This is a genomic window from Sphingomonas mucosissima, from assembly GCF_002197665.1.
Classification (GTDB): domain Bacteria; phylum Pseudomonadota; class Alphaproteobacteria; order Sphingomonadales; family Sphingomonadaceae; genus Sphingomonas; species Sphingomonas mucosissima.
Genome location: NZ_NBBJ01000001.1, coordinates 1355055 through 1412520 on the forward strand (window position 1 = coordinate 1355055; position 57466 = coordinate 1412520).

Below are 57466 nucleotides of genomic sequence, written 5' to 3' on the forward strand. Positions count from 1 at the left end.
AGCTTGCGGCCATCCGCGACCAGAACGACGGAATTGTGCGGCACTTGCATGGGGGGCATCTCCTGTGTTTGAGCGTATCACGCGAAAGAACGCGTAGCCGCCCGGACGGGTTGCCTCCCCAAGCGACCCCCGGCATAGCCCCGCGCCATGCTCGACATTCGCCTGATCCGTGACGAACCCGCCGCCTTCGACGCCGCTATGGCGCGCCGTGGCAAGCCGGCGGACGCTGCCACCATCCTCGATCTTGATCGTCGCCGCCGCGAGGTGGTGACGGAGCTTCAGGTCGGCCAGGCGCGCCGCAATGAAGCATCAAAGGCAATCGGTGCGGCCAAGGCGAAGAAGGACGAGGAAACCGCCGCCGCGCTGATGGCGGAAGTCGCCACGCTGAAGCAGCGGCTGCCCGAGCTGGAGGCAGAGGAAGCCCGGCTCGGCGGCGAACTCGACAGCCTGCTCGCCGGCCTCCCCAACCTGCCGCTGGCCGACGTGCCTGATGGGGCGGACGAGAACGACAATCAGCTGATCCACGAGCGCGGCCAGCGGCCCGCGTTCGACTTTGCGATCAGCGAGCATGACGCGATCGGCCCCGCACTCGGCCTCGATTTCGAAACCGGCGCGATGCTTTCCGGCGCACGCTTCACGCTGGTGCGCGGCCATGTCGCGAGGCTCGCCCGCGCGCTCGGCCAGTTCGGGCTAGACGTGCTGACGCGCGACTATGGCTATGAGGAAGTGATCCCCCCGCTCCTCGTGCGCGACGAGGCGATGTTCGGCACCGGTCAGTTGCCGAAATTCGCCGAGGATCTGTTCCGCACCACCGACGGCCGCTGGCTGATCCCGACCAGCGAGGTCAGCCTCACCAACATCGTGCGCGAGAAGATCCTCGCCGCCACCGATCTGCCGCTGCGCTTCACCGCCCTCACCCCCTGCTTCCGCTCCGAGGCGGGCTCGGCCGGCCGTGACACGCGCGGCTTCATCCGTCAGCATCAGTTCGACAAGGCCGAGATGGTCTCGATCGTCGAGCCCGATCAGTCGGAGGCCGAGCATGAGCGGATGACCGCCGCGGCCGAGGACGTGCTGTCCCGCCTGGAGCTGCCGTTCCGCCGCATGAAGCTGTGCACGGGCGATATGGGCTTTTCCGCTGCCCGCACTTACGACATCGAAGTGTGGCTGCCCGGGCAGGATCGCTATCGCGAAGTCTCCTCCTGCTCGACCTGCACCGATTTCCAAGCCCGGCGCATGAACGCGCGCTTCCGCCCTGAAGGCGAAAAGGCCACGCGCTTCGTCCATACGCTCAACGGCTCGGGCCTGGTGATCGGCCGGACGATCGTTGCCATCCTGGAGAATTACCAGCAGGCCGACGGCTCGGTTGCGGTACCCGCGGTGCTGCAACCCTATCTGGGCGGGCTGAACAGGCTGGAGCCGCGGTGATCCAAGGGTTACGGCGCCGACCATGACGAACAGGATCCCGCTTGCGCTACCGCTCGCGATCGCGCTGGCGGGATGCATTCCTTCGATCGACCGACCGGCGGGGCCGCCCCAGCCTCGCCCTGATCGAACGGACGTACGCGCGCCGCCCCGCCCTGATCAGCGGGCAGCGGACGACGTGGAGCAGCTGCCAGCGCCGCGCCCCGCGTGGGAGTCGCGCGGCGTTGCTGCGGACGCGCGGCAGGTCGCGGAGCAAAGCTATGTTGTGCGCTCCGGCGATTCGCTGCGTGCCATTGCGGAGCGCATCGGGGCGGGATCCGAAGTGATCGCGCGCGCCAACGGCCTTTCAGCCCCATTTGTGATCTATGCGGGGCAACGGCTGCGGATTCCCGGCGGCCAATACCATCTGGTCCGCTCGGGACAGACGGGCATCGCCATCGCGCGTGCTTATGGCGTTGAATGGTCGAGCATCGTTTCTGCCAACGACCTTAGCGAACCCTATATCCTGCGGACCGGCCAGCGCATCCTGATCCCCGGTGACGCCCGCCCGCGCAGCGCCGCCGAGCGCGCCGCGGCCTTTCGCCTGGACATCGACGACATCATTACCGGTGGTGAGCCGGCGATCGCGGAGAATCAAGCGCCCGCAAAGCCGGCCGCGACACCGCGGCGCGTGTTGCCCGCCACGGCCGCCCTTGCCGCGCCGACCTCTAGCCCAGGCCTATTCCTGTGGCCGGTAGACGGACGCATTGTTAGCCGCTTCGGCGCGGGCGCCAGCGGCGAACGCAACAACGGCATCAAGATCGCGGTGCCGGTGGAAACCCCGGTAAAGGCCGCGGCTGACGGCACGGTCGCCTATGTCGGCGACGGCATCGCCGCGCTTGGCGGCCTCGTCATTGTGCGCCACGGCGAGAACTGGACGAGCGTCTACGGCCACGCCTCGAAGCTGCTCGTTCAGCGCGGCCAAGCCGTGAAGAAGGGCCAGACGATCGCCCTATCCGGCGATACCGGCTTTGCTGACCGGCCCGAGTTGCACTTCGAGTTGCGCAAGGGTCGCGCCCCCGTGGATCCAACGGCGCAACTGCCCAAGCGATAGCGGCGATGCGGCGCTAGATCTTGCGCCCTGCTTATACGCCACGTGAGACAGCGGGGTGACGGGTGCAGGCCAAGGACGACGAGAAGGCTGGGCAGACACGCGCCTCCTGCTTGCGAGCCGCGACGCACACAGGCATGTGCGGCTCCATCATGACCGACCATCAGTCCGATCTGCTCCGCGTTCTTTCGAGCCGCGGCTACATCCACCAGATGACCGACGCGGCCGCGCTCGATGCGCTCGCCGCGGAAGGAGTGGTGCCGGGCTATATCGGCTTTGATCCCACAGCACCGTCGCTGCACGTCGGCAGCCTCGTCCAGATCATGCTCCTGCGCCGCCTCCAGCAGACCGGGCACAAGCCGATCGTCCTGATGGGTGGCGGCACCGGCAAGATCGGCGATCCGTCGTTCAAGGAAGAGTCGCGTCAGCTGCTGACGGAGGACCGCATCGGCGCCAACGTCGCTTCGATCCGCCGCATCTTCGAACGGTTCCTCACGTTTGGTGACGGTCCGACCGACGCGGTGATGGTCGACAATGCCGATTGGCTCGACAAGCTCGAATACATCCCCTTCCTGCGCGAGGTCGGCCAGCATTTCTCGGTCAACCGGATGCTGTCGTTCGACTCGGTGAAGCTGCGCCTCGAGCGCGAGCAGTCGCTCAGCTTCCTCGAATTCAACTACATGATCCTGCAGGCCTATGATTTTCGCGAGCTGTCGCTGCGCCATGGCGTGCGGCTGCAGATGGGCGGCAGCGATCAATGGGGCAACATCGTCAACGGCATCGAGCTGGCGCGGCGCATGGACGGCACCGAGGTGTTCGGCGTGACCACCCCGCTCCTCACCACGGCTGACGGGCAGAAGATGGGCAAGACCGTCTCTGGCGCCGTCTGGCTGCACGAGGATCAACTGCCGCACTTCGATTACTGGCAGTTCTGGCGCAACACCGATGACCGCGACGTCGGCCGTTTCCTGCGCCTGTTCACCGATCTGCCGGAGGACGAGATCGCCCGGCTCGAAAAGCTCGAAGGCGCCGAGATCAACGAGGCGAAGAAGATCCTCGCCAACGAAGCCACCGCCATGTGCCGCGGCCGCGAGGCAGCGGAACAAGCCGCCGAAACTGCTCGCAAGACGTTCGAAGAAGGCGCCAGCGGCGACGCGCTCCCCACCTTTGCCGCCAGCGGCGAGGTGGCGCTGGTCGATGTCCTCGTCGGCCTCGGCTTCTGCGCCTCCAAGGGCGAGGCCCGCCGTCTGATCAAGCAGGGCGGCGCCCGCGTCGCTGGTGAAAAGGTGTCGGACGAAGCGGCTATGGTGGTCGTCGGTGCGGAGCCGGTTCGCGTGTCGGCCGGCAAGAAGCACCACGGGCTGCTGGTCGCGGGGTAAGGTCCGCCCTCGGCCGCGATCAGGCGGTCGCCGGTTTGGTGCGGGAAAGCCGATGTTGCGCGGCGCCTCGTGTGTCGACGGAGCCTATCGGGTGATCTGGTTGATCACCCCTGCCTGCTGTGGCGTCAAACGGCCGAACCAACTGCTGATCCACCGCTGCTTAGGCGTCTCGATTTCCATCGTCTGCTCGGCCCCGCCCGCTACGATGTTGGGATTACGTTGAAACGTCGGGGAGGCATAGAGGCAGGGATCGCCCAGAAGCTGATCAAGGACGCGGCCCTCGTCCGGCGAAAGGTCGCGCTCCAGCGTCATACGATTGGGCTCGACGCCCGCCAGCATGGACGTTGTCTCGCCGATGCCGCTGGTGTGCCACTTCCCCGACGCGTCACGCACGGCAACGACGCTGGACGAGACCATGGTGTGGTGCGCGCCCGACGACCAGAACAGGATTCGGCTGTTTCCCTCAGGCAGCGGTACCTTCATACTCTCGCGAAAGGCGCGATGCTCGGACAGACGACTGACCTGGGTCGACCAGGACACATCGATCGCCCCGGCCAGTTCCGAAGCGCCGTGACAATTCGCATAAGCGCGCTCGGCCGCCTTCGGGTCGAGGCCGGCGGCCCGCTTCGCAGCAGCCGGACTGCCCCCGTTCTCAGCGGCGGAGCAGCCGCAAAGCATGATCGCCGCAATCGGCATAAGTCGAGAGAACATCACGCTTTTTAACACGCACTGTCGCTACGTGCTACGGCGCGCTTTCACCGGCGCACCAGGAACACTCCGGCCACCACAAGTGCCAAGCCCGCGAGCCTTGTCCCCGTCACCGGCTCTTGCCTCAGGCCCAGCAGACCGAAATGGTCCAGCGCCACCGCCATCGTCAGCTGCGCCGCCAGCGTGACGGTCAGCGTCACCGCCAGCCCCAGCCGCGGCGTCGCATAGGCCACCGCCGCCACGAACACGACGCCATACAGCCCGCCGACCCAGGCCCAGGGCGGCGCCTGCCTCACGGCGGCCAGCGGGGTGCGATCGAACAGCGCCCAGATTGCGACCAGCATGGTCAACCCGCCGGTGAAGGAGACCAACGAGGCGAACCACACCGATCCGGTCGAGCGCGCCAGCATCGCGTTGCTCGGGGATTGCACCGCGACGCACAGGCCGGCAGCGGCGGCGAACAGGAACGGCAGCAGCACTGGCATGGCGACGGGCGGTATCAGCCCGATCGCAGCAGCGCCACGCCCGAGTCGCGCTCGAACAGATACAGCGCCACCCGCGCCGCCTGCCCGCGCGCGCCCGAGAGCCCGCCGTCGCGATCGATCAGCAGCCGCGCATCATCGTAAGCGATCGGCAGCAGCTCGTTGAGCAGCTCCGGTGTCGCCAGCCGGAACGCCGCCTCACCCGATTGCCGCGTGCCGAGCAATTCGCCGCCGCCGCGCAGCCGCAGATCCTCCTCCGCGATCATGAAGCCGTCGTTCGTCTCGCGCATCAGCGCCAGCCGTGCGCGCGATGTCTCACTTAGTGCCGCGCCTCGCATCAGCAAACAGCGCGATTGCCCGCCGCCGCGACCCACGCGCCCGCGCAGCTGGTGGAGCTGCGCCAGTCCGAAGCGATCGGCATGTTCGATCACGATCAGCGTCGCGTTGGGCACGTTCACGCCCACTTCGATCACGGTCGTCGCCACCAGTACGCCAAGCTCGCCGCCCGCGAAGCGCGCCATCACCGCGTCCTTCTCCGCCGGCCGCATCTTGCCATGCACCAGCCCGACGCGATCCCCGAAGCGGCCTGCCAGCGCCGCCGCGCGCGCCTCGGCCGCGGCAAGATCGCTCTTCTCGCTCTCCTCCACCAGCGGGCAGACCCAATAGGCCTGCTTGCCCTCGGCCAGGTGCCGGCCGAGCGCATTGACCACCTCGTCCAGCCGCTCCTCGCTGATGACCCGCGTCTCCACCGGCTCGCGCCCCGGCGGCATCTCGTCCAGCCGGCTCTGATCCATCTCGCCATGCTGCGCGAGGACCAGCGTGCGCGGGATCGGCGTCGCGGTCATCGCAAGGAGGTGCGGCGTTGTCTTGCCCTTCGCGGACAGCGCCAGCCGCTCGGCGACGCCGAAACGATGCTGCTCGTCCACCACGACAAGGCCCAGATCTCGGTAATTCACCGCATCCTGAAAGATCGCGTGCGTGCCGATCAATATGTGGATCGATCCATCCGCCAGCCCCATCAGCACGCCCTCGCGCGCCCGGCCCTTGTCGCGCCCGGTCAGCACCGCGATGTTCACCGGAAGGCCGGACAGCGTCTCGCGCAGCGTGTCATAATGCTGGCGCGCCAATATCTCGGTCGGCGCCAGCAGTGCGCCCTGCGCGCCCGCCTCCACCGCGATCAGCAGCGCCAACGCCGCGACCAGCGTCTTGCCCGATCCCACATCCCCCTGCAGCAACCGAAGCATCGGGGCGTCCTGCGCCAGATCGCCCTCGATCTCGCGCGCCGTCCGCGCCTGCGCGCCGGTCAACGCATAGGGCAGCCGAAGCATGTCGCGCAGCCGTCCATCGCCCCTCAGCGCGCGACCGCGGCGGCGGCGCGTATCCTGCCGCACCAGGGACAGCGCCAGCTGGTTGGCGAAGATCTCGTCATAGGCGATCCGCGCCCGCGCCACCGCATCGGCCGGATCGGCATGGACGCGCGCCAGTGCCTCCTTCCACCCCGGCCAGTCACGCTGCGCCAGCAGCCCGGGCTCGATCCATTCGCCAAGCTCCGGCGCCCGCGCGATCGCCTGCTCGACCAGCCCGCCGACGCGCCGCGACGTGATCCCTTCGGACAAGGGATAGATCGCCTCGCGCTCGCGGAAGCTGTCGTCGCGGTCCACGATCTCCGGGTGGATGATCTGCAGTTCCTGGCCGTAGGTCTCCAGCTTGCCCGACACGCGCACCGGCTCACCCACGGTGAAGAGCTTGCGCACCATCCCGCTCGATCGCCCGAAATAGACAAGGCTGACGATATTGCCGTAGCCGTCCGCCGCCTGCACGCGCGTCGGCCCGCGGGGGGAAGACGAGATTCGGATGTCGCGCACCGTCAGCGTGATCGCGATCGTGCGCCCGGCGTCCTGCGCCATCAGCTCGTCGCGCGGCAAGCGGTCGATCCAGCCGCTCGGCAAATGGAACAGCACGTCCACCACCCGCGCCAGCCCCAGCCGGTCGAGCGGCTTGGCCAGCCCTGCCCCGACGCCCTTCAGCGCGGTGACTTCGGCGAACAGTGGATTGAGGATATCGGGTCGCATGACTATCTCTTGCGCCACGCCTAGCCGTTCGCATCGATCCTGTCAGGCGAGCGGGTGAATTATCGTTAGCCGACCGTGCGAAACCACGGCCGGCCAAGTGTCGTTGGAGCCCTGATGGATCAAGAAACTCGTTTGCGTCGCACCCGCTTCCGCGCCTGGCACCGGGGCACGCGCGAGGCCGATTTCATGATCGGCGGCTTCTTCGATGCGCATCACGCCAGCTGGTCCGAGGAGCAGCTGCAATGGTTCGAACGCCTGCTGGAGGAGCAGGACGTGGACATCATGGGCTGGGCGATCGGCTCCATCCCCTGCCCGCCCGAATGGGAAGGCGAGATGATGCAGACGATGCGCCGCGTCGATTTCGCGCTCGCCACGCCCGGCAGCCAGCCCGGCGCCTGACCCGCCCCTACCTGCCGCCGCCGATACGAACGGACCCGCATTTGCCCGATCTGAAGACGATTCTCTCCGCCGCGACGCCGCTCACCCTCTCGGGCGTGCCGACCGGTTTCCTGCCGAGCCTGCTCGCCGATCTGGCCCGCGCGGCGAAAACGCGCGCGGTGTTCATCGCGCCGGACGAGGCGGCCATGCGGGCGATCGCCGGCACCGCGCGCTTTTTCGCGCCGGAGATCGAGATCGTCGAATATCCGGCCTGGGATTGTCTTCCCTATGATCGCGCCTCGCCCTCCTTGCGCGTCATGGCGGAGCGGATCGGTGCGCTGCACAAGCTGCCGGCGACGCCCAAGGCGCCGCAGCTCGTCCTCACCACCGTCAACGCCGCCACGCAGCGCACGCTCACCCCGTTCCGCATCCGCCAGCTCGTCGCGAACCTGAAGCCGGGTGAGCGGATCGCCCGCGACAAGCTAGCGGCGCTGCTCTCCGCCAACGGCTACGTCCGCACCGATACGGTGCACGACGCGGGCGAATATGCCGTGCGCGGCGGCCTCGTCGATCTCTTCCCCTCGGGCGAGACGCAGGCGCTGCGGCTCGATTTCTTCGGCGACGAGATCGAGAGCGTGCGCACCTTCGATCCCGCCGACCAGCGCACCACCGGCAAGATCCCGGGCTTCACCCTCCTCCCCGCTTCCGAGGCGCTGCTGGACGAGGAGAGCATCAAGCGCTTCCGCAGCCGCTATCGCGAAACCTTTGGCGCGACCGCGACCGGCGATCCGCTCTACCAGGCCGTCAGCGAGGGCCGCCGCCTCGCCGGCATGGAGCATTGGCTGCCCTTGTTCGAGGAGCGGCTCGAGACCCTCTTCGACCATCTCGGCGAGGACGCGCTGGTCGTCCGCGACGGGGGCGTGAAGGCCGCGGGAGAGGCGCGGTTCGAGGCGGTCGCCGACTATTACGAGAACCGCAAGCGCGCCGAGGCCGCCCAGCCCGGCAGCTACCGCGCGCTTCCAGCCAAGACGCTCTACATGCCGCCCAAGGAATGGGAGACCGCGCTCGCCACCGCGACCGCGCACGTCACCACCCCGTTCCACGAACCCGAATCCGCCACCGTGGTCGACTTCGCAGTCGACGGCCCCCGCGATTTCGCGCCCGAGCGCGCCGCCAGCACCAACGTCTACGAAGCCGTGGTCGATCACCTCCAGAAGCTGCGCAAGGACGGGCGCATCCCCGTCCTCGCCAGCTATTCCGCCGGCGCGCGCGATCGTCTCGGCAATCTCCTCAAGGATCACGGCCTCACCGGCGCCAGGCCGGTCGAGACGTGGCAGGAGGCGCAGGGCGTCGGCGAAACGCAGGTCGCGCTGATCGTCCTGCCGCTCGATCACGGCTTCACCGCCCCCAACGTCGCCGTCCTCACCGAACAGGACATGCTGGGCGACCGGCTGATCCGCCGCGCCAAGCGCCGCAAGTCCGCCGACGCCTTCCTGGCCGAGCTCGCCACGCTGTCGCCCGGCGATCTCGTCGTCCACACCGATCACGGCATCGGCCGCTATGTCGGCCTGACGCAAGTCCCGGTCGCCAAGGCGCCGCACGATTGCGTGCAGCTCGAATATGCCGGCGGCGACAAGCTTTACGTGCCGGTCGAGAACCTCGAGGTCCTCTCGCGCTACGGCGCCGGCGAGGAAGGTGCGACGCTGGACCGGCTCGGCGGCGAGGCATGGCAGCGCCGCAAGTCGAAGATGAAGGAGCGCATCCGCGAAATCGCGGGTGATCTCATCGCCACCGCGGCCTTGCGCGCGCTGCGCCAGGGCGAGATCGCGGCGCCCGACGCCAGCGGCTATCCCAGCTTCGTCGATCGCTTCCCCTATCAGGAAACCGACGATCAGGACCGCGCGATCGAGGAAACGCTGGCCGATCTCTCCGCCGGCAAGCCGATGGACCGGCTCATCGTCGGCGACGTCGGCTTCGGCAAGACGGAGGTTGCCCTGCGCGCCGCCTTCGTCGCGGCGATGGCCGGCATGCAGGTCGCGGTCGTCTGCCCGACGACGCTCCTCGCGCGTCAACATTACCAGAACTTCATGACGCGCTTCGAAGGCTTCCCGATCCGCATCGGTCGCCTCTCGCGCCTTGTCACCGCGGCGGAGACGAAGCGCGTCAAGGAGGGGCTGGCCGATGGTACGGTCGACGTCGTCATCGGCACTCACGCGCTTCTCGCTAAGAACGTCGATTTCAAACGACTTGGCCTCGTCATCGTTGATGAGGAACAGCGCTTCGGCGTTACTCACAAGGAGCGGCTGAAGACGCTTCGCGCCGACGTCCACATCCTCACCCTGACCGCCACGCCCATCCCGCGCACGCTGCAGATGGCGATGAGCGGCCTGCGCGAACTCTCCGTCATTCAAACGCCGCCGGTCGATCGCCTCGCGGTGCGCACCTATGTCATGCCGTGGGATCCTGTCGTCCTGCGGGAGGCGCTGCTGCGCGAACATTATCGCGGCGGTCAGAGCTTCCTAGTCACCCCGCGCATCGCGGACCTCCCCGACATCGAGGAGTTCCTGCGCAAGGAAGTGCCCGAGGTCCGCTACGTTATCGCGCACGGCCAGATGGCGCCGACCGAGGTGGAGGAGCGCATGTCCGCCTTTGTCGAAAAGAAGTTCGAGGTGCTCATCTCCACCTCGATCATCGAAAGCGGCATCGACATCCCGTCCGCCAACACGCTGATCGTCAACCGCGCCGATCGCTTCGGCCTGGCGCAGCTATACCAGCTGCGCGGCCGCGTCGGCCGGTCGAAGACGCGCGCCTACGCCTATATGGTCACGCCCCCCGAACGGCAGATGACGGATGCGGCGGAAAAGCGCCTGAAGGTCCTCTCCGATCTCGACAGCCTCGGCGCCGGCTTCCAGCTCGCCAGCCACGATCTCGACATCCGCGGCGCCGGCAACCTGCTGGGCGACGAACAGTCCGGCCACATCAAGGAAGTCGGCTACGAACTCTATCAGTCGATGCTGGAGGAGGCGATCATGGACGCGCGCGCCGGCGGCCTCGCCAGCCGCCCGCGCGACTTCTCGCCGCAGATCACCGTCGATGCGCCCATCCTCATCCCGGAGGATTACGTGCCCGATCTCGATCTGCGCATGGGCCTGTACCGCCGTCTCAACGATCTCGACACGAAGCCCGATCTGGACGCCTTCGCCGCCGAGATGATCGACCGCTTCGGCCCGCTGCCGGAGGCGACCGACAATCTCGTCAAGGTGATCGAGATCAAGCTGAACGCCAAGAAGGCCTGCGTCGCGAAGATGGACGTCGGCCCCAAGGGCGCGCTCGTCAGCTTCCACGACGATACGCCGCCCAACGTCCCCGCCCTTCTCGCTTATGTCGACAAGCTTGGCGGCATTGCAAAGCTGCGCCCGGATTCGAAGCTGGCGCTCACCCGCAACTGGTCAGACCCGGCGGCCCGCCTCCACGGCGCGCTGCAATTGTCCAAGGGGCTGGCGAAGGCGGCGGGGTGAGCCAGAGAGGAAGATTGCTTGTCCAGGGTCAGCGCGCGGCGCGGAAACGAAACTGATTTGGATAAATCCCTGAAGTGACGAGACTTTAATACTTGAGGAGTATAAGCGCATCATGGAGATGCGCAAAATCTGCTCGGGTTGCCGCGACGGTATCGATTTCGAAGTGCCGTTTACGATGGCGTTCCAGCCGATCGTGGACGTCGAGACTCGCAAGCCGTTCGCCTATGAGGCGTTGGTCCGGGGCGTCGATGGCAGCGGCGCGGCAAGCGTGCTGTCCCGCGTCACCGCCGAGAACCGCTACTCATTCGATCAGGCGTGCCGCGTGATGGCGATCGAGAGCGCACTCGCCGCCGGGCTGATGAATGACGATGCGCGCCTTTCCATCAACTTTCTTCCGAACGCGGTCTATTCGCCGTTGGCGTGCATCCAGCTGACGATGCGCACCGCCAATGCGGTAGGGCTGCCCATCGATCGGTTGATCTTTGAATTCACCGAGAATGAGGAAATGGGCTCTCCCGAGCATGTTTCCTCCATCATCGATACATACAAGAAAATCGGCTTTTCCGTTGCGATCGATGATTTCGGGGCTGGTCACTCGGGCCTCGACATGTTTGCCCGATTTGCACCCGACGAACTTAAGCTGGACATGGGCCTGATCCGCGACATCGACACCGACGCTCGGCGACGCGCGATCGTGCGATCGATCGTCAGCATGTGCGCCGAACTCAACACGCTGGTGATCGCGGAGGGAATCGAAACGGCTGCGGAAGCAAGCACGCTGCGCGACCTCGGCGTGCGGTATCACCAGGGTTACTGGTACGCACGCCCCGCCATCGGTCAGCTGCCGGCGATCGCTTGAGTTCCAGCACAAGCCCACGTTAGCCATACGACTTAGATCGTACCTGACCTCGGAGCCGCAGCGCGGCGGCTGTTTCTCACCAGCGCCGTCGCAACGGTGGCAGCCAGCCGTTTCCTTCGTGCCACAACCCGCCTAAACGCCGCACCATGACCCACGACATTCACGTCATTGGCGGCGGCCTCGCCGGAAGCGAAGCCGCGTGGCAGCTCGCGGAGGCGGGCTTCAAGGTCCGGCTGTCCGAAATGCGCGGCAGCGGAGACAACACTCCTGCGCACCACACCGATCATCTTGCCGAGCTCGTCTGCTCGAACAGCTTCCGCTCGGACGATGCCGAGAGCAACGCTGTTGGTCTGATCCATCAGGAAATGCGTGCGCTCGGCTCGCTGATCCTGCGCGAGGGCGACGTGCACAAAGTGCCGGCCGGCTCCGCGCTGGCGGTCGATCGCGATGGTTTCTCCGCGGGGGTCACCGCCGCGCTCGCCGCCCACCCCAATGTCACCATCATGCGCGAGCGGATCGACACGCTGCCAGAGGCGCCCGCGATCATTGCCACCGGTCCGCTGACCGCGCCGGGACTGTCGGAGGCGATTGCCGGCGAAACGGGAAAGGACGCGCTCGCCTTTTTCGACGCCATCGCCCCGATCGTGCACCGCGACACGATCGATATGGACAAGGCCTGGTTCCAGTCGCGCTGGAACAAGGGCGACGGCACCGATTACATCAATTGCCCGCTCACGCGCGAGCAATACGACACCTTCGTCGAAGGCCTGCTCGCCGGTGAGAAAAGCGTGCCGCGCGAATGGGAAAACGTGCCTTATTTCGAAGGCTGCATGCCGATCGAGGCGATGGCGAAGCGCGGGCGCGAGACGTTGCGCTTCGGCCCGATGAAGGGCGTCGGCCTCGACCAGCCCGGAACCGAATCCCCTGAGCACCCCAACGGCCGCTGGCCTTATGCGTGCGTGCAGCTGCGGCAGGACAATGCCGCCGGCACCTTGTGGAACATCGTCGGCTTCCAAACGAAGCTGAAGCATGCAGAGCAGGTGCGCCTGTTCCGCACCATCCCTGGGCTCGAGAAAGCGGAATTCGCGCGGCTCGGCGGCCTCCACCGCAACACGTTCCTGCGCTCGCCCGAGCTGCTTGATCCCGAACTGCGGCTGAAATCGCGCCCGAATGTCCGCTTTGCCGGGCAGATCACGGGCTGCGAAGGTTATGTCGAAAGCGCCGCGATCGGCCTGTTGGCCGGCCGCTTCGCCGCGGCCGAACTTGGCGGCCGCACGATGCCGCCGCCCCCGGTCGAAACGGCGCTTGGCGCGCTCTTGAACCACATCACCGGTGCGGCGGTGGCCGAAACCTATCAGCCGATGAACGTCAATTTCGGCCTCTTCCCGCCGATCGAAGGCCGCACCAAGAAGGCGGATCGCAAGAAGATGTACACCGATCGTGCCCGCATTGCGCTGGCCGACTGGCTGAGCGCCGCCTAGGCGGATCGCCCTCGCGTCGGCGGGAGTTCTGCCTTCGTCAGCGCAGAGCCGAAGTGGCTCACTCCTCCTCTGCCGCACCGCCGGCCGGGCACACGCACTTCGGCTTCGCCTTGGCCTTGCGCTTCACCGCGGTGGTGGCAAACTCGGCGCGGTCCATCATGCCCGACTTGTCACGATCCGCCGTTGTGAACTTGGCGGTCGTCTTGGCCGCCCATTCCTCAAAGCTCAGCCGCCCGTCTCCATCGGCGTCGAGCTTGGCAAAGGCCTTGCGGCGAGACGCGAGATATTCCTCGCGGGTGATGCGGCTGTCGCGATCCTTGTCATAGCGATCGAAGCGCTTCTCCTCGCGCGTCCGCTCACTCGCTTCCGGAACTGGAGCCTCGACCGCTCCAGGTTCCTGAACCGAGCTCATGGCGGAGGGTGGCGGCGGCGGCGGTAGCATCGGATCGGTCCGCGCCCGCCCCGAGTAGATCGACCATCCCGCCGCCACCATCAACAGCGCCGCCAATCCGCCGGCCAGATATCGCCACATGCCCCTGTCTCCCCCGCCGCTATGCTAGCGGACCTGTCGCGGTCGGCAAGCCTAGCGGCCGCTCAGCCGGTGCCAGGCGAGGCGCAGCACCCTAGCCGGCGCACCCACGGCCTGTTCTTCAGCCAGATCCGCTCGCGCGACATGGACCAACGCGCCCAGGAACCGCCCCGCGCGGCTCCACCGCTGCGCCGACGCTTGCGCCAGCAGCGGCAATGCCAGCGACGCCGCGCGCGAAGAAAGCGCAGGATCAACCGTGAGGCGCGCCAGATCGGCAAGCGCCCAGCCTCGTCCCGCGGTTGTGGCGTCGTCTGGTGCGCCGGCAAGCCGCGCTGCCTCGCAGAACAGAATGCCGCGCTCCTCGCCAAAGGCGCTCAGCGCCGCATCGTCGGGCGCCGCGAGCAACCGTTCCCAGCCGATCTCCATCTGCGCCAGCGCGGCGCCATCAGCACCCGCCGCGGCCATCGCCCGCAAGATCGGTTGCGCCGGCGGATCCCCACTTGGCAGCGCCGCCAATGCCTCGTGCCACCAGGTCAGTCTCAGCTGAGCCACCATCGGATCGCGCGTGCCCATCGCCAGCTTCGCCAGTGTCGCATCCAGCGCAAACAGTGATGCAATCCCGTGCCGCACGGCCGGAGCCGCATATCCAAGCGCCAGCACGCGCTCCGGATGGCCGGCGGCAGGGTCGATCCCGAAGGTTTCCGTTTCGTTTACCATGTCGTTTGAGGCCGGCTTAGCGGCTCCTGCGGCAATGCGCACCGTGAAGACGACTATGTTCTGGCAGGAATAAAAGCGAGTGGCTAGGAATGCGATCGGCACGTTTCTCGGGCGATTTCGCCGAGACGTGCGTGGCAACACGCTGGCGATCATGGCGGCGGCCCTCATCCCGCTGACCGCGATGGTGGGCTCCGGCGTGGACATGACGCGCGCCTATATGGCTCAGAATCGCTTCCGTCAGGCGTGCGACGCCGGGGCGCTTGCCGGACGACGGCTACTCGCCGGCACCACCTTGTCGCAGACCGTGCGCGACGAAGCCACCAAGTATTTCCAGTTTAACTTCCCCCAAGGCCTGTTTCAGTCCAGTCCGTACAGTCTCAACATGTCCGTGCCCGCCGTCGGCACCCTGAAGATCGAGAGCACATCGGTAATTCCCACCACGATCATGAAGATGTTCGGCTTCGAAACTCTGCCGATCAGCGCTTCATGCTCCGCCACGCAGGACTTTGTCGGGACGGACATCATGCTCGTTCTCGATATGTCCGGTTCTATGAACTGTGCGCCCGGTGTCGCCGGCGCCTGCAATAACGTCGAAGCGTGGAATTCGAAGATGGGCGCGCTGCGCGCGGCCGCGACGTCGCTTTACGACACTTTGAAAGATGCGCAGGATCAGCTTCATGCCAACAACCTGCGCTTGCGTTATGGGTTCGTGCCTTACAACGCCACCGTCAATGTCGGTCGGATCGTCTTCGCGAAGAACCCGGATTACCTCCGCTCGGGCAAGTACGTTTACAACACCCGCGTTCCCAAGACAGAGCCGGTGAGGGATTCGTGGTCTAATAAGACGAAGTGCGACGCCGTCGGCGGCACGTACGCGGGGTATCTTGGCAGCAACCTTCTCGGCGTCTGCGACTACACGACTATTTCCACGACCGAGTGGACGTACGGCAAGTTCGAGCAGGATATTTCCGCTTATGTAACGGGAGCATCGGTGCGAACCCCGACTAGCTTCAGCTCAACCGCGCGCTCGACATGGGCGGGCTGTATCGAGGAACGCCAGACCAACAACACCGACATCAACGGCGGAACGGCGACAACCGCGCCGGCGGACGCTTGGGATCTCGACATCAACCGCATCCCGAATTCGGATGACAGTCGCTGGGCACCTTGGTGGCCGGAAGTGACGGTGAACGGCACCGGCTCGATGATAGACGGCCCGGAGAATTGCGCGAGCCAGGCATCACGGCTGCGCGAATATTACAACGACAAGACCAGCTTCACCAATTACCTCGCCTCGTTGAAGCCGCTCGGCTCGACATACCACGACATCGGCATGATCTGGGGCGCCCGCTTCATTTCGCCGGACGGCATCTTCCGTTCGGCCACACCGGAAACCAACAATCCCAACGATCCGGACAATCCGAAGAAGCTGCGCGGCTTCAACGTCCGCAAATACATCATCTTCATGACCGACGGTGACATGGCGCCGACGTTGAGCGCCTATTCGACCTATGGCGTCGAGGAGTTGGACAAGCGGGTGCTCGGCGCGGCGAGCGGCAGTACCGCGCAGTTGAACCGTCACCTTCAGCGGTTCCGGATGGCGTGCAACGCGGCGAAGAGCCAGAATGTCGAGGTCTGGGTGATCGCCTTTTCCACTACGCTGACGACGGACATGCAACGTTGCGCATCGGATCCGAGCAAGGCCGCCGGCATCTCGAACACCCCTGAACTGATCGCCAAATTCCAGGAGATTGGCTCGAAGATCGGGTCGCTGAGGTTGAGCCAGTGAAGAACGGGCTTCTCTTTGACAAGCGTGGGGCGACCGTCGTCGAGTTCGCCATCATCCTTCCCGTGCTTTGCGGTCTGCTCGCCGGGGGCCTGGAACTCGCCTATCGCGCATATTTCACCGCGATTCTCGAGAGCGCCATGCTTGAGGCATCTCGGCGCGCGACAATCGGTGATCAGACGGGTGAGCAAATCGACTCGATGATCCGCGACAGGATCGCAAATCTCTCCCGTGCCGCCGAGGTGAAAGCGATCAAGAAGGAGAGCTTCTTCAACTTTTCTAACGTGGGAAAACCGGAAAAAATCACCGCTGATACCGATCCGATCGGGCAGTATAATCGCGGAGACTGCTACGAGGACGCCAACAACAATGGCGTTTACGACACAATTTCAAACACAGGCCTCGGCACAGCAGATGATGTCGTTCGCTACACCGTGACAGTTCAATATTCGAACATTATGCCCGTGGCTCAGTTATTCGGCTGGGGTTCGAAACAGACAATCGTCGGGTCCACGGTGCTGAGGAACCAGCCATTCACCTCTCGCGCGCAGCCAACGATCCGGTGCGACTGACCATGAAACCGCTTCTTGTGCTCCAACGGTTGCACCGCAATGTGCGGGGCCTCGCCCTGATCGAGTTCGCTCTTTCGCTACCGATTGTTGTCACGCTGCTTCTGTTCGGGCTCGAGACCGTAAATCTCGGCCTCGCGATATTGCGGGTTCATCAGATCGCCGCCACTTCAGCTGATAATGCTGCCCGCGTCCGCGATTCAATCAACGAGGCCGATGTGAACGAAGTGCTCCTCGGCGGAAAGTTGATCGGCGAAAGCATGGCTTTTGCCGCGCGGGGGCGGATCATCTTGAGCGATGTGATGCCGAACGGAAAGACCGGCACCATTGCCGGCCAGACAATCCTCTGGCAGCGCTGCACGGGCGCGCTGAACAGCGCGGACTCTCAGCCGCATTATGGTCGTGAAGGAAAGGGGGCGAACGACAGCTCACTCCAGGCGATGGGCGCTACAGGCCGGCAGATTGTTGCATCAAGCGGTGCACCGATGATCTTCGCCGAGGTCACCTATCGCTATGAACCGCTGGTCTCCGAAACCATTTTCGGCACACCCGTGCTTCGCTCCGAAGCCTCCTTCAGTGTCCGCGAGCGTGCGTCGGAGGCGCTTACCTCAGTCCCGGCAGTCACGCCAAGCGTTTGCACCCGCTACGATTTGTGACCACTCACTCGCTCGCCTGGATGTCAGGCGAACGGGCGAGTTGTTCGTCTATTTTCCGTACGTCACCTTCTTTACCGCCTCGACGATCTTGTCGGAGGAGATCAGCGCCAGCTTCTCGAGGTTGGCGGCATAAGGAAGCGGCACGTCCTCGTTGCACACGCGGATCACCGGCGCGTCCAGGTCGTCAAAGCCCTCTTCCATGCAGATCGTCACGATCTCGCTCGCGATCGAGCAGGTCGGCCAGCCTTCCTCGGCCACCACCATACGGTTGGTCTTGGCGAGGCTCTTGAGCACGGTTTCCTTGTCGAGCGGGCGCAGCGTGCGCAGGTCGATCACCTCCGCGTTGATGCCCTCTTCCGCCAACTTGTCGGCAGCTTCGAGCGCCAGGCCGACGCCGATGGAATAGCTGACGATTGTCACGTCCGTGCCCTCGCGCATGATGCGCGCCTTGCCGATCGGCAGCACCCAGTCGTCAAGCTTGGGCACGTCGAACGAACGGCCGTAAAGCAGTTCGTTTTCTAGAAATACGACGGGGTCGGTGGTGCGGATCGCCGCCTTGAGCAGGCCCTTCGCGTCCGCCGCATCGTAAGGCGCGATGACGATCAGGCCGGGCACGCTGGCATACCATGGGCCGAAGTTCTGCGAATGCTGTGCACCCACGCGGCTCGCCGCGCCATTGGGGCCGCGGAACACGATCGGGCAGCGCATCTGGCCGCCGGACATGTAGTTCGTCTTCGCGGCCGAATTCACGATATGGTCGATCGCCTGCATGGCGAAGTTGAACGTCATGAATTCGACGATCGGGCGAAGCCCGCCCATCGCCGCGCCCGTGCCGACGCCGGCAAAGCCATATTCGGTGATCGGCGTATCGATGACGCGTTGGTCGCCGAACTCGTCGAGCAGTCCCTGCGTTACCTTGTACGCACCCTGATATTGCGCGACTTCCTCGCCCATCACGAAGACACGCTCGTCGGTGCGCATTTCTTCGGCCATGGCATCGCGCAGCGCCTCGCGGACGGTCTGCTTCACCATCTCGGTGCCTTCGGGGATCGCCGGATCGGCGACCTCGGCGTCATGCTTGGCGGCTTCGAACATCTGCCGCGCGCCGGTCTCGACCCTCTCCTGCGCCGGATGCGCCGAATCCTCGACCTTGTCGGTCTTCTTTTCGTCCGCCTTTGCTTCAGGAGCTGCGGTGTCTTCCTTGGTCGCGACCGGATCGCTCGTGCCGGCCGGAGCCGCATCCGCGCCCTCGCCCTCAAGCTGCATGATAACGGTCCCGACCTTCACATTGTCGGTTCCCTCGGCGATCAGGATCTTGCCGACGACGCCCTCGTCGACCGCTTCGAATTCCATCGTCGCCTTGTCGGTCTCGATCTCGGCCATGATGTCGCCGGACTTCACCGTATCGCCTTCCTTCACGAGCCACTTGGCGAGCGTGCCCTCCTCCATGGTGGGGGAGAGCGCCGGCATCTTGATGTCGATCGCCATCTCAATACTTCTCCACCAGCACGTCGGTATACAGTTCCTCAGAATTGGGCTCGGGGGTGCTTTCGGCGAAATCCGCCGACTCGTTAACAGCCTTGCGGATCTCCGCCTCGATCGCCTTCAGTTCGTCTTCGCGCACGCCCTGCTCATCGAGCAGCCTTTTCACATGCTCGATCGGGTCGGACTTCTCACGCACCGCCTGCACTTCCTCACGGCTGCGATACTTCGCAGGATCCGACATCGAGTGGCCGCGGTAGCGATACGTCTTCATCTCAAGGATGATCGGCCCCTTGCCGGCACGTACCCATTCCAGCGCCGTCTCGGCCGCGCCGCGCGCGGCCAGCACGTCCATGCCGTCGACCTGGATGCCCGGAATGCGGAAACTCTCGCCTCGGCGATACAGCTGATCCTCCGCCGAGGCGCGGTTGACGCTGGTGCCCATGGCGTATTGATTGTTCTCGATGACAAAGATCACAGGCAGCTTCCAAAGCTCCGCCATGTTGAAGCTTTCGTACACCTGACCCTGGTTGGCCGCGCCGTCGCCGAAATAGGCCAGGCACACGCCGCCGTCGCCCTTATATTTGTGGCTGAAGCCAAGGCCCGTGCCGAGCGACACCTGCGCGCCGACGATGCCGTGCCCGCCGTAGAACTTATGCTCCACGCTGAACATGTGCATCGAGCCGCCCTTGCCCTTGGAAATGCCGGCCTGGCGCCCGGTCAGCTCCGCCATCACGTCCTTCGGCGGGATGCCGCAAAGCAACATATGGCCATGGTCACGGTAACCGGTGATGACCGAATCCTTCTCGGTCAGCGCCGACTGAAGGCCGACCGCGACGGCTTCCTGGCCGATATACAGGTGGCAGAAACCGCCGATCAGGCCGAGTCCATAGAGCTGCCCCGCCTTCTCCTCGAAGCGGCGGATGAGCAGCATGTCCTTGTAGAATTGCAGCAGCTCGTCCTTGGACGCTTCGTAGGGCTGCGGCTCATCAGGGCGCTCGCGGTTAGGTACGGGTAGTTCTGCGCTTTTTGCGCGGGCTGTTCTTGCCACGGGGTTGGACCTCGCAGGTTCCTGGGGAGAGGGAGTAAAGCCAGCCTATAAGCGCCAACAGGCAAGGCGTGCAACGGCGGGGGCATTGCCCGTTGTGCCACGTGCGTGGCGGATCTAAGTCCGCTGCTACATGTCCACCGCCATTCACCCGCTACGCATCGCCAATTACCGCAGCTATTGGCTGGCGCGTCTTGCGAGCACCATTGCGCAATCGGCGCTGGCGATCGTGCTCGGCTGGCAGGTGTACAGCCTGGCGCGTGAGATGATGGATATCCGCGAGGCAGCGTTCCTGCTCGGCATGATCGGCCTTGCGCAGTTCATCCCACTCTTTCTCCTGACGCCGATCGTCGGTGTGGTCGCCGACACGGTTGATCGTCGCTGGATCGTGCGGGGCACGACCACCTTGCTGATGGCCAATGTGCTTTGGCTCGGGCTCGCGACTTGGGAGGGCTGGATCAGCCTGCCCGTGCTGTTCGGCGCCGCCGTCCTCGTGGGCGTGGCGCGTGCTTTCGCCGGACCTGCTTATGGTGCCCTGGCGCCCAATCTGGTGCCGCGCGAAAGCTTGCCCACGGCAATCGCGCTCGGCTCTATCGCGATGCAGGTGGGCTTCATCGCCGGGCCCAGCGTCGGCGGCATTCTTTTTGCGATTGGGCCGATCACGGCTTACGCCGGCATTGCGGCGATGTTCGGCGTGGCGCTGGCGATGCTGCTGACGATCGGCCGCGTGCCGCAGCCGCCGGCGCAAAAGGATCGGCGCCCCCTCGCGCGCATCGTCGATGGGTTCGCCTACGTGAAGCGCAACCGGCTGGTGCAGGCGGCGATCACGCTTGATCTGTTCGCGGTGTTGCTCGCGGGCGCCACGGCGCTGCTTCCGATCTATGCTCGGGACATCCTGCACGTCGGCCCCACCGGGCTCGGCCTGCTGGCGGCCGGCATGGGAATTGGCGCATCGCTGACCGGCATCTTCCTCTCGTTCCGACCGATGTCGACTGACGTTGGCCGCAAGATGCTGATTGCCGTCGTGATTTTCGGATTGGCCATCATAACCTTTGGCATCTCCAGAAGTTTTGCGCTTAGCCTGGCTGCGCTGATCGTGGCGGGCAGCGCGGATATGGTATCCATGTATGTCCGCGGTTCGCTGATCCAGCTTCACACGCCCGACGAGATGCGCGGCCGCGTCAGCGCCGTAAGCCAGCTCACCATCTCGGCCTCCAATGAACTCGGCGAAGCGGAAAGCGGCCTTCTGGCGGCGCTGCTCGGCCCAGTAGCGGCCGTGGTGGTCGGCGGCGTGGGCGCGATCGCCATTACGCTCCTTTGGTCGCGATTGTTTCCGGAACTGAAGCAAGCCAAGACCTTTGATCCGCCCGAGGCACCACTCTCGGTCATCCCGCCCGAAACCCAGCACGGAGTAGCTCAGCCATGAAGGCGAACACGATCCTCGAGACGATCGGCAACACACCGCACATCCGCGTGCAGCGACTGTTCCCCGGGTCCGAGGTCTGGATCAAATCCGAACGGTCAAACCCGGGCGGCTCGATCAAGGACCGGATCGCCCTGGCGATGATCGAGGCGGCGGAGGCATCGGGAGATCTGAAGCCCGGCGGCACGATCATCGAGCCGACCAGCGGCAATACCGGCATCGGCCTTGCCATGGTGGCGGCCGTGAAGGGCTACAAGCTCGTCCTCGTCATGCCCGAGAGCATGTCATTGGAGCGCCGCCGCCTGATGCTGGCCTATGGCGCCACCTTTGACCTCACGCCGCGTGAAAAGGGCATGAAGGGCGCGATCGAGCGCGCGCTGGCGCTGGTGGAGACGACACCGGGCGCCTGGATGCCGCAGCAGTTTGAAAACCCTGCAAACATTGATGTTCACGTGAAGACCACTGCGCAGGAAATCCTCAACGATTTCCGCGAAGCGCCCATTGATGTGCTGATCACCGGCGTCGGCACCGGCGGTCACATCACCGGCGTTGCCCAGACGCTGAAAAAGGAATGGCCGAACCTGAAGGTGTTCGCGGTGGAGCCCGCGGCGTCCCCCGTCATCAGTGGCGGCCAGCCAGGCCCGCATCCGATCCAGGGCATCGGCGCGGGCTTCATTCCCGCCAACCTTCACACCCAAGCGCTGGACGGCGTGATCGAGGTGGACGCGAATGTCGCGAAGGACATGGCCCGCCGCGCCGCGCGGGAAGAGGGCATGCTCGTCGGTATCTCGTCCGGCGCCACGCTGGCGGCGATCCTCCAGAAGCTGCCGGACCTTCCGGATGGCGTTCGCGTGCTGGGCTTCAACTATGACACAGGCGAGCGGTATCTGTCGGTGCCGGAGTTCCTGCCTGAGGCATAACGCGCTGGCGCAGGCCGCTAAATTGCCGACGCGCGCGCAAGCCAAGTCACGAGCTCTCTCCTCTCGGATCGGTTCCGAGGGGAGAGATCGCCATTGCACCGCGAACGCGCGCCTGCTTCGCCGCGCCGGAAAACTAGGTTAATCGTCCGCAGTGCCAAAGCTGAGACCTCTTCACCTCATCCTCGCCGTGATCGCGCTTGTGGCGATCGCCTTGCCCTTGATCGTCACGCATCTGGTGCCGACCGCCAGGACCGAGGCGAGCACCCCAAGCATCCTGAAACAACGTCGTGTTGTTCCAAGGGTCACGCCGCCGCCTGTCGAGCCGGTGGAATATGCCGCGATCGCGCCCGAGGACGCCCGCGCCATCAACGCCGCCGTGCCGTTCGTGAAGGGGCCGGTCCCGCCGGCGCGCCCGTTCCGCTTCGTCGGCGGCGCGGAGGATTTCGCCCGCGCCGCGGATTGCCTCGCCGCTGCTGCATATTACGAAGCGGGCGACGATGCGGTCGGCGAGAGCGCCGTGGTGCAGGTCGTACTGAACCGGCTGCGTCACCCCGCCTTCCCCAAGACCGTGTGCGGTGTCGTCTTCCAAGGTGCCGAGCGGACCACCGGGTGCCAGTTCACCTTCACCTGCGATGGCGCGCTTCGCCGCACGCCGTCTCCTGCAGCATGGACCCGCGCACGCGACATCGCCACCAAGGCGCTTCGCGGCGCCGTGTACAAGCCGGTCGGATGGGCGACGCACTACCACACCGATTGGGTGGTGCCGTACTGGAGCTCCAGCCTTGATAAGATCGCGGAGCTTCACACCCATTTGTTCTTCCGCTGGACGGGCTGGTGGGGCACCGGCCCTGCGTTCAATCGCGGCCAGCAGCCCGGCGAGGCGACAGTATCGAAACTCGCCGCCATTTCTGAGTATCACCGCGGCGGCGCGGCGCTTGGCGATGACGTCCAGCTTGCCGATGCGGTGCCGTTCTTCGGCCGAACGCCGGCGCCGCTGGCCGGGGATCGCGACACGTTCCTGACGGCGCTTAATCCGGCGCAGGCGGACACATTCCAAACTATGGCGCTTGCCTCCTGCGGCGATCGCCAGCGTTGCAAGTTCATGGGCTGGACCGAGCCTGACGCCATGGCCTTCACCCTGCCGCTGACGCCCGACCAGATGAACGCCATGTCCTTCAGCTACATCCGCGATCGCGGCAGCAACTTCGAACGAGCATTGTGGAATTGCGATGAGTTCAAGAAGCGCACGCCCTGTATGAAGCGTCTGACGCTGCGTGCCGCTCCCGCACCACGCGAGAATGTACGCGGCCCTTCCGAACTGGACGGCGTCCGCCGCAAGGCTGAAGCCGCCGAGCCGCCACCAGGCAACGCTGCGGGGGTCGAATAACCCGGCAGCTCACGGCGCGGCTTCCCTTAAGAGCAGCCAGCCGATCGGTACCATGCAGCGCCAAGGAGCGCCATGTAAGCGGCGCGCGCTTTGCGCACGGTCGTCGGACGCTCGTGAAGAAAACAGTCGAGCGATCCGGTGAAGAGAGATCCCGGAAAAAGCACATGCCGGGAAGCGCGAACGCCCCCGGCATGGCTTTCAACTCAGTACCGTCAGCAAACGGTGATCAGGCCGCGCGGAACATCTCCGGCGGCAGCGCCATCAGCGCCTCGGCACCGCCCTCGATCTGGCGGCGGTAGGAGCCCGCCTCCGGCAGCACCCGCTCGGCGAAGAAGCGCGCGGTCACCAGCTTGGCGTCGAGGAACGCGGCATCGCCCTCGCCCGCATCCTTCAGCGCCGCCGCAGCCACCGCCATGCGAAGCCACATCAGGCCGACCGACACGACACCCAGCAGGTGCATGTACGGCACCGCGCCCGCCCCGATATTGTTCGGGTTCGAGATGTTACCCATGAACCACATGGTCGCTGCCTGCAGTTCACCCAGCGCCTTTTCGAGGCGGGTAGCGAAGTCGGCCGCCGGGCCGCTCTTCGCTGCGGCACATTCCTGCGCCACGATCTTGAAGAACAGCTGTATCGCGCGGCCGCCGTTCATTGCCAGCTTGCGACCGACAAGGTCCATCGCCTGCACGCCATTGGTGCCTTCGTAGATCATCGCGATACGGGCATCGCGGACATACTGCTCCATGCCCCATTCCTGGATGTAGCCGTGGCCGCCATAGACCTGCTGCGCGTCGGTCGCGATTTGATAGCCCTTGTCGGTGCCGACGCCCTTGATCACCGGGGTCAGCAGCCCGATCAGGTCGGCCGCTTCCTGGCGCTCGGCGTCGTCCTCGGCACTGTGCTCCAGGTCGACCTGAAGCGCACCCCAGAGGCACAAAGCGCGCAGGCCCTCCAGCCATGCCTTGCCGTTCATCAGCATGCGGCGGACGTCGGGGTGGACGAACAGCGTGTCGGCCTTCTCGTCGGGCTCGGCCGTGCCGGTCAGCGCGCGGCCCTGGCGGCGATCCTCGGCATATTGCACTGCATTCTGATACGCCGTCTCAGCCACCGCCAAGCCCTGGAGGCCGACGCCGAGCCGCGCCGCGTTCATCATGATGAACATCGCCGCGAGGCCCTTCATCTCCTCGCCAACAAGCCACCCGGTGGCACCGTCATAGTTCAGCACGCAGGTGGAATTGCCGTGAATGCCCATCTTGTGCTCGATCGAGCCGCAGGAAACTGCGTTGCGCTCGCCCAGCGAGCCGTCATCGTTCACCATCACCTTGGGCACCACGAACAGGCTGATGCCCTTCGAACTGTCCGGCGCACCCGGCGTCTTCGCGAGCACGAGGTGGATGATGTTGTCGGTCAGGTCATGCTCGCCGGCCGAGATGAAGATCTTGGTGCCGGTGATCTTGTACGAACCGTCCGCCTGCGGCTCGGCGCGGGTGCGGATGAGGCCAAGGTCCGTGCCGCACTGCGGCTCCGTCAGATTCATGGTGCCGCCCCATTCGCCGGAAACCATCTTGGGCAGGTACTTCTCCTGCTGCTCGGGCGATCCCTTCGCCACCAGCGCTGCGATCGCGCCATGCGCCAGGCCGGGATACATGGCGAACGCCATGTTGGCGGAGATCATGAATTCCTGAAACGCGGTGGAAACCACGTGCGGCATGCCCTGCCCGCCGAACGCCTCGGGCGCGGACAGCGTGCCCCAACCCGATTCAACGAATTGCTTGTACGCTTCCTTGAAGCCGGTCGGCGTCGTCACCGATCCGTCCTCGTGCCGGGTGCAGCCTTCCTGGTCGCCCGATTGATTGATCGGGAAAAGCACCTCAGCGACAAAGCGGCCGCCCTCTTCCAGCACGGCATCAACCGTGTCGGGGGTCGCGCCGGCGAAGCCGGGCACGTTGGCATAGCGCGAAAGGCCGACGACATGCTCCAGGACGAAGCGGGTGTCGCGCACCGGCGGGGTATATTGCGGCATGAACGATCAGTCCTTGTTTTCGGAAAGGGAGTGTTCGGGATAGTCGATCAGGGAAACGAACTCTTCGAGCTCGGCGATGGCGGCGTCGATGTCGCGCTTCTGCGCGGTCAGCGCATCGATGCGCGCGCGGCAACGCGCGATGGTCACGGCACGCTGTGTGTCGCGGCCATCGCCAATGTCGTACAAGTCGATCATTTCGCGAATCTCGCCCAGGCTGAAGCCCACGCGCTTGCCGCGCAGGATCCAGGCAAGCCGCGCCCGATCCCGGTGCGAATAGATGCGCGAGGTGCCCCGGCGCTCCGGCGCGATCAGGCCCTCGTCCTCGTAGAAGCGCAACGCGCGCGGCGTGACGCTGAACTCGGCAGCGAGATCGCTGATGGTAAAATGGGTCCGATCCGCACGGGGCGGAAGCGAGTCAAAGACGCCAGCAACCGACATGAGCACGTATGTAAGTTCCGCTTACGTGAACGTCAACCGCAGAGTGGCTCTCCATCCGGCGCTCGCATGGCGCGCGCCTCCGCTTCGGCGCTGCTCAGGCGGCCGGCGGTGACGGCGGTCAGGGTCGCGCGCCCTGTACATCGCGCATCGCACCCGCGCGGAAGCGTTGCCGGAAACGACACCCGCTCGCCATCGAACGTGGCCTCGAACGTACAAGCATCGCCAAAGTCCATGCGCAGCGTCTGGCGGCCGCTCGCAGTACCGCGCCCGACACAGCTCTGCCGGTCGCCATAGTCCACGCTCACCCCCACGCGCAGGCCGCTTTGCCCCGTGACGATGCAGACCCGGTCAGTCTCGGAGGCATAGGCGCCCACCGGATCGAGCCGCCCCGGATCGGCCACTACGCCCGCTGCGATCGCTGCTCGTTCCAGGGCAGCGCCCGCTTCCGCCTTCGGATCGGCAGCCTCGCGTTCCGCGCGCCCGCACCCCGCCAGCAACAGGCCGAGCGCCAGTGCGGCCCGTGCTCCGCTCAATCGACGCGCTCCAGGCCTTCGGTCACGATGCGGCGATAAAAGCAGGAGCGTGCACCGGTATGGCAGGCAGGCCCCGCAGGTTCCGCGATGATCCAGACGGCGTCCTGGTCGCAGTCCACGCGCATCTCGCGGACGGATAGCGTGTGACCGGACGTCTCGCCCTTCACCCACAGCGCTCCGCGGCTGCGCGACCAGAAAGTCGCTCTTCCCGTGGCGCGAGTCGCCGCCAGGGCATCGGCGTTCATATGCGCCACCATCAGCAACTCGCCCGTGGTTGCGTCGGTCACGACGGCGGTCACCAACCCTGCGGTGTCATATTTTGGATCGAGGGCCAGGCCCTGCTCGCGCATATCAGTCATGACCCGCTCTTATCCGGGTGCCGCGCCGAATCGCCAGCCCGCTCGTCGGCGATCAGGACGCGATCACTTGTGGTTGCGGATGGCCTGGGCGAGCTGCGCCTTGTTCATCTTGGACCGACCCTCGATGCCGATTTCCTGCGCTTCCTTGTAGAGGTCGTCCCTGGTCCGTTCCTCCAACCGGCTGCTGCGATGTTGGAGTGATCCGTTCGCCCGCGCGTTCGCGATCCGCGCCGCCTTTTCCTTCGATTGGCCCTGTTTTCTCAGCTCCTCGTAGAGCGCGTCGTCCTTGATCTGTGCGCCGTGATCCTTGGCCATCGCCGGTCTCCTCGCCTGCGCAAACAACCGTTCGGCGATCCGATCGCTCCAACCCCCATGACAAATCAGCGACACGCGCTATATGGGCCACGCACGACGTGAGCCCCCACCGCCATGCTGACCACCAATCCGTTCGACGACGACCATCTGCACGAGGAGTGCGGCATCTTTGGAGTTTCCGGCTCCGACGGCGCCGCTGCCCTGGTTGCGCTGGGGCTTCACGCCCTGCAGCACCGCGGCCAGGAGGCCGCCGGCATCACCTCCTTTGATGGCACCAATTTCCACACCAAGAAGGCGATGGGCCATGTCGCCGGCAATTTCGACAGCGAGGCCGTGATCGGCTCGCTGCCGGGGCCGGTTGCCTGCGGCCATGTGCGCTACTCCACAACAGGCGAGACGGCGCTGCGCAACGTGCAGCCGCTCTATGCCGAGCTGGCCAGCGGCGGCTTCGCGGTAGCGCACAACGGCAACATCTCCAACGCGATGAAGGTTCGGCGCGAGCTGATTCGCCGCGGCTCGATCTTCCAGTCGACCAGCGATACCGAAACGATCATCCACCTGGTCGCGACGTCTAACTACCGGACCTTGCTCGATCGCTTTATCGATGCGCTGCGGCAGGTTGAGGGCGCTTATGCGCTGATCGTGATGACGCCCGAAGGCATGATCGCCTGCCGCGATCCGCTCGGCATCCGCCCGCTCGTCATGGGCAAGTTGGGCGAGACGATCATTTTCGCCAGCGAGACGGTAGCGCTTGACGTCGTGGGCGCGGAGTTCGTCCGCGTCGTCGAGCCCGGCGAACTGGTGATCGTGCAAGGCACTGAGATGCGCTCGATCCGCCCGTTCGGCCCCGTCGCACCGCGCCCGTGCATCTTCGAATGGGTGTACTTCTCGCGCCCCGATTCGATCGTCGACGATCACTCGGTCTATTCGGTGCGCAAGGCGATCGGGCAGCAGCTCGCCATCGAAGCGCCGGTCGACGCCGACCTGGTGATCCCGGTTCCCGACTCCGGCGTTCCCGCGGCGATCGGCTATGCGCAGGAAAGCGGCATCCCCTTCGAGCTCGGCATCATCCGCTCGCACTATGTCGGCCGCACGTTCATTCAGCCCGGCGACAAGGTCCGTCATCTCGGCGTCAAGCTGAAGCACAATGCGAACCGTGCGCTTATCAAGGGCAAGCGGGTGGTGCTGATCGACGATTCGATCGTCCGCGGCACCACCAGCCTCAAGATCGTGCAGATGATGCGTGATGCCGGCGCGGCCGAAGTGCACATGCGCATCGCCAGCCCGCCCACCAAGCACAGCTGCTTCTACGGCGTTGACACCCCCGAGCGGGCCAAGCTGCTCGCGGCCACGCATGATCTCGGCGCGATGACCGATTTCATCCACGCGGATAGCCTGTCGTTCGTCACCATCGACGGCCTCTACAAGGCGCTGGGCCAGAAGGGTCGCTCGCAATTCCGCCCTGGCTATTGCGACGCTTGCTTCACCGGCGACTACCCGACCACGCTGACCGACCACGACGACACTGCCGCCGTGGATCAGTTCGCGATGCTGGAAGAACGCGTCGCCTGACCACTTCTGCCTGCCCCCGGACGACTCCGGGGGCGGGCAGCGCGCTTTCCGCTCCGCGCGCCGCACACCTCCTTGGGATTTCGGATGACCAAGCCGCTAGAAAACAAACTCGCCCTCGTCACCGGCGCGAGCCGGGGGATCGGCGCGGCAACAGCGATCGCGCTTGCCGCGCAGGGTGCACACGTTGTCGTCACCGCACGTACCGCCAAGGCGCTGGAAGAAGTCGAGCAGACGATCTTTGACGCCGGCGGCTCGGCCACGATCGCGCCGCTTGACCTTACCGAAAAGGATTCGATCGCGCGCCTTGCCGCAGCCGTTTCCGAACGGTGGCAGGCGCTCGACGTCATGGTGCTCAACGCCGGGACTCTCGGCACGCTTGCTGCCGTGCCCGCGATCGACCCCAAGGAGCTGGCGGCCGTCCTGACACTCAACGTGTCGGCACAGGTCGCGCTTATCCAAGCCTTTGACCCGATGCTGCGCCAGTCCGAAGCCGGCAAGGTGATCGGCGTGACCTCTTCCGTCGGTCGGAAGCCGCGCGCTTATTGGGGTGCCTATGGCGCCTCTAAGGCTGCCTTCGAGACGCTGCTGGGCGCGTACGGCGATGAAGTCGCGGAGATCAGCCGCGTGCGCACCGCCATCATTGATCCGGGCGCTACCCGTACCAAGATGCGCGCCCGCGCCTACCCCGGCGAGGATCCCGCATCGGTAAAGCCGCCGGAGGTGGTCGCCGACCATATCACCGCTTTGGTGCTCAACGGCTTCGAAACAGGCCATTGGGAACGCGTGCCGGGCTGATCGCCGGCCCGGCGTTAGGGCTGGTGCTTACTGGCAACAGTCCGGCGGCCCGCTGCCGGTCACGAGCGCCGCGCCGCGCCGCCGACACCGTCATCGCTCATCCTGATCCGCGACCCCTGCCAAAGTGCAGTCTAGCGGTGGAGCGATCGCCGCAGCCGCAGCCGCAATCACCATTGCCTCAGCATCTCGCCCGCAGTCTTTGCATGGGGCGATGCATTGGCCCATGCAGCAACGGCGCAGCCGGGACCTACTGCGCCCGCGCCGCCGCGAACAGCTTCTCCAGGAACGCCATCCGCGCCACTGACAGATCGGTGCCGGTCGCCTTCGGCCACGCGGAAACCATGGCGATCACCGTTCGGCTCGCCGGGTCCACGGTGATGCTTTGCCCGAAAATACCCTGCCCGCCGAAACGCGCGCCGGGGTAGGTCCACCATTGATAGCCATAGCCAAAGCCCGGCCGGCCGATCGGCGCACGGGCACGCGTGGCTTGCGCGAACCAGCCGGGCGGAACGATGCCTTCGCCGCCTTCCATCGCCAGCTGCCCCATGCGCGCATAATCGCGCAGCGACACCGACAAACAGCAACCCGCCACCTCCCGTCCGCTGGCGTCGACCATCCAGAATGCGTCGCGCTCCATGCCGTAGCGACGCCACACTGTTTCGCTCAGATAATTGGCCAGCGGCTTCTTCACGGCATTGCCGACCAGCACACCGATCAGGTTCGTCTCGCCGGTCTTGTACACCCATTTGGCGCCGGGCTTCGCCTCGCGCGGCAAGGTGCGCATATAGGCGACGGTCGGATCCATGCCGGGCGGCACTGGCCCGGACAGCATCCGCGCCACGTCGGATTGCGGATCGGTATAATCCTCGTTCCACTTCACGCCCGACGTCATCGTCAGCAGCTGTGCGATGGTCACGCCATCATAGGCGCTGCCGGCGAGGTCGGGGATGTATTTGGTCACCGGTTCCTCGACGGAGCCGATGAAGCCGTCGCGGATCGCCGCACCGACCAGCGTCGAGGTGAAGGATTTCGCGACCGAGAAGCTGGTCCATCGCCCATCCCGCGTCAGGCCGCGGGCGTAACGCTCCAGGCGAACCTTGCCATCCTGCAAGACGATCAGCCCGGCAACGTTCTGGCTCTTGATATAAGCGTCCACCGCGGCGGCGGGCACCGCCAGCGGGGCGCCATCAGGAAGCGGCCGCACCCTGCCGCCGGCCTTGACGACATGGACGGGGAACGACGCTTCCATGTGCGGGAAGTTCTGGTCACGCTGCTCCTGCGACCAGAACAGGACCGCCGCGCCGACCTGCTGCAATTTGTCCCGGTTCGCGTCGGTGATCGGCACGCCCGCAGTGATCGCGGTCGCGTTGGCGCGCGGACCAGCAGGACTCGCTCCATTCGCGGCAGGCGCCGCGCTTGTCTGCTCCGTTACGCCGCAGCCACTCAGCAGAATGGCGCCAAGCACCGCACCAAAGGCTCTCCGCCTCATGCCCCCTCCTTCACCAGCGTGATCTGCACGACGTCGATGCCGCCGCCGCGAAACCCGCCCTCGCAATACATCAGGTAGAAGCGCCACAAGTCAATGAAGCGGCGATCGAACCGCGCCGGCAGGCGGCCCTCGGCCACGGCCGCATCGAAGCGCACGCGCCACTGCCGCAACGTCTCGGCATAATCCTCGCCGAATGCATGGCGGTCCCGCCACGCCAGACCGTTCGCTTCGGCCATCGCGCGAAAGCGCGGCTCGTGAATCAACATGCCGCCCGGGAAGACACACGCCTGGATGAAATCGACGTTGCTGGAATAGGAGGGCCACACGTCTTCCGCGATCTTGATGAATTGGATCGCGGCGCGACCGCCGGGCTTCAGCGCACGGGCGACGGCGGCCAGATAGTCATTCCAGTAACGCTCACCGACCGCCTCCACCATCTCGATGGAGGCGATGCCGTCGTAGCTGCCTTGGACGTCGCGATAGTCGGTCAATGACACCGCCACTGGCAAGTCGCGCGTTCGCGCCGCAACATGGCGCTGCTGCTCCGCGGCAAGGGTGATCGCGCGCACCTTGATGCCGCGCCGTCCAGCAGCCTCGGCCAGCGAGCCCCAGCCGCATCCGATCTCCAGCAATGTTCCCCCGGCGGGCACGTTCACCCGATCGAGAATGGCGCCAAGCTTGCGGTGCTGCGCCGCTTCCAACGTATCACCGTTCGCGAACAGGGCGCTGGAATAGGTCAGCGTCGGATCGAGCCATGCCTCGTAGAAGTCGTTGCCGAGATCATAATGCGCCGCGATGTTGCGCCGCGCATTGCGCCGATCATTGTGGCGCAGCGCGTGGACCAGCCGCGCCGTCACACGTGCGCCGCGCTTGGCCCGCGCCACGTTGCCCAGCGTTTGCCGGTTGCGCATGAACAGGTCAAAAATTGGGACCAGATCGGGGCTGGTCCAATCGTCATCGGCCCACGCCTCGTACCAGCCGGTGGAGCCGCCAGTCACCAGCCGGCGAAGCGCCCGCCACCGCACCACCGTTACATGCGCGATCGGACCAGGCCCTCTGCCACCGAGCAGGCGGCGCGTATCGTCGGGCAAGATCGCCTCGATGGCGCCCTGCTCCAGTCCGGCATCGATCCGGTCGAGGATATGATGATAAAGCGGCGCAATGCTGCGTGCCCATCGGCTGCGTGGTTTCGCCAGTTCGACCTTCCCGTGCATCGCGCGCTCATGCACCGCCACGCGCGATCGCGGAAGAGGTCAGCGCACCTGCCGCCCGGCCGCCAGCGCCCGTTCGCGCGCTTCGCGGTGGCCGATGATCTTGGGCGGATAGGCCGCCGGACGACAACCGGCCTCCTCGGGATCATGGATCGCAGCGTCAGGCACGTTGCGCAGTTCCGGCACCCAGCGACGGATGTAGTCCGCGGCGTCGAACTTTGCCGATTGGCTCAGCGGCGCCATGATCCGCCCGAACATGTTCGCGTCGATCCCGGTGCCGGCCACCCATTGCCAGTTCACGGCATTGTTGCCGTAATCCGCGTCCACCAACGTGTCCCAGAACCATCGCTCGCCTTCGCGCCAATCGATCAGCAAATGCTTCACCAGGAAGCTCGCGGTGATCATGCGCACCCGGTTATGCATCCAGCCGCTCGCCCACATCTGCCGCATCCCCGCGTCCACGATGGGGTAGCCGGTGCGCCCTTGTTGCCACGCCTTCAGGTCAGCCGGCGCACTGCGCCACGCTAACCTGTCAAACTGCGCGCGGCCGTTCTCCCGCGCGTAGTTCGGCAGGCCCAGAATGAGCCCGGCGGTGAAGTCCCGCCATGCCAGCTCTCGCCGGAACGATGCCGCACCCTCGCCCTCGCTCGGCAGCGCATGCCACACCTGCCGGGGCGAAATCTCACCATGATGGAGATGCGGCGAAAGTCGTGACGTTCCTTCGACGGACGGCAGGTTCCGCCCCTCGGCATAGTTGCGGAGCGTATCTGCGAACTCATCAAGTGCCGCGTGCGCACCGCCCTCACCCGGCGTCCAGACGTCAAAGCCCCTCGCCCAATTGGGCCGGACCGGGAGCAACTTCCAGTCGGCCAGGCGATCGCTGGCGGGCCATTGGTCAGGCGCCATGACGCTGGCGGGCGCATCAACAGGAGGGTCCGGCGGCAACGTGGCCGACAAGGTGCGCAGAAAGGCCGAAAACATCCGGAACTGGCCGCCACTTGCCGTGGTAATGCTTTCTGGCGGCCGTAAGTGGCCGCCGTCGTGCAGGCATAATCGCGCGCCAAGTGCTGTCTCCGACGCTCGCCACCACGGCTCGTAGTGGCGGACGGCATGGATCCCGTCAGCGCCCACTTCCTCCGCCAGCGCGAGCAAGGTCGCCGCCGCCGGCCCACGCCGCAGGATCAGTTGGCTGCCTATCTCCCGCAACGATGCATCGAGCGCGGCCAGGCTATGGTGCAGCCACCAGCGCTGCGCGCCGCCGATCCGCCACTCACCCGGGCCTTCATCATCAAGCACATAGACAGGAATAACAGCTCCTGCCGCCGCTGCGGCAAGAAGGGCCGGCTGATCCTGGAGGCGGAGATCCTGGCGAAACCAGACGATAGTGGTCATCGCGCCACTACGCCGCCGGTGTCAGCTGGGTTCCAGCGCTTCCAACCTTCGCGATACGCTCGCCCCAGCCGCAGGATCACGTCAACATGCCGCCGCGCTATCGCGAGCACATCATCGCCATACCCGCCTCCCACCGTGCTCGCCATCGGCACCCCCCGCCGAACCGCAAGCTCCGCCACCAGCAAGTCGCGTCGCGCCAACCCGTCCTCCGTCAAGGACAGCCGGCCAAGGCGATCGCCACCGAACGGGTCGACACCGCCTTGATACAGGATCAGATCAGGTGCGAACTGCTCCAGCAACGGCGGCAGCGTTGATCCAAGCGCGTCGAGATAGATAGCGTCATCAGCCCCGTCCGGCAGCGACACATCAACCGTCGACCGCGCCTTGCGCGCCGGAAAGTTCTTCTCTGCGTGGATCGAGTAAGTGGCGATATCGGTGTGACCGGCCGTAAGCGCCGCCGTGCCGTCGCCCTGATGAACATCCACGTCGACAATCAGCACGCGGCGCCCCTCTCGTGCGAGTTGCAGCGCGGCGATGGCAAGGTCGTTGAACACGCAATAGCCCGCGCCCGTTTCCGCCAGCGCATGATGGCTTCCCCCTGCAGTGTTCGCCGCAAAGCCACACCCTAATGCCAGCTTCGCGGCAAGATAGGTGCCCGCTGGCACCACCTGCGCCCGGCGCGCGACAGTGGCAGTAACCGGGAAGCCGATCCGCCGTTCCTTTTCGGGCGGCACACGGGCGTCCAGCACCTCCGCGACATAGACCGGATCGTGAGCCGCCTCCAGCCATGCGCGCGGCGCTTGCTTGGGCTCATGCCAACCGATGTTGTCCCCTTCCTCAATCAGGAAATCTCGGATCGCCCCGTTCTTGCCCCAACGATAATTGCTCCGCCTAGGCGCCTCCGCGACGTAATCGGGGTGATGGACGACAGCGATCATCTGCGCCAAGATAGGTAGCAAAAGCGAACCTGAGGAGAGCGAAATGACAGATACGTTGATCCGTGACGCGCAAGACGATGCTCCGCCGCAGAGCCAAGGTCCTTTCGTGCGGCCGGACGTTCGCGGCTTTCTGGATTTCCTCAACAGCACGCCTGGGCCGAAAACGCACGAAGGCACGGCAGAAGCAGCGCGCCAGATGTATCTGGCAATGAAGGACGTAGCCGACCCGCCCTTGGGAGAACTGGCAACGGTCAAGGACCTGACGATCCCCGGACCGGGGGGTGACATACCTGCCCGTCTGTTTGATGCGCGCGCCTCGCGTGAGCCGGGGCCTGTGGTCGTATTCTTCCACGGCGGCGGGTTCGTTATCGGCAATGTCGATACGCACTCTAGCTTCACCGCCGAAATGTCGCGCCAGCTCGATCTGCCGGTCGTGTCCGTGGATTACCGCTTGGCACCAGAGCACCGCTGGCCGGCCGCTCCGATCGACTGCGAAGCCGCGGCGCGGTGGGTCGCGTCGAGCCCGGCCGAACTCGGGCGCACGGCTACTGGCCTGATCCTGTCCGGCGACAGTGCCGGCGGCACGCTGACGATCACAACCGCCATGAGCCTACGGGACGATCCGGCCGCGGTGCCCGTTATCGTACAGGCGCCGATGTATCCGGCTGCGGACATGAACAAGGAATATCCTTCGTTCAACGATTTCGCAGACGGCTACCTGCTGACCCGCGAGACGATGATATGGTTCGCAGAGCACTACCAAGCCGATTTCACCGACTTTCGCGGCTCGCCCATGATCGGCAACCTGGTCGGACTGCCGCCTGCAGTGATCATCACCGCCAGCCTGGATCCCATTCGCGATCAGGGCCGCGCCTACGCTGCTGCCCTCATTCTGGCTGGAGTTCCGGTTACCTTCCGCGAGGCAGTGGGCAACATCCACGGCTTTATCACCTTACGCCAGGCCGTGCCGTCCAGCGCGGGTGACGTCGCGGGCTATCTCGCGGCGGTGAAGGACGCGATCGTCGAAGCCGAAGGTCAACGGGTCATGAAGCAAGCAGCCGGCTGACCTCAGTTCCGTTGACCTGGTGAAACAAAGAAGGGCGAGAACGACACGTCGTTCTCGCCCTTCTTTTCGCCTCTAGCTAAAGGACGCGATCAGAAGATCGAATCCAGCGCGATCCGTGCGCCAGCGTAGAAGTACCGGCCGATTGGTGAGTATGGATAGCGAATGCTCGCCACGTCACCAACCTTGTTGGTCAGGTTATTCACGCCCAGGTAGAAGTTAAACTTTTCACCAGCGGCGATCGAGGCCTGAAGGTCGTGCTCCCACCGCTCGCGATAGAATATGTACTTCGGCTCTGCGATATCAGGGTTCGCTGAAACCTGATCCTCGGTATAGCGGCGCAGCTTACTGAAATAGTTCAGACCATAGTTCAGCGTTACTGCATCCTTCGTCCAGGTAAGATCAAAGGTACCGCTATACTTGGGCGCAAGGCGGGTGACGCTTGCCCGCATTAGCTCATTCTCGCGCTCGGCGCCGGGTGTCGGAACGAAGTCGAGCCGATCGAGGTAATTGCCGACTAGCTTGAAGTTGAAGATCCCTACCCCTCCAGCATCCAGCCGGTAATTGGCCGTGACGTCCAGACCCTGCGTACGGAACTCCGCGACGTTCTGCGGGCCAACGAAATAGTCGGAGACGTATCCCGTAGTTCCCGAACGGGTCACATTGGAGCAGTAGATGTTGTCGAGCGTAGGCTGATCAACGCACAGGTCGACAAGCTGCTGCACCTCGGGCGTGTTGATCGCGTCTTTCAACTTGATGTTGAACCAGTCGGCGGTGATCTGCAAACCTGGAACGAAGCGGGGCTGGAAAACAACACCGGCGGTCCATGTCTTCGCGGTCTCCTGGCGCAGCGCATTATTGCCACCGCTCCGGCCGGGCAAGCTGGCGGTGGCCTGCGGGTCACTGACCGGATTGAAGGAGGCAATCTGCGCCGGCGACAAACCGGCCGCCGTCAGCGCTGCCCGGCAATTCGCCACGCGATATTGCGTGCCCTCCGGCAGGTTCTCCGGGTCGCAGGGATCGTCGATGAATGCGAATGCGCCGTTTTGGGGAGCGAACAACTCTGTCACGTTTGGCGCACGTACAGCCTCCGAATACCCGCCGCGGAAGCGGATGTCGCGGACCGGCGCATAAACGCCGCTGACTTGCCAAGTCGTGGTGTTTCCAACCGTCGAATAGTCCGAGAGGCGGATGGCGGCATTGAGTTCCAGCGTTTCAGCGAACGGCAGGTCGCGAAGGACGGGGACGCGCAATTCGCCGAAAGCCTCCTTTACGTCAAAGCTGCCGCGTTCCGGAAGGATCTGCGCCAGATCAGCAAGTGCACCCTGCTGGGACAGCGGGTCCGATACGAACGAGCTGATTTCCTTCCGGTATTCGCCACCGATCGCGAAATCCACCGGTCCGCCCGGCAGCTCGAAGAACTGGCCGAAGTCACCCGAGATAGACCCGGAGGCAACGTGTTGCTGCACGCGATAGGTATTGGTGAGGTCGGCGTTGATGAAGTTCAGCGCCGCGGCACTTGCCACGTTTTCACCAAGAATGTTCAACGGCTGACACCCGCCGCCTGCACCAGGCGTGAAGGTGGTCGCAGGCCCGTCAAAATTGTTTGAATCAATGTTTGCCGCCGGGTTCAGGTTTGACCGGCAGACGATCTGTCCCGACGCAGGATCACGCACCGCGTCGAGTGCCGCGAAGTAGCGGTCTGCGATGCGATAATTTGTGCTCAGGAACCGGCTGTCGGTACGACCATAAACGTATGACAGCTCGTACCGCGCATGATCGCCAATTCGGCCGTCGGCGCCGACAACCGCACGATATGTCTCACGCTTGTTTGACTCACCGCGGACGCCCAGATCGAAATTGTCGCGCGTCACGTACGCGCCACTCGCTGCGGCCGCGCCGCCGAACCGATCAATCAGGAAGGCGTTGTCCGGCGCGAGGTAAGTGCCGAAGTCGAAGCTCGGCTGGGACACGCTGAAGCTCTTGGTATTCGTGTGCTTGCCCTGCGCGAACAAGCGCAGTGCCGGCGACACCTCATAACTGGTGAGCAGGTTGAAATTGTGAATGCGGTTTTTTGGTTGAAGATCGCCTTGATATCCGGCCTGCGGCGTGCTGTCGCCGCCCTGCACCAGCCCGTTGGATCCCGGAAGAAGTCGGCCGCGGTCGTACACCTTTCCGCTGCCGGTGAAATCCGGGATCCCGTCGCCATCAAGATCGACTGCCCCGCCCGGTGAACTGTCGGCATAGCGCACGTCATTGATCAGCACACGATCAGGCCGCGCAGGATCGTCGGGGAAATCGTTCGGATCGCGCACCAGACCGAACAGCCCGAGCGGATTGCCCGTTCGATAACGGCGGAAGCTGCTCAGCCTATCATCATCTCGAAATTCGTAAGACAATGCGACGTTGCCGCGCCCTCCTGCGAAGTTCTGGCCTGCCGTGATCGACAGGTAACGATTGCCCGCATCGCCCTCGTCCGAAATGCCTGTCTGCGCCCGCGCGAGCAGCCCTTCAAAATTGCGCCTGAGTACGAAGTTGACGACGCCGGACACCCCATCCGCACCGTAAATCGCCGACGCACCGCCGGTCGTGACGTCGATACGATCGATCAGATCAACTGGAATGGTGTTGATATCCACCGACGCCGAGCCGGGCAGGCCAGCCACGTGGCGGCGCCCATCAACCAGCACGAGCGTACGGTCAGCGCCAAGATTGCGCAGGTTGAGAAGGTTCGTACCGGTTCCACCGAAGGTCGCGTTCGAGCCAGCCTGAGCGCCGCTCGTCGACGACCCCAGCAGCGCCGGATTCTGCGCCAGAAAGTCAGTCACGTTGACGCGCCCGGACTGCTGGAGCGTGACGGCAGAGAAGGAAGTAACCGGCGTCGGAGCATCGATTTCAGGGCGCGCGATGCGCGATCCCGTGACCACGATATCCGCGTCGCCGCGAGCATCATCATTCACCGTGGCAACAGCATCTGCCGTCGGCGCTTCGGCCGACTGGCTCTGTACGGTAGGCTCGACTTGCGCTGCAGCTGGAATGGCAGCGATGCCGCCAAGGAGTGATGATGCCAGAAGGGTATGGCGTAAGGTGTTCATGATCAGGCCCTTTTTGCTGGGGCACCCTTGCCAGGCGCTCTCATCCGGGGCGCTCAACTCGTCGGATCGCGTTAGGGATGCAAGCCTGTCATACCGTTAACCTTATAACCTCCTCAGATGTTGCTCGCGTGCAACACCGACCGAGAACGAAAGCGGCCGCCGCTTGTTAGAGCGGCGACCGCTTTCATGAAAATCAGCGCCTTAGTAGCGGTAGTGATCCGGCTTGAACGGGCCTTCGACAGGCACGCCGATGTAGCCGGCCTGCTTTGGCGTCAGCTTCGACAGCTTCACGCCGAGCTTCTCGAGGTGCAGCGCCGCGACCTTTTCGTCGAGGTGCTTGGGCAGGACGTACACTTCGTTCTTGTAGTTCTCGGACTTGGTCCACAGTTCGATCTGCGCGAGCGTCTGGTTGGTGAACGAGGCGCTCATCACAAACGAGGGGTGACCGGTGGCGCAGCCCAGGTTCACCAGGCGGCCCTTCGCCAGGATGATGATCTGCTTGCCGTCCGGGAACTTCACCAGGTCCGTGCCCGGCTTCACTTCCGTCCACTCGTAATTGTCGAGGGCGGCGATCTGGATCTCGCTGTCGAAGTGGCCGATGTTGCAGACGATCGACATGGGCTTCATCGCCTTCATGTGATCGGCCGTGATCACGTCGGCGTTGCCCGTCGCGGTGACAAAGATGTCGGCGCGCTGCACGGCCTCATCCATCGTCACGACCTCAAAGCCTTCCATCGCCGCCTGAAGCGCGCAGATCGGATCGACTTCGGTCACCATGACGCGCGCGCCGCCGTTGCGGAGCGACTGTGCCGAGCCCTTGCCGACGTCACCAAAGCCGGCGACGCAGGCGACCTTGCCGGCGAGCATCACGTCGGTCGCGCGGCGGATCGCGTCGACCAGCGACTCCTTGCAGCCGTAGAGGTTGTCGAACTTCGACTTGGTGACCGAGTCGTTGACGTTGATCGCCGGGAACGGCAGCTCGCCCTTCTTCGCGATCTCGTACAGGCGGTGGACGCCCGTGGTGGTCTCTTCCGAGACGCCCTTCAGGTTCTTGACCGTCTCGGTGAGATAGCCCGGCTTCTTGGCGATGAACGCCTTCAATGCGCGCTGGAATTCGACTTCCTCGGCATTCTCCGGCTCGCCGAACGAGGCGCCTGCCTCCAGCTTCGCGCCCCACAGCGCAAACATGGTAGCGTCACCACCGTCGTCGAGGATGATGTTGGCGGTCTGGCCGTTGCCATCATCCCAGTCGAAGATCGAGCCGACATAGTCCCAGTAATCGGCCAGGCTCTCGCCCTTGACCGCAAACACTGGGATGCCCGCTGCGGCGATCGCGGCGGCAGCATGGTCCTGCGTGGAGAAGATGTTGCACGTCGCCCAGCGCACGTCGGCACCGAGCGCGGTCAGCGTCTCGATCAGCACGGCGGTCTGGATCGTCATGTGCAGCGAGCCGGTGATGCGCGCACCCTTCAGCGGCTGCGACGCGCCATATTCCTCACGAAGCGCCATCAGGCCGGGCATTTCGGTCTCGGCGATGTTGATTTCGGCGCGGCCGAAATCGGCAAGACCGATGTCCTTGATGACGTAATCAGTGGTGGGGCGATCGAGAACGGTGGCCACAACGGGTCTCCAGGAATTGTGACGCCGGCCAAGGCGGGATTCACCGACCGGCATGGGCGGGCACATAGCGGCGAGCGGCGCTGAATACAAATATAAAGATATCTTTATATGTGCCATGCGAGCGCGTTTCGCGTCTGCTACGGGCGGTACGGCTCAGTCCGGATGAAGCGGTGCGCCGCGTCGAAGAGCGGCGAATGTTGACAAAGTTGACCCACAGGAGGGGTTTTTCAAAAGGTGTCGGCTTTGGGGTGAGGAGCGTCTGGCCGGGCATGGCCGTGAGTTTATCCGGGCGGCGCCATGTAGGACAGGATGTGTCCGGCGGAGCCTACGGTCGGCATGTGGCCGAGGTCCGTCGCAGGCGGCCATCCTCGGCCGAGCCGCGTGAAAGCGCGAATTGATCCTCCTCTTGGAGCGGCGGCGGCGCCGGTTCGTTGAGCGCGCGGAGGTGAGTGATGGCGGATCGCACGTGGATCAGGTGGGGCGCCGTGCTTGGCTTTGCGCTGGGCGGGTTCTTCGACGGCATCCTTCTCCACCAGATCCTGCAATGGCATCATCTCCTCAGCCTGGTGCCCGGCGTGGATACCATCCGCGCCCAAGTGGTCTGGGACGGCTACTTTCACGCGCTAATGTATGGGATCGCGGCCATAGGACTGTGGGGGCTCTGGCTGGCGCGCGGACACGCCGAAGACCGCCGTGGGCGCGGACTGCTGGGCGCGATACTCATCGGCTTCGGCCTCTGGCACATCGTCGATAGCGTGCTCTCGCATTGGGTCCTGGGCATCCACCGCGTCAGGCTCGACAGCCCCAACCCGCTGCTGTGGGACCTGATCTGGTTCACGGCTTTCGGACTGGCTCCGCTCCTCGTGGGATGGTTGCTCCTGCGAAAGCCCCGCGCCGGCGGCGGTCGGTATGGCGCAACGGCCACCGCCGTGCTGGCGACACTCTCAACCATCGGCATGGCCGCATGGTCGCTCCAACCGTCCGACGAGCAACGGTTCACCACGCTCGTTTTCGCGCCGTGGGTCAGCCCCGCAGACGCCATGAATGCCGTTAGGGCGAATGGAGGACGGCTGATGTGGGCCGACCGGAAGCTGGCGGTCATGGTTGTCGATGTGCCGCAAAGCGAGAGGCTGCTATTCTATCGCCGCGGCGCGCTGCTCGTCAGTGGTAGCGGCCTTCCAAGTGGCTGTTTCAACTGGACGCGCACCTGAGGCCCTGAGCGGCGCGATCAAGCAACACCTGCGATCACGCATGACTAAGTGGCGCTGATCGGATCCGATCACGGCTGGAGATTGTCGCCTAGCCGCCGCGGTCACGAACATTCCGGCGCCTGCTGCGTTCAATACACATGGGTGGCGCAATTCTGAACTGGCTGCGTGCAGGTTGGGATGCGGTGCGCACCAGCTTGTGGATCCTGCCGGCCATCATGTTCGTGGCCGGCATCGCCATGGCCGTCGCTGCACTCGAACTATCGCTCGGCTGGGCAGAGGGGCGTCGCTGGGCACATTGGATCAGCAGCGGCAGCGGCGATGATGCCCGCAATCTGATATCCACATTGCTGACCGCGGTGGTCACGATGGCCAGCCTCGCCTTTTCCGTCACCGTGGTGGCGCTTTCGCTAGCGGCGAACACCTTCGGATCGCGGCTGATCCGGATTTTCCGCTCCGATCGTCGGACGCAAATCGTGCTCGGCATGTTCGTGATGACGATCGTGTACCTCCTGCTGGTCCTGCGCACCTTGCGGGGTGAGGCGCCAGCCTCGGGCGTGCCGGAAGTTGCGGTTGCGCTCGGAACGCTGCTTGCCCTTGTCTCCGTGCTGGCGCTGCTCGCGTTCATGCAGAATGTGGCGAGCCTGATCACCGCCGGTGAGGTCGTCCGACGCGCGCGGCGAGAGTTCGATTCCGCGATCGGCGAGCTGCCGCTGGCGCCGGACGTGGACAGTCCGACAGCGGAGGCGACGACGGATGCGCGCCCAGCGGGAACGAAGATCCGCCTTCCCCGCGAAGGCTATGTCCAGTCGGTTGAGTTCACCAAGATCCTGCAATGGGCCGAGCGGAACGACGCGGTCGTGCGATTGAACTTTCGCCCGGGGGACTTCGTGGTGGAGGGCGACCACAAGGTGGAAGTGATCCCGCCGCCGCCTGATCCCGAGCGCGCGCGCAAGGCCATCGGCCGGTTCATCGCGAGTGGACCACACCGGACGCCGACCCAGGACCTGGAATTCGCCATTCGCCAGCTGGTTGAGGTGGCGGTTCGTGCGCTTTCGCCCGGAATCAACGACCCGTTCACGGCGATGGCGGTGATCGACCGGCTGCGCGGCGGCCTGGCGCGGCTCGCGACACGGCGGCTGCCGCCCGCCACACTGGAGGACAGCGCGGGAACGACCCGCCTGGTCCGGAACGTGACCACTTATGCAGGCGCGGTCGATGCCGCGTTCAACCAGATCCGCCAGGCGGGATCGGCCAAACCGGCGATCCTGATCCACTTGCTGAAGGCGCTGGAAGACCTCGGGGAACATGCGCGAACGGCGGAGCAACGCGAAGCGTTTCAGCGTCATGCGCTTCTTGCCCATTCAGCCGCACGTCGGGACGTGGCGGAGCCGCTGGATCAGCGAGACGTGGAGATCGCCTACGATCGCGCCGTACGCGCTTTGGGAGCCAACGAGGGTGCGGAGCCCGCGGTGTCTGCCGTCGGCGGCAGCAGTTAGGCCCGCGCGTTCAGTGACGTTGCCGGGTGGGCGAGCGCTTTCGTTTACTGCCCGCTACTTGCGTGAGAATGACCAACCGACTTGCAGTTACCGCCCGCCTGCCCGCGGGGCGATCAGGCGCTCTCAGGCGCGACCGCTTTCGCTGCCCAGCAAGCGGGGATCGATACCGGCGGCGTTGAAGCCGCGAGTCCACCGCTCGGCCGTGTCGGTGCCGAACAACATGGCTTCATCGTCATCGACGTTGAGCCAGCCATGCCGCGTCATCTCCTCGTCGAGCTGCCCGGCACCCCACCCGGCGTAGCCGAGCGCGACGAGCCAGCGGGATGGCCCCCTCCCCTCGGCGATGGCGCGCAGCACGTCGATCGTCCCCGACAGTGACCATTTGCCCGCCACGACGATCGTGTCCTGCCCGCCCCAGTCACAGGAGTGGAGCACGAAGCCGCGGCGCGTCTCCATGGGACCGCCGAAATGGATGGGGACGTTCGGCGTATCGCCGGGATCGATCTTCACCTGTTGAAGCACGTCGTGGAGCCCGAGCCCGGCGATCATCGCGCCGATGCCGATCCCCAAGGCCCCTTTCTGATCATGAGCGCAGACCGCGATCACCGCCTGTTCGAAGCGGGGATCGCCGATTCCCGGCATGGCAAGGAGGAACTGGCCGGTGAGAAAGTTCGCTGTCTCCATGCCTTACTTCTAAGCCGAGCGATCCCGGATCGTCACGCTTGAAAACGGCACCTGTGCCTGCGAGGTAGCGACGGCCGCATCAGGCGTGGCTTCGGAGACACAATATGGCGATCAGCGTCGGCGACAGACTGCCCAAGGCAACCCTGGTCAAGGCGACCGAGAACGGGCCGGAGGCGGTCGATTCGGAAGAATATTTCGCGGGTCGCCGCGTCGCGCTGTTCGCTGTGCCGGGTGCCTTCACGCCGACTTGCTCGGCCAAGCACTTGCCGGGCTTTGTTGAAAAGGGCGCGGAGCTGAAGGCCAAGGGGATCGACGAGGTTGCATGCACGTCGGTGAACGATCCGTTCGTGCTTGGCGCCTGGTCCAAGTCCGCGAATGCGAGCGATGTCACCATGCTGGCAGACGGCAATGGTGATTTCGCCGAAGCGCTGGGCCTGTCGATGGATGGCTCCAAGTTCGGCATGGGCAAGCGCAGCCAGCGCTATTCGATGGTGGTGAACGACGGGGTCGTCGAGCAGCTCAACGTCGAGGCGCCCGGTGAATTCAAGGTAAGCTCCGCCGATCATCTGCTCGGCAGCCTTTGAACGGAAACCCTCGCTGACGGTGAGCGTTGGTGCGTGACGGTTACGAGAGGAGTATCGTCATGGCCAACGCCGCCCAATCCAACGCCGAACAGAACAGCGAAACGCTTGCCGACCGCGCGCGCGATGCCGCGCACGGCGCGCAGGCGCGCGTGAGTTCGGCCACGTCCGCCACGGTCGATGCGGCAAAGAGCCGCCCGTATGCCGCGGCCGGCATTGTCGCTGGCGCAATCGCCGCAATCGGCGGCGCCGCTTACGCCGCGACGCGGATGAGCAACAGCAGCACCGATCAGGGCACGGGCAAGACCAAGCACTGATCGGACGGGCACCGGTTCCCGGCACTGATCTCGCGCCCGCTGATCGGGCGCAGCCATCAGGCCGGGGACCGAGCCGGGCATTGATCCGGGGTCCGGCGCCGGACGTGGGACTGCCGTCTTGCCACTGTCACCGCCGCGGCGTAACCATCCGCGATGACTGCACAAGAGATCGTAGCGGAGCTAGACCGGCTCTACACCGGCGCTGTGGCGCGCCTCCAGGCCGCCCTTGACCTATACCTCACGCAAGGGGTGCCCCCGTCGTCGGAAGCACGCCGCGACGGTTCGTTCGCGTATCCCGAAATCCGCCTTAGCTTCCGGGGCGGCGATAGCCGGCCGGCGCCGCTGCGATCGTTCGGCCGGCTCGTTACCGCGGGCGAATACCGCATTTCGGTCACCAAGCCCGCGCTCTTCGCGGATTACCTCGAAGAACAGCTCACCCTGCTGATCGAAGATTATGACGTCACGGTGGAAGCCGTGCCGGGCGCGACCGAAATCCCCTTCCCTTATGTGCTCGACGCCGGCCACGCGCTGAGCCTGGACGAGGTTTCCGCCGCCGAGCTGGCACGCCACTTCCCGGCGACGGAGCTTGCCCATATCGGTGACGAGATCGCCGACGGCCTGTGGGCGTCGATCGACGGCACGCGCCCGCTCGCGCTCTTCGACGGGCTGCGCACCGATTTCAGCCTCGCGCGGCTGCGGCACTATACCGGCACGGCGCCGGAGCATGTCCAGCGCTACGTGCTGTTCACCAATTATCACCGCTATGTCGACGAATTCGTCCGCTTCGGTGCGGCGCAGGTCAGCGAGGGCAGCCGCTTCACCGCGCTGGCCGGGCCGGGCGGCGTCATGTTCCGGCCGGGCGATGATCCGGCGATCCTTGACGATACGGCGTGGCGGCGGCTGCAAATGCCCGCCTATCACCTTGTCGCGCCGGATCGCTCGGGCATCACGCTCGTCAACATCGGGGTGGGCCCGTCGAACGCCAAGACGATTACCGACCATCTGGCGGTGACTCGCCCCGACGCATGGATGATGATCGGCCATTGCGGCGGGCTGCGGCCATCGCAGCGGATCGGCGACTATGTGCTCGCGCACGCCTATCTGCGCGACGACCATGTGCTCGACGACATGCTGCCGCCCGAGATCCCGGTGCCGGCGATCGCCGAGGTGCAGCAGGCGCTGGCGCGCGCGGCCGAGACGGTGTCGGGGCAGTCTGGCGAAGAGCTGAAGCGGCGGCTGCGGACCGGGACGATCGTCACCACTGACGATCGCAACTGGGAGCTTCGCTACAGCCGTTCCGCGCTCCGTTTTTCGCTGAGCCGTGCTGTCGGCATCGACATGGAATCGGCGACGATCGCGGCGCAGGGCTTCCGCTTCCGCGTCCCCTACGGCACGCTGCTGTGCGTCTCCGACAAGCCGCTGCACGGCGAACTGAAGCTGCCCGGCCAGGCCAACCGCTTCTACGAGCGGGCGATTTCGGAGCATATGCGGATCGGCATCGAGACCTGCGAGGAGTTGCGCCGCGACGGGCAGAAGCTGCACAGCCGCAAGCTGCGCGCCTTCAACGAGCCGCCGTTCCGTTAAGCGACGTTGCGCGGAGGAAACGTTTGTTCGGGTCACTGCGTTAGCTCCCCATCCACGCGAATAAAGGGGAGCTGACCATGGCCGACAACGAAGAAACGCCGCCCGCCGCCGCGCCCAAGCCGCCCGCGCGCCGGGCGCCACGCAAGACCACGCCGGCCAAGTCAGCCGCCGACAAGCCAGCGCCTAAGCCGAAGCGGAAGCCAGCGGGCGAAGCGAGCGAAAGCGCGGCCAAGCCTGCCGCCGCTGCCCGCAAGGCGCCGGCGCCGCCCAAGCCGCGCTCGACGAAGCGCGCCACGCCGGCGCCCAAGCGGCCGGCAAAGCCCAAGGTCGAGACGCCGGCAGAAGCCGAGAAGCAGCCGGCCTGGAAGAGCAAGGCAGCGATTGCGGGTGGGCTGGCAGCAGTTGGCGCTGCTGCAACCGCAGCGCTGCTAACGCTGCGCGGCTCCACGCCGAAGAAGGCGACCGAGGATAAGGCTGCCCCGGCGAAGGAAGCGGCGGCGTCGAAGGACAGCAAGTCGCCCACCCCGCCGCCCAGTCAGGACGGACATGCCCATATGCCGGACGGGCAAGACGCGACCAAATCATTCCAGGCCGGGATCGCGGACGAAAACACTATCCCGGAATAAGGCTGGATTCATCCGCACCGACTGTCGGCAGTTTTCAGTTGTTGCGAGATTCGAACGTCAGCAGCCTCGCGAGGCACCGCTCCATGAACCGGAGCGGTGCCTCCTTAGCGGGTAGGATTACCAGCCGCTCGGCTTGCCCTTATTCTGCTGATCCAGCCACTTCTTCAGCGGCGCGAAGTACGCGACCATCGACTTGCCGGACATCTGGCGCGTGCCGGTGAACGCCTGGAGTGCGTCCGGCCAGGGCTTGGACTGGCCCATCTTCAGCATCGCGTCGAGCTTCGCACCCACTTCCTTGTTGCCGTAGAAGGAGCAGCGGTGAAGCGGGCCCTTCCAGCCGACCTGACGGCAGGCGGCCTCATAGAATTGGAACTGCAGCAGCCGCGCCAGGAAGTACCGGGTGTAGGGCACTGCCGCGGGCACGTGATATTTGGCGCCCGGATCGAACTTCGTCTCATCCCGAGCGACCGGGGGCACGATGCCCTGGTACTGCAGCCGAAGCTTGTCCCAGCCCGCCTGCATCTGGCCCGCGGGGATCTCGCCCGAGAACACCTGCCACCGCCACTTGTCGACCAGCAGGCCGAACGGGAGGAACGCTACCTTGTCCATCGCCTGACGCAGCAGGAGACCAATGTCCTTGTCAGCGGCGGGCACCTTGGCCGGATCCAGCAGATTGATCTTCACCAGATAATCCGGCGTGATCGACAGAGCGACGAAATCGCCGATCGCTTCGTGGAAGCCGTCGTTTGCTCCGTTCATATAAAGCAGCGGCTGCTGGTTATAGGCGCGCTGATAGTAATTGTGGCCAAGCTCGTGATGGATGGTGACGAAATCGTCCGAATTCACCTTGGTGCACATCTTGATGCGCAGGTCGTCGACGTTGTCGACATTCCAGGCGCTGGCGTGACAGATGACTTCCCGATCCTGCGGCTTAACGATCTGCGAACGCTGCCAGAAGGTTTCCGGGAGCGGGGCAAAACCGAGCGACGAATAGAAGCCCTCGCCGGTCTTCACCATCTTCAGCGGATCATATTGCTTCGCCTTGAGCAGATCCCCGATGTCATAGCCGAGGTCACCGGCACCCGCGGGCGCCACCACATCATAGATGTTGCCCCATTCCTGCGCCCACATATTACCGAGCAGGTCGGCGCGGATCGGGCCGGTCTTCGGCTGCACGGCGTCACCGTACTTTTCGTTCAGCTTCCAGCGCACAAAGGTGTGGAGCGCCTTGTACAAAGGCTCCACTTCGCCCCAGAGCTTGTCGGTCAGCGCGGCAAACTCGTCTGGCTTCATGTCGTAGCCGGAACGCCACAGGGCGCCGGTGTCCTTGAAGCCGAGACCGGTCGCCCCTTCGTTGGCCAGCGCGGTCATGGCGGCATAGTCCTGCCGCATCGGCGCGCCGACATTGTCGTGCCAGCTTACCCACATTTCCTTCAGCTTTTCGGGATCGCGCGAGTCGCCCATCGCCGCCTCGATGTCGGAGCCGTTGATCGGCTTGCCATCCAATGTCCCGCGGCCCTTGCCGTAGCTGGAGGACATACGGGTTGTCAGCGTCGACAGCTCCTCGGCAGCGCCCGGCTTGTTGGGCGCCGGCAGGGTGACGCCACCAGCGAGGATATACAGCTTGCGCGCGGTATCGGCGGAAAGGCCGGGAACGTTGCGGAACTTGGCCGCCTCGATCGCCATCTGGACCTGGCGCTCGGTGAACCGGCCACCGGCCTTCGCAGCAAGCGCATCGGTATCGTCGGTGATGTAGGTGGCATTCACCCAAGAGATCTGGGCCAGTTCCACGCTGGAGGCGGCAAGCTCCTTTTCCGCCGCGGCAACAAAGGCGTCAGCCTGAGCGGCAGTCGGCGCGGCTTCCGAAGCGGCGGCCTGCTGCTGGGCGGATGCGGGTTGCACGACAAGCGCTGCGGCGAGCGCCGCCAGCGATACGAGTTGAAATTTCATGATCTGTCCTGGTGTATCGTTATGGTGCCACACTGAGCGCGGGCATCGATCGGGTCAAGCCGCGAGGAAGGCCGCCATCGCCTGCCCAAGCTCGGCTTTCGTCACTGAACTCATATGGTTGCCGGGTACCTCCACCAAGCGTGCGTGCGGCAGCGCAGCGGCCAGCGCCGCGGCCGAGCCATTGTCGTCATCGTCCGCGCCATTCACCACCAGCGTCGGCCAAGCGAAGCCGCTGACGGTCTCCGCCGGGGTGGAGACGAAGGTGTCGAGGATGCCAAGCAATGCGACGGGATCGCCCCCGGTCGTCTTCAGGAAAGCCTCTGCCAGCCAGGCCGGGCTGCCGCGCTCATGCGTGCCAAGGTTCGTCAGGATGTGCCGAAAATGGCTTTGTCGCCGCTCGGAATTCGTCAACCCGTCGAGCCCCATGCCGGAGAAGACGACCTTCTTCGGCGTGGCGCCGGTGGCGAGCATCCGCGCGGTGGTTCTCGCGCCGAGCGAATATCCCCCCAAGTCGTAATCCGAGAGGCCCAGGTGCGCGATCAGCGCATGGCCGTCCTTTGCCAGCGCATCGGGTGGATAGGCCGCCGCGTCGTGCGGCTTGTCGCTCTGCCCGTGCGCACGCAGATCGGGCATGATCACCCGGCGCCCCTCGGCGGCGATCGCCTCGGCATGGCCGTAGCGGATCCAGTTGGTATTCGCGTCGGAGAAATAGCCATGAAGAAGCACGACGGGGCGCCCCTTCCCCAGCTCGTGCCAGGCCAGCCGCGTGCCATCGAAGCTGGCGAAGTGATGCGTTTCAGTCGGGAGTTTTGCCACAAGCGTCCATCCAGCGTTGCCTGATGCTCTCATTCTCCTCGCTTCGCACGCGTGGCAAGTCGCGCGTGTCGATCCAGGCCTCGTGGATGCTCTCCACCGCATAATGGTGCACCGGCCTGAACCGGCTGGGATCGTCAAAGCTGCCGACGGTGATGTCGACATTCTCCCCGTTCTCCAGGAAGGCAAAGCCCAGCGGGGTGCCGCAACGGGCGCAAAACGGCCGATGTGCGATGGGGGATGACTGATACCAGTCAGGTTCGGCCTGCCAGCGGAGGTTTTCGGCCGGAATGTTTACAAAGGCGATCGACACGCCGCCGGTCGCGCGCTGGCACATGCGGCAGTGACAGAGATAGGCCTCATCGCTCTCGATATCGGCTTCGTAGCGCACGCGTCCGCATTGGCAGCCGCCGGTCATTACCGTCATGATCCTGCTCCTCGACAGGGACAACGCTTTGAACGCGTCTGCGCTGCAACGCTCGAAAGAACCATGTGAGTGGCAGCTCTTCAAACATATAAGCGTGCTTATTATATGCCGACACATGACAGACTCATTCGGGTTCCTGCTGAGCGACACCGCGCGCCTGCTCCGCAAGCGCTTCGACGAGCGTGCACGGCAGCATGGCGCGACTCGTGCCCAGTGGAAGGCGCTGCTGGGGATCAACCGGAACGAGGGGATCAACCAGGGCGCGCTGGCCGACCTTCTGGAGGTGGAGCCTATCACCTTGTGCCGGCTGGTCGATCGCATGGAAGAAGGCGGACTCGTGGAGCGGCGGCGCGATCCGAGCGATCGGCGTGCCTGGCAATTGTTCCTTACCGACAAGGCGGGCCCTGTGCTCGAAGAGCTTCACGCCACCGCGGGCGAACTGATGAGCCAAGCGCTGTTCGGCATCTCCGACGAGCAAGTCGCCACCATGACCGCGTGGCTGGATCAGATCCGCAACAATCTCAGTTCCGCCGAAAACAAGGGGGTGGCGCATGGCTGACGCCGATCCGAAGACGCAAGCCGGCGTCGATGAGCAGATCTTGATCGAGGAAGGCGCCGCTGGCGCATCCAAGAAGCGCGGAAGCCTGCTGCGGCCGTTGCTGATGTTCGGCGTACCGCTGATGATCGCGGTGTTCGCCGGCTATTTCTACCTGACCTCTGGCCGGTACATCACGACGGACAACGCCTATGTCCGGCAGGATGTGATCTCGGTCAGCCCGGATGTGTCGGGACGGATTGTGGCGGTGAACGTCAAGGAGAACCAGCGGGTGAAGGCCGGCGACGTGCTGTTGCGCATCGACCCGGAGCCCTATCGGATCGCGCTGGCGCAGGCGGATGCCGATCTGGCGGCAGCGCGAGTGCAGGTCGCTACGCTGGCGACCGACAGCAGCAGCGCGGCCGCGGATATCGAGAGCGCCCGCGCCGAGCTGACGCTCGCGCAGGCGACGTTTCAGCGGCAGGACGCATTGATGAAGCGCGGCTTCACCACCCGCGCGAGTTACGACGCCGCGGTGCAGGACGTGGCCGCGGCCCGCGCGCGGATTGCCGCAGGCGAAGCGGCCGCGGCACGCGCGCGGCAACAGGTGGGGAGCGGTGGCGGCTCTGGCCAGCCCGCCGCTATTCAGGTAGCGTTGGCCAAGCGGGCGCAAGCGGCGATGAACCTGGAACGCACCGTCGTGAAGGCACCGGCCGACGGCGTTGTCAGCCAGACGAGCCGGCTGCAGGTCGGCAACATCACACCGTCGGGCGTGCCGGCGCTGAGTCTCGTGGTGAGCGACCGCGCCTGGGTGGAGGCGAACTTCAAGGAAACCGACCTCGACCATATGCGGGTGGGCCAGCCGGCCGAGCTGGAATTCGACGCTTATCCGGGGCTGAAGGTGAATGGCCGGGTGCAATCGATCGGCGCGGGCACCGGCAGTGAATTCTCCGTGCTCCCGGCGCAGAATGCCAACGGCAATTGGGTGAAGGTGACGCAGCGGGTGCCTGTGCGGATCGCCATCGACGGCACGCCGCCACGCGTGATGATCGCCGGCCTTTCCACGGACGTCAGTATCGACACCGGAGCGCGCTGACGTGGCATCCCGAGCGATGCCCATCCCATCCGGCGCGGCGGCGGATGATCCATCGCTGGGCAAGCCACTGCTCCAAACGAACAATCGCGGGCTGCTGACGATCGGGATCATGGGCGCCATGATCATGCAGATCCTTGACACCACAATCGCCAACGTCGCGCTGCCGCACATGATGACCAGCCTTGGCGCGACGGTGGACACCGTCACCTGGGTGCTGACCAGCTATATCGTTGCAACCGCGATCGCCCTCCCCGCCACCGGTTGGCTCTCCGACCGGCTGGGGAGCCGCAACCTGTTCCTCATTGCGGTTGCCGGCTTCATTGTCGCCTCCATGCTTTGCGGCATCGCCACGAGCCTGGAGGAAATGGTGGTCTTCCGGATCTTCCAGGGGGTCTTCGCGGCGTTCATCAACCCGCTGTCGCAAACCTCGATGCTGGACATCAACCGGCCGGAAAACGCGGCCAAGGCGATGAGCGTCTGGGGCATGGGCGTGATGGTCGGGCCGATCATGGGGCCGGTGCTCGGCGGTTGGCTGACCGAAAGCTACAATTGGCGCTGGGTGTTCTACGTCAACGTGCCGGTGGGTGCGCTGACCTTTGCGATCCTGTGGTTCCTTCTCCCCAGCCGACCCAAAGCGGTGCGGTCCTTCGACTTCGCCGGCTTTATCTACCTCGGCGTGGCGGTGGCGGCCTTTCAGTTGATGCTCGATCGTGGGCAAAGCGAGGATTGGTTCGACAGTTGGGAAGTGATCGTCGAGGCGCTGATCGCGCTGGCGTTCACGTGGCTCGCGGTCTTTCACTTCGTCACGGCGAAGAAGCCGCTGTTCGACCGCGCCTTGTTTCAGAACCGCAATCTGGTGACCGCGCTGCTCTTCATGCTGGTGGTGGGCATTTCCACCATGGCGCCAATGGCGCTGCTCCCGCCGATGCTCCAGAACCTGTTCGGCTATCCCGTGATCGACACCGGCATGATGATGGCCCCGCGCGGCGTCGGCGTGCTCTTCACCATGTGGCTGGCCGGGCAGATGATGGGCAAGGTGGACACGCGCATCGTCATCATGGTGGGGCTGGTGATCTTCGGCATATCGCTGCGCCAGATGGCGGGCTTTTCGTTGGAGCAGGATTATTGGCCGGTGATCACGGCAGGCTTCGTCCAGGGACTTGGCATGGGGCTTGTCTTCATGCCGCTGAACGCGCTCGCCTTTGCCACCCTCGACGGTCGCTATCGGACGGACGGTTCGAGCCTGCTGAACCTGTTTCGCTCGATCGGCCAGTCGGCCGGCATTTCGATGGTGACGGTGCTGCTCGCCCGTAACATCCAGACGAGCCATGCCGACCTCGCGCAGCATGTCACGCGCAATGCGATCGCCGGGTTCGATGTGGCGCAGCTCAGTGGGCTTGGTTCGCTTGCGGATGCGGCCATGTCGATGGCCGACGCGATGGTGAACAAGCAAGCCGCAATGATCGCCTATCTCGACGATTTCTACCTGATGAGCTGGATCTCTTTCGCTGCCGTGCCGCTGGTGCTGCTGTTGCAGAAGCCGAAGGGCAAGGTCGAGGTGGTGCACAGCGAGTAAGGGCGCCGGCCGGTGCAACGTCGCAACGCAAACGGGGGCGCCCTCTCGTGAAGGGCACCCCCGCAGTGCCGGCGAGCCGCGTCGCAGGGGAGCGTCAGCCCCCCTTCTTCAAGTGGCGTCGGCCGAGCAGCTCGGCGATCTGAACCGCGTTGAGCGCGGCGCCCTTGCGCAGATTGTCGCTGACGCACCATAGCGACAGGCCATTCTCCACCGTTGAATCGTCGCGCACGCGGCTGATGAAGGTGGCATAGTCGCCGACGCATTCCACCGGCGTGACGTAGCCGCCGTCTTCCCGCTTATCGACCAGCATTACACCGGGCGCCTCGCGGAGAATCTTCTGCGCCTCTTCGGCGGAAATCTCGTTCTCGAATTCGATATTGATCGCTTCGGAATGGCCGACGAAGACGGGCACGCGCACGCACGTGGCGGTGACCTTGATCTTCGGATCGAGGATCTTCTTGGTTTCCACCACCATCTTCCACTCTTCCTTGGTGGAGCCGTCATCCAGGAAGCTGTCGATGTGCGGGATCACGTTGAAGGCGATCTGCTTGGTGAACTTCGTCGCCACGGCGGGATCGCCGACGAAGATGTTGCGGCTCTGCTCGAACAGTTCGTCCATGCCCTGCTTGCCGGCACCGGAAACCGACTGATAGGTCGCCACGACCACGCGCTTGATCTTTGCCACGTCATGCAGCGGCTTCAGCGCCACCACCATCTGCGCGGTGGAGCAATTCGGATTGGCGATGATGTTCCTGGCGCGATAGCCGTCGATCGCCTCCGGGTTCACCTCCGGCACGATCAGCGGCACGTCCGGATCCATGCGGTACAGCGAGGAATTGTCGATCACCGTGCAGCCTGCGGACGCGAACTTGGGGCCATAGACCTTGGTCGCCTCGCTCCCGATGGCGAACAGCGCGAAGTCCCAGCCGGCGGGATCGAAATGCTCGATGTTCTGGACCTTCAGCATCCGGCCCGTTTCACCATATTCGATCTGGTCACCGACCGAGCGCGACGACGCCAGCACGGCAATCTCATCGGCCGGAAACTCGCGCTCGGCGAGGATGTTGATCATCTCACGCCCGACATTGCCCGTCGCCCCAGCGACCACCACCCGGTAACCCATAAACCCGTCCTTCAACTCGTAACCAGGCGCGCCTTACGGCACGCGAAACATTGTGCCAACGAAGCTTTACTTCACGCCATTTTTCTTCACGTGGCGATCAAGGAAGTCGAGCATCATCGTCCACGGATGGATGTCGCGTACGGCGCCATGCGCCTTCCCGGGATACAGCATCATCTCGAACGGCTTGTTCGCCGCCTGCATGCGTGCGGCGAAGGCAGTGGTATTGTCGAGGAACACGTTATCGTCCGCCATGCCGTGCATGATCATCAGCGGATCGCTGATGCGATCAGCGAGCTCGAGCGCGCTTGAGCCTTTGTAGGCGGCGGCGTCACGCGTCGGGTCGCCCATGTACCGCTCGGTGTAATGCGTGTCGTAAAGCGCCCAATCGGTGACCGGCGCCCCCGAAATGCCGGCGGCGAACACGCCCGGATGCGCTTCCATCATCTTCAGCGTCAGATAGCCGCCATAGGACCAGCCATAGATCGCGATCTTCTTCGCATCCACGAAGGGGAGCGACTTCAGATAGGCGGCGCCGGCAAGCTGGTCCTCGACCTCCACCGTGCCCATGGCGTGCCAGATGGCGTCCTCGAACGCCTTGCCGCGATTGTTCGAGCCGCGATTGTCGATCTGAAAGACGATCCAGCCCTGCTGCACCAGGAACTGCCGCAGCGGCATGTTGCCTGGCCAGTCGCGCCACACGTCCTGGCTGCCAGGGCCACCATAATGCATGAAGAACACCGGGTAGCGCTTCCCCTTCTGAAGCGCGGGGGTGATCATCTGCCAGTGGAGCGGCGTGCCGTCCGGCCCCTTGATCGTGCCGAACTGCGTCGGGCGGTGCGTCGGCAGGAACGGCGCATAGGGGTGATCGCCCGCCACGGCATTCTCGTTGACCCAGCTGACCCGCTTGCCGCTCGCGTCGGCGAGATAGGTCTGCTTGGGCTGCGACGGACTCGACCGGCTGATGATGAAACGGGTTCCCGCACCATCCGCGGCAACGCCGCTCAGCGACCAGCCGGCCTCCGTCAGCCGGGTGATCTCGCCCGGACGCGCAAGGTTCATGGCATAAAGGTGCCGCTCAAGCGGACCGTCGCGATTGGCGGTGAAGACCAGCCGGCCGGTCGCCTCGTCCACAGCGACGAGCGCGTCGACGACCCAGGGCCCCTTGGTCAGTTGCGTCCAGCTGCCCGCTTTCCAATGATAGAGGTGAGCATAGCCGTCGCGTTCGGACCGCCAGATGAGGCTGCCGTCGCGCAAGGGCCGATATGCGTCAGACAGGTTGACCCAGCTCCGCTCGCCGGCGCGCTCGGTGAACAGCACGGTCGCCTTGCCGGTCGCCGGATCGACGCGCAGCATGTCGAGCGTACGCTGGTCGCGCGATTGCCGCTGCACCAGCAGCGCCGAGCCGTCCGGCAGCCAGTTCATCCGCGCCAGGTAAATGTCACGTTCCGCGCCGAGATCGACCTTGATCCGGCCGGAGCCGTCCGGCTTCATGATGAACAGATCGACCAGCACGTTCGGGGTGCCCGCCGCGGGATAGCGCTGTTCGTAGATGCTGGTGCCGGTGGCGCCGATCGAGGCGCGCGTGAACACGCGCACCGGCGCGTCGTCGAAGCGCACGACTGCGATCAGCCGATCGTCGGGGGACCACCAATAGCCCGTCCTACGATGCATTTCCTCCTGCGCGACGAACTCCGCCTCGCCGAAGTGAACGGTGCCGCCGCCTTCCTTGGTGAGCTGGCGCGCGTCGCCGCCGTTCGCAGGCCGCACCCACAGGTTCTGGTCGCGCACGAAACTGACATAGCCGCCGCGTGGCGAAACGCCCGGGTTCAGTGCACCCTGCGTGCCCTCCAGCTTGCGCACCGCACCGTCGAGCGTGGCAACGAACAGCTCGCCATCCACCGGCACCAGAATCGACTTGCCGTCGGGTGCCCAGTCATAATCGAGAATGCCGGTCTTGCCGGTCTTCGAACGGTCGCGCTCGCGCTGCATCTTTTCCGCTTCGGACAGCTCGGCACCGCTGCCGATCGCGCGCGAATCCACCAGCATCCGCGATTGTCCCGTGCGCGTGTCCATTGCCCACAGGTCGAACCGGTTGCGCTCATCGGCACGCGGTCGCACCGAGGTGAGAAGCGTGCCATCAGGTGACAAGCGCAGCGCCTGCGGCTGACCACCGGCGAGGTCGGGGCTCGCAAACACGCGCTCGAGCGTCAGCTTGGCCGCCGACCTCGTTGTTCCCGCCGCATCTGCTTCAGCCATTGCGGCGCCCGCCCAGATCGCCACACCGGCACCGATCGCCGCCATCCATATGCGCATTCACTCTTCCCAACTGCTTGCCCCATCCGGTTAGCCCGGTAACTCCGCGAGCGCAAAAGCCGACACGCGATCGCTTCATCGGCTTTCACACCGCGCTTCGGCGGCATCGACGCGGCGACGCTCGACTTTCCGGGCGAGGCAGGCCTAGGTTCGCGCGATGCGTTTGAACAAGCATGTCGAAGAGCTTCACCTGCGGCGCCGCAGTGCGCTGTCGGACTGGGCTAGCCTTGCGCTGCGCATCGGATTGGCGCTGACGCTGATCGGCATCGCGCTCGGCGGGCACTGGCTCGGCCGCGACGGGCTGCGGGACAATATCGACGGCTCGATCAATTTCGTCGACATCATGTATTTCACCATGATCACCGTCACGACAGTGGGCTTCGGT

51 protein-coding genes (2 of these 51 only partly in view) are annotated in these 57466 nt (G+C 65.0%); 26 read left to right on the top strand and 25 right to left on the bottom strand.

Annotation, left to right across the window (positions count from 1 at the left end; genetic code table 11):
- A protein-coding gene (locus SPMU_RS06470) for a host attachment family protein (RefSeq protein WP_088332915.1) crosses the window boundary here: on the bottom strand, positions 1-50 show its 5' portion. The gene continues 460 nt to the left of window position 1, outside the view; only the first 50 of its 510 coding nucleotides appear in the window; it begins with the start codon at positions 48-50; its stop codon lies beyond the left edge, outside the window.
- Between the two features lie 97 nt (positions 51-147).
- Between SPMU_RS06470 and serS the strand changes: the two genes are divergently transcribed.
- The 3 genes from serS to tyrS all read left to right on the top strand — a co-directional run bounded on the left by serS (position 148) and on the right by tyrS (position 3891).
- A complete protein-coding gene (gene serS / locus SPMU_RS06475) occupies positions 148-1425 on the top strand; it encodes a serine--tRNA ligase (RefSeq protein WP_088332916.1) in 1278 nt (425 codons plus the stop codon).
- Positions 1426-1447: 22 nt separating this feature from the next.
- Complete coding sequence (locus SPMU_RS06480; protein WP_088332917.1) at positions 1448-2515, top strand: M23 family metallopeptidase; 1068 nt, start codon at positions 1448-1450, stop codon at positions 2513-2515.
- A 149-nt stretch (positions 2516-2664) separates the two neighbouring features.
- A complete protein-coding gene (tyrS, locus tag SPMU_RS06485) occupies positions 2665-3891 on the top strand; it encodes a tyrosine--tRNA ligase (protein ID WP_088333224.1) in 1227 nt (408 codons plus the stop codon).
- Between the two features lie 84 nt (positions 3892-3975).
- On the opposite strand, the gene SPMU_RS06490 is transcribed toward tyrS, so the two are convergent.
- The 3 genes from SPMU_RS06490 to recG are packed head-to-tail and all read right to left on the bottom strand — an operon-like array spanning position 3976 to position 7153.
- The gene (locus SPMU_RS06490; RefSeq protein WP_140418417.1) at positions 3976-4602 is read right to left on the bottom strand and encodes a hypothetical protein; all 627 of its coding nucleotides are present in this window, start codon (positions 4600-4602) and stop codon (positions 3976-3978) included.
- Between the two features lie 44 nt (positions 4603-4646).
- Positions 4647-5084 carry a DMT family transporter gene (locus SPMU_RS06495; protein WP_088332919.1) on the bottom strand — a complete coding sequence of 146 codons (438 nt, stop codon included), beginning with the start codon at positions 5082-5084 and terminating at the stop codon, positions 4647-4649.
- A gap of 14 nt (positions 5085-5098) precedes the next feature.
- Positions 5099-7153, bottom strand: coding sequence for an ATP-dependent DNA helicase RecG (recG, locus tag SPMU_RS06500; RefSeq protein WP_088332920.1), 2055 nt, complete (start codon positions 7151-7153; stop codon positions 5099-5101).
- 114 nt (positions 7154-7267) lie between these two features.
- On the opposite strand from recG, the gene SPMU_RS06505 reads away from it, so the two are divergent.
- From SPMU_RS06505 to trmFO, 4 genes are all read left to right on the top strand, one after another.
- Entirely contained in the window at positions 7268-7552 is a 285-nt protein-coding gene (locus tag SPMU_RS06505; RefSeq protein ID WP_046411778.1) for an FAD assembly factor SdhE, read from the top strand.
- A gap of 41 nt (positions 7553-7593) precedes the next feature.
- Positions 7594-11049 carry a transcription-repair coupling factor gene (gene mfd / locus SPMU_RS06510; RefSeq protein WP_088332921.1) on the top strand — a complete coding sequence of 1152 codons (3456 nt, stop codon included), beginning with the start codon at positions 7594-7596 and terminating at the stop codon, positions 11047-11049.
- A 118-nt stretch (positions 11050-11167) separates the two neighbouring features.
- Positions 11168-11908 (top strand): EAL domain-containing protein, encoded by a 741-nt coding sequence (locus tag SPMU_RS06515; RefSeq protein WP_211275747.1) that lies wholly within the window; start codon positions 11168-11170, stop codon positions 11906-11908.
- 146 nt (positions 11909-12054) lie between these two features.
- Positions 12055-13389, top strand: a complete 1335-nt coding sequence (gene trmFO, locus SPMU_RS06520) for a methylenetetrahydrofolate--tRNA-(uracil(54)-C(5))-methyltransferase (FADH(2)-oxidizing) TrmFO (protein WP_088332922.1) — start codon at positions 12055-12057, stop codon at positions 13387-13389.
- A 58-nt stretch (positions 13390-13447) separates the two neighbouring features.
- Here trmFO and SPMU_RS06525 read toward each other — a convergent pair whose 3' ends face one another.
- A complete protein-coding gene (locus SPMU_RS06525; RefSeq protein WP_088332923.1) occupies positions 13448-13921 on the bottom strand; it encodes an EF-hand domain-containing protein in 474 nt (157 codons plus the stop codon).
- A 51-nt stretch (positions 13922-13972) separates the two neighbouring features.
- Positions 13973-14635 carry a squalene/phytoene synthase family protein gene (locus SPMU_RS06530; protein ID WP_088332924.1) on the bottom strand — a complete coding sequence of 221 codons (663 nt, stop codon included), beginning with the start codon at positions 14633-14635 and terminating at the stop codon, positions 13973-13975.
- Between the two features lie 79 nt (positions 14636-14714).
- On the opposite strand from SPMU_RS06530, the gene SPMU_RS06535 reads away from it, so the two are divergent.
- The 3 genes from SPMU_RS06535 to SPMU_RS06545 are packed head-to-tail and all read left to right on the top strand — an operon-like array spanning position 14715 to position 17646.
- Positions 14715-16424 carry a TadE/TadG family type IV pilus assembly protein gene (locus SPMU_RS06535; RefSeq protein WP_140418418.1) on the top strand — a complete coding sequence of 570 codons (1710 nt, stop codon included), beginning with the start codon at positions 14715-14717 and terminating at the stop codon, positions 16422-16424.
- Positions 16421-16993, top strand: a complete 573-nt coding sequence (locus tag SPMU_RS06540) for a TadE/TadG family type IV pilus assembly protein (RefSeq protein ID WP_088332926.1) — start codon at positions 16421-16423, stop codon at positions 16991-16993. Before SPMU_RS06535 ends, SPMU_RS06540 begins: the two co-directional genes overlap by 4 nt.
- Complete coding sequence (locus tag SPMU_RS06545) at positions 16984-17646, top strand: TadE/TadG family type IV pilus assembly protein (protein WP_245832812.1); 663 nt, start codon at positions 16984-16986, stop codon at positions 17644-17646. Before SPMU_RS06540 ends, SPMU_RS06545 begins: the two co-directional genes overlap by 10 nt.
- A 48-nt stretch (positions 17647-17694) precedes the next feature.
- On the opposite strand, the gene SPMU_RS06550 is transcribed toward SPMU_RS06545, so the two are convergent.
- Both SPMU_RS06550 and pdhA read right to left on the bottom strand, forming a co-directional pair.
- A complete protein-coding gene (locus SPMU_RS06550; RefSeq protein WP_088332928.1) occupies positions 17695-19134 on the bottom strand; it encodes a pyruvate dehydrogenase complex E1 component subunit beta in 1440 nt (479 codons plus the stop codon).
- Between the two features lies 1 nt (position 19135).
- The gene (gene pdhA, locus SPMU_RS06555) at positions 19136-20179 is read right to left on the bottom strand and encodes a pyruvate dehydrogenase (acetyl-transferring) E1 component subunit alpha (protein WP_088332929.1); all 1044 of its coding nucleotides are present in this window, start codon (positions 20177-20179) and stop codon (positions 19136-19138) included.
- Positions 20180-20309: 130 nt separating this feature from the next.
- On the opposite strand from pdhA, the gene SPMU_RS06560 reads away from it, so the two are divergent.
- The 3 genes from SPMU_RS06560 (at position 20310) to SPMU_RS06570 (ending at position 23906) form a co-directional block, all read left to right on the top strand.
- Entirely contained in the window at positions 20310-21602 is a 1293-nt protein-coding gene (locus SPMU_RS06560) for an MFS transporter (protein WP_088332930.1), read from the top strand.
- Positions 21599-22519 carry a cysteine synthase A gene (cysK, locus tag SPMU_RS06565; protein WP_088332931.1) on the top strand — a complete coding sequence of 307 codons (921 nt, stop codon included), beginning with the start codon at positions 21599-21601 and terminating at the stop codon, positions 22517-22519. The genes SPMU_RS06560 and cysK overlap by 4 nt, the downstream gene beginning before the upstream one ends.
- Before the next feature lie 151 nt (positions 22520-22670).
- Positions 22671-23906, top strand: a complete 1236-nt coding sequence (locus tag SPMU_RS06570) for a cell wall hydrolase (protein ID WP_088332932.1) — start codon at positions 22671-22673, stop codon at positions 23904-23906.
- A gap of 226 nt (positions 23907-24132) precedes the next feature.
- On the opposite strand, the gene SPMU_RS06575 is transcribed toward SPMU_RS06570, so the two are convergent.
- The 5 genes from SPMU_RS06575 to SPMU_RS06595 form a co-directional block, all read right to left on the bottom strand.
- On the bottom strand, positions 24133-25929 hold the full coding sequence (locus SPMU_RS06575; RefSeq protein WP_088332933.1) for an acyl-CoA dehydrogenase C-terminal domain-containing protein: 1797 nt from the start codon (positions 25927-25929) through the stop codon (positions 24133-24135).
- Positions 25930-25935: 6 nt separating this feature from the next.
- Complete coding sequence (locus tag SPMU_RS06580) at positions 25936-26367, bottom strand: MerR family transcriptional regulator (protein ID WP_088332934.1); 432 nt, start codon at positions 26365-26367, stop codon at positions 25936-25938.
- A 32-nt stretch (positions 26368-26399) separates the two neighbouring features.
- Positions 26400-26900, bottom strand: a complete 501-nt coding sequence (locus tag SPMU_RS06585) for a hypothetical protein (protein ID WP_245832814.1) — start codon at positions 26898-26900, stop codon at positions 26400-26402.
- Positions 26897-27259 carry a phosphoribosyl-AMP cyclohydrolase gene (hisI, locus tag SPMU_RS06590; RefSeq protein WP_088332935.1) on the bottom strand — a complete coding sequence of 121 codons (363 nt, stop codon included), beginning with the start codon at positions 27257-27259 and terminating at the stop codon, positions 26897-26899. Before hisI ends, SPMU_RS06585 begins: the two co-directional genes overlap by 4 nt.
- Positions 27260-27322: 63 nt before the next feature.
- Entirely contained in the window at positions 27323-27574 is a 252-nt protein-coding gene (locus SPMU_RS06595) for a DUF7218 family protein (protein WP_088332936.1), read from the bottom strand.
- 114 nt (positions 27575-27688) lie between these two features.
- Here SPMU_RS06595 and purF point away from each other — a divergent pair, with 114 nt between their 5' ends.
- Both purF and SPMU_RS06605 read left to right on the top strand, forming a co-directional pair.
- Complete coding sequence (gene purF / locus SPMU_RS06600) at positions 27689-29146, top strand: amidophosphoribosyltransferase (RefSeq protein WP_088332937.1); 1458 nt, start codon at positions 27689-27691, stop codon at positions 29144-29146.
- An 84-nt stretch (positions 29147-29230) separates the two neighbouring features.
- Positions 29231-29941 (top strand): SDR family NAD(P)-dependent oxidoreductase, encoded by a 711-nt coding sequence (locus SPMU_RS06605; protein WP_088332938.1) that lies wholly within the window; start codon positions 29231-29233, stop codon positions 29939-29941.
- A 247-nt stretch (positions 29942-30188) separates the two neighbouring features.
- Here SPMU_RS06605 and SPMU_RS06610 read toward each other — a convergent pair whose 3' ends face one another.
- Genes SPMU_RS06610 through SPMU_RS06625 form a run of 4 tightly spaced genes read right to left on the bottom strand, consistent with a single transcriptional unit; the run spans position 30189 to position 34971 of the window.
- Complete coding sequence (locus SPMU_RS06610) at positions 30189-31430, bottom strand: serine hydrolase domain-containing protein (RefSeq protein WP_088332939.1); 1242 nt, start codon at positions 31428-31430, stop codon at positions 30189-30191.
- Positions 31427-32644: an SAM-dependent methyltransferase gene (locus tag SPMU_RS06615; protein WP_088333227.1), complete on the bottom strand. Its 1218-nt coding sequence runs from the start codon at positions 32642-32644 to the stop codon at positions 31427-31429. Before SPMU_RS06615 ends, SPMU_RS06610 begins: the two co-directional genes overlap by 4 nt.
- Before the next feature lie 39 nt (positions 32645-32683).
- Positions 32684-34033, bottom strand: a complete 1350-nt coding sequence (locus SPMU_RS06620; protein WP_088332940.1) for a cryptochrome/photolyase family protein — start codon at positions 34031-34033, stop codon at positions 32684-32686.
- Positions 34030-34971, bottom strand: coding sequence for a histone deacetylase family protein (locus SPMU_RS06625; protein ID WP_088333228.1), 942 nt, complete (start codon positions 34969-34971; stop codon positions 34030-34032). Before SPMU_RS06625 ends, SPMU_RS06620 begins: the two co-directional genes overlap by 4 nt.
- 43 nt (positions 34972-35014) lie before the next feature.
- On the opposite strand from SPMU_RS06625, the gene SPMU_RS06630 reads away from it, so the two are divergent.
- Positions 35015-36037, top strand: a complete 1023-nt coding sequence (locus SPMU_RS06630; protein ID WP_088332941.1) for an alpha/beta hydrolase — start codon at positions 35015-35017, stop codon at positions 36035-36037.
- A gap of 89 nt (positions 36038-36126) precedes the next feature.
- On the opposite strand, the gene SPMU_RS06635 is transcribed toward SPMU_RS06630, so the two are convergent.
- Positions 36127-39129 (bottom strand): TonB-dependent receptor plug domain-containing protein, encoded by a 3003-nt coding sequence (locus SPMU_RS06635; RefSeq protein WP_088333229.1) that lies wholly within the window; start codon positions 39127-39129, stop codon positions 36127-36129.
- A 201-nt stretch (positions 39130-39330) separates the two neighbouring features.
- Positions 39331-40749, bottom strand: a complete 1419-nt coding sequence (gene ahcY / locus SPMU_RS06640; protein WP_088332942.1) for an adenosylhomocysteinase — start codon at positions 40747-40749, stop codon at positions 39331-39333.
- Positions 40750-41201: 452 nt separating this feature from the next.
- Here ahcY and SPMU_RS06645 point away from each other — a divergent pair, with 452 nt between their 5' ends.
- On the top strand, positions 41202-41960 hold the full coding sequence (locus tag SPMU_RS06645) for a DUF2243 domain-containing protein (RefSeq protein ID WP_088332943.1): 759 nt from the start codon (positions 41202-41204) through the stop codon (positions 41958-41960).
- 137 nt (positions 41961-42097) lie between these two features.
- The gene (locus SPMU_RS06650) at positions 42098-43456 is read left to right on the top strand and encodes a DUF2254 domain-containing protein (RefSeq protein WP_088332944.1); all 1359 of its coding nucleotides are present in this window, start codon (positions 42098-42100) and stop codon (positions 43454-43456) included.
- Positions 43457-43579: 123 nt separating this feature from the next.
- On the opposite strand, the gene SPMU_RS06655 is transcribed toward SPMU_RS06650, so the two are convergent.
- Positions 43580-44140 carry a YqgE/AlgH family protein gene (locus tag SPMU_RS06655; RefSeq protein WP_088332945.1) on the bottom strand — a complete coding sequence of 187 codons (561 nt, stop codon included), beginning with the start codon at positions 44138-44140 and terminating at the stop codon, positions 43580-43582.
- Between the two features lie 104 nt (positions 44141-44244).
- On the opposite strand from SPMU_RS06655, the gene SPMU_RS06660 reads away from it, so the two are divergent.
- The 4 genes from SPMU_RS06660 to SPMU_RS06675 all read left to right on the top strand — a co-directional run bounded on the left by SPMU_RS06660 (position 44245) and on the right by SPMU_RS06675 (position 47248).
- Entirely contained in the window at positions 44245-44724 is a 480-nt protein-coding gene (locus SPMU_RS06660; RefSeq protein WP_088332946.1) for a peroxiredoxin, read from the top strand.
- Positions 44725-44783: 59 nt separating this feature from the next.
- On the top strand, positions 44784-45038 hold the full coding sequence (locus tag SPMU_RS06665; RefSeq protein WP_088332947.1) for a hypothetical protein: 255 nt from the start codon (positions 44784-44786) through the stop codon (positions 45036-45038).
- A gap of 153 nt (positions 45039-45191) precedes the next feature.
- Complete coding sequence (locus SPMU_RS06670; protein ID WP_088332948.1) at positions 45192-46622, top strand: AMP nucleosidase; 1431 nt, start codon at positions 45192-45194, stop codon at positions 46620-46622.
- A 77-nt stretch (positions 46623-46699) separates the two neighbouring features.
- Positions 46700-47248, top strand: a complete 549-nt coding sequence (locus SPMU_RS06675; protein WP_088332949.1) for a hypothetical protein — start codon at positions 46700-46702, stop codon at positions 47246-47248.
- 117 nt (positions 47249-47365) lie between these two features.
- Here SPMU_RS06675 and SPMU_RS06680 read toward each other — a convergent pair whose 3' ends face one another.
- From SPMU_RS06680 to SPMU_RS06690, 3 genes are read right to left on the bottom strand one after another with little or no spacing between them, the layout of a single operon-like run.
- A complete protein-coding gene (locus tag SPMU_RS06680) occupies positions 47366-49198 on the bottom strand; it encodes a M2 family metallopeptidase (protein WP_088332950.1) in 1833 nt (610 codons plus the stop codon).
- Between the two features lie 54 nt (positions 49199-49252).
- Positions 49253-50014 carry an alpha/beta fold hydrolase gene (locus SPMU_RS06685; protein WP_169715644.1) on the bottom strand — a complete coding sequence of 254 codons (762 nt, stop codon included), beginning with the start codon at positions 50012-50014 and terminating at the stop codon, positions 49253-49255.
- Complete coding sequence (locus SPMU_RS06690; protein ID WP_088333230.1) at positions 49995-50441, bottom strand: GFA family protein; 447 nt, start codon at positions 50439-50441, stop codon at positions 49995-49997. The genes SPMU_RS06685 and SPMU_RS06690 overlap by 20 nt, the downstream gene beginning before the upstream one ends.
- A 112-nt stretch (positions 50442-50553) precedes the next feature.
- On the opposite strand from SPMU_RS06690, the gene SPMU_RS06695 reads away from it, so the two are divergent.
- From SPMU_RS06695 to SPMU_RS06705, 3 genes are read left to right on the top strand one after another with little or no spacing between them, the layout of a single operon-like run.
- Positions 50554-50997 (top strand): MarR family winged helix-turn-helix transcriptional regulator, encoded by a 444-nt coding sequence (locus tag SPMU_RS06695; RefSeq protein ID WP_088332952.1) that lies wholly within the window; start codon positions 50554-50556, stop codon positions 50995-50997.
- On the top strand, positions 50990-52069 hold the full coding sequence (locus SPMU_RS06700) for an HlyD family secretion protein (RefSeq protein WP_088332953.1): 1080 nt from the start codon (positions 50990-50992) through the stop codon (positions 52067-52069). Before SPMU_RS06695 ends, SPMU_RS06700 begins: the two co-directional genes overlap by 8 nt.
- A 16-nt stretch (positions 52070-52085) precedes the next feature.
- Positions 52086-53645 carry a DHA2 family efflux MFS transporter permease subunit gene (locus tag SPMU_RS06705; RefSeq protein WP_088332954.1) on the top strand — a complete coding sequence of 520 codons (1560 nt, stop codon included), beginning with the start codon at positions 52086-52088 and terminating at the stop codon, positions 53643-53645.
- A 94-nt stretch (positions 53646-53739) separates the two neighbouring features.
- Here the strand turns inward: SPMU_RS06705 and SPMU_RS06710 are convergent, their stop codons facing one another.
- Together SPMU_RS06710 and SPMU_RS06715 are read right to left on the bottom strand one after the other, a co-directional pair.
- On the bottom strand, positions 53740-54768 hold the full coding sequence (locus SPMU_RS06710; RefSeq protein ID WP_088332955.1) for an aspartate-semialdehyde dehydrogenase: 1029 nt from the start codon (positions 54766-54768) through the stop codon (positions 53740-53742).
- A 66-nt stretch (positions 54769-54834) separates the two neighbouring features.
- Positions 54835-57081, bottom strand: a complete 2247-nt coding sequence (locus tag SPMU_RS06715; protein ID WP_088332956.1) for a S9 family peptidase — start codon at positions 57079-57081, stop codon at positions 54835-54837.
- 157 nt (positions 57082-57238) lie between these two features.
- Here SPMU_RS06715 and SPMU_RS06720 point away from each other — a divergent pair, with 157 nt between their 5' ends.
- Positions 57239-57466 carry the beginning of a potassium channel family protein gene (locus tag SPMU_RS06720; RefSeq protein WP_088332957.1) on the top strand. The gene runs 810 nt beyond the window's last position, so the window shows 228 of its 1038 coding nt (coding positions 1-228); the start codon lies at positions 57239-57241; its stop codon lies beyond the right edge, outside the window.

What these genes read in the sequence shown, in the direction of transcription:
- SPMU_RS06530 (WP_088332924.1), bottom strand. Translation starts at nt 14,635, where the DNA reads ATGGTAAACGAAACGGAAACCTTCGGGATCGACCCTGCCGCCGGCCAT.
- SPMU_RS06715 (WP_088332956.1), bottom strand. Translation starts at nt 57,081, where the DNA reads ATGCGCATATGGATGGCGGCGATCGGTGCCGGTGTGGCGATCTGGGCG.
- SPMU_RS06495 (WP_088332919.1), bottom strand. Translation starts at nt 5,084, where the DNA reads ATGCCAGTGCTGCTGCCGTTCCTGTTCGCCGCCGCTGCCGGCCTGTGC.
- SPMU_RS06605 (WP_088332938.1), top strand. Translation starts at nt 29,231, where the DNA reads ATGACCAAGCCGCTAGAAAACAAACTCGCCCTCGTCACCGGCGCGAGC.
- purF (WP_088332937.1), top strand. Translation starts at nt 27,689, where the DNA reads ATGCTGACCACCAATCCGTTCGACGACGACCATCTGCACGAGGAGTGC.
- SPMU_RS06660 (WP_088332946.1), top strand. Translation starts at nt 44,245, where the DNA reads ATGGCGATCAGCGTCGGCGACAGACTGCCCAAGGCAACCCTGGTCAAG.
- SPMU_RS06550 (WP_088332928.1), bottom strand. Translation starts at nt 19,134, where the DNA reads ATGGCGATCGACATCAAGATGCCGGCGCTCTCCCCCACCATGGAGGAG.
- SPMU_RS06665 (WP_088332947.1), top strand. Translation starts at nt 44,784, where the DNA reads ATGGCCAACGCCGCCCAATCCAACGCCGAACAGAACAGCGAAACGCTT.
- SPMU_RS06650 (WP_088332944.1), top strand. Translation starts at nt 42,098, where the DNA reads ATGGGTGGCGCAATTCTGAACTGGCTGCGTGCAGGTTGGGATGCGGTG.
- SPMU_RS06515 (WP_211275747.1), top strand. Translation starts at nt 11,168, where the DNA reads ATGCGCAAAATCTGCTCGGGTTGCCGCGACGGTATCGATTTCGAAGTG.
- trmFO (WP_088332922.1), top strand. Translation starts at nt 12,055, where the DNA reads ATGACCCACGACATTCACGTCATTGGCGGCGGCCTCGCCGGAAGCGAA.
- SPMU_RS06695 (WP_088332952.1), top strand. Translation starts at nt 50,554, where the DNA reads ATGACAGACTCATTCGGGTTCCTGCTGAGCGACACCGCGCGCCTGCTC.
- SPMU_RS06625 (WP_088333228.1), bottom strand. Translation starts at nt 34,971, where the DNA reads ATGATCGCTGTCGTCCATCACCCCGATTACGTCGCGGAGGCGCCTAGG.
- SPMU_RS06505 (WP_046411778.1), top strand. Translation starts at nt 7,268, where the DNA reads ATGGATCAAGAAACTCGTTTGCGTCGCACCCGCTTCCGCGCCTGGCAC.
- SPMU_RS06705 (WP_088332954.1), top strand. Translation starts at nt 52,086, where the DNA reads ATGCCCATCCCATCCGGCGCGGCGGCGGATGATCCATCGCTGGGCAAG.
- SPMU_RS06675 (WP_088332949.1), top strand. Translation starts at nt 46,700, where the DNA reads ATGGCCGACAACGAAGAAACGCCGCCCGCCGCCGCGCCCAAGCCGCCC.
- recG (WP_088332920.1), bottom strand. Translation starts at nt 7,153, where the DNA reads ATGCGACCCGATATCCTCAATCCACTGTTCGCCGAAGTCACCGCGCTG.
- SPMU_RS06670 (WP_088332948.1), top strand. Translation starts at nt 45,192, where the DNA reads ATGACTGCACAAGAGATCGTAGCGGAGCTAGACCGGCTCTACACCGGC.
- SPMU_RS06620 (WP_088332940.1), bottom strand. Translation starts at nt 34,033, where the DNA reads ATGACCACTATCGTCTGGTTTCGCCAGGATCTCCGCCTCCAGGATCAG.
- cysK (WP_088332931.1), top strand. Translation starts at nt 21,599, where the DNA reads ATGAAGGCGAACACGATCCTCGAGACGATCGGCAACACACCGCACATC.
- SPMU_RS06680 (WP_088332950.1), bottom strand. Translation starts at nt 49,198, where the DNA reads ATGAAATTTCAACTCGTATCGCTGGCGGCGCTCGCCGCAGCGCTTGTC.
- SPMU_RS06700 (WP_088332953.1), top strand. Translation starts at nt 50,990, where the DNA reads ATGGCTGACGCCGATCCGAAGACGCAAGCCGGCGTCGATGAGCAGATC.
- SPMU_RS06710 (WP_088332955.1), bottom strand. Translation starts at nt 54,768, where the DNA reads ATGGGTTACCGGGTGGTGGTCGCTGGGGCGACGGGCAATGTCGGGCGT.
- SPMU_RS06490 (WP_140418417.1), bottom strand. Translation starts at nt 4,602, where the DNA reads ATGTTCTCTCGACTTATGCCGATTGCGGCGATCATGCTTTGCGGCTGC.
- SPMU_RS06560 (WP_088332930.1), top strand. Translation starts at nt 20,310, where the DNA reads ATGTCCACCGCCATTCACCCGCTACGCATCGCCAATTACCGCAGCTAT.
- SPMU_RS06615 (WP_088333227.1), bottom strand. Translation starts at nt 32,644, where the DNA reads ATGCACGGGAAGGTCGAACTGGCGAAACCACGCAGCCGATGGGCACGC.
- SPMU_RS06575 (WP_088332933.1), bottom strand. Translation starts at nt 25,929, where the DNA reads ATGCCGCAATATACCCCGCCGGTGCGCGACACCCGCTTCGTCCTGGAG.
- tyrS (WP_088333224.1), top strand. Translation starts at nt 2,665, where the DNA reads ATGACCGACCATCAGTCCGATCTGCTCCGCGTTCTTTCGAGCCGCGGC.
- SPMU_RS06655 (WP_088332945.1), bottom strand. Translation starts at nt 44,140, where the DNA reads ATGGAGACAGCGAACTTTCTCACCGGCCAGTTCCTCCTTGCCATGCCG.
- SPMU_RS06580 (WP_088332934.1), bottom strand. Translation starts at nt 26,367, where the DNA reads ATGTCGGTTGCTGGCGTCTTTGACTCGCTTCCGCCCCGTGCGGATCGG.
- hisI (WP_088332935.1), bottom strand. Translation starts at nt 27,259, where the DNA reads ATGACTGATATGCGCGAGCAGGGCCTGGCCCTCGATCCAAAATATGAC.
- SPMU_RS06525 (WP_088332923.1), bottom strand. Translation starts at nt 13,921, where the DNA reads ATGTGGCGATATCTGGCCGGCGGATTGGCGGCGCTGTTGATGGTGGCG.
- SPMU_RS06630 (WP_088332941.1), top strand. Translation starts at nt 35,015, where the DNA reads ATGACAGATACGTTGATCCGTGACGCGCAAGACGATGCTCCGCCGCAG.
- SPMU_RS06480 (WP_088332917.1), top strand. Translation starts at nt 1,448, where the DNA reads ATGACGAACAGGATCCCGCTTGCGCTACCGCTCGCGATCGCGCTGGCG.
- serS (WP_088332916.1), top strand. Translation starts at nt 148, where the DNA reads ATGCTCGACATTCGCCTGATCCGTGACGAACCCGCCGCCTTCGACGCC.
- SPMU_RS06595 (WP_088332936.1), bottom strand. Translation starts at nt 27,574, where the DNA reads ATGGCCAAGGATCACGGCGCACAGATCAAGGACGACGCGCTCTACGAG.
- SPMU_RS06610 (WP_088332939.1), bottom strand. Translation starts at nt 31,430, where the DNA reads ATGAGGCGGAGAGCCTTTGGTGCGGTGCTTGGCGCCATTCTGCTGAGT.
- SPMU_RS06635 (WP_088333229.1), bottom strand. Translation starts at nt 39,129, where the DNA reads ATGAACACCTTACGCCATACCCTTCTGGCATCATCACTCCTTGGCGGC.
- SPMU_RS06645 (WP_088332943.1), top strand. Translation starts at nt 41,202, where the DNA reads ATGGCGGATCGCACGTGGATCAGGTGGGGCGCCGTGCTTGGCTTTGCG.